A 57,671-nucleotide genomic window follows, 5' to 3' on the forward strand; every position below is an offset into this window, starting at 1 on the left:
TCAATAAAGCTTTTGAGAATTGGTTTTAAGAAAAAAGATAATTTAATTTGAATAATCTAAATCAATCAGACAGAGTTATACTTACATATCCTTTTTTATTGATACAATTTAGATGTTTTGTATTCAATTTGATTTAGCACTTTTATAATTGTATCCTCATAGGAGTTTAGAATGAAAAATATAGATGGCTTTTGTTTGTTAGCTATTTCCATTAACTCATTTTGAGTCATTAACGAACCTTCATTTATTAATTCCGGTTTTATTTTCATACTTCCACTATAAGTTGTTTTTACTTTTTTATCAGATATCTCTTCTGAATATATAATATCAGTTATTTTTGTCATATGGTTTGGGTCTCTTACATCCCAAATTTCAAAAGGATAACTTACTTCAACTACAGCTTTGCTGGTAATAGTAGAATGAGTTCCTGTATATGACTTATAAGATAACCTGAATCTGGAATCGGATTGTCTTCCAGTAGCTTTTTGTTCCTTTAAGCCTTCAGTGTATTCTTGTTTTGAAATCTCACTTTCAGATGTTTTACCAGTTGAGATACTTCTTTTGTTTAAAAAGAATCTTTCAATGGTTTTTGCCTCAGTATCAGTAATGACACCTTTGTATGTATATGCAATTCTGTTTGTATCTATTCGCATCAATATAAAACCAAATCCCAATTCTTTTGCAACAGTTATGCAGTCTTCAATATTTTCTAAATTGATAACAGGAGTTTTAATAATAGGAAGAGAAATGTAGTCATTTGTTTGTGAGAATATCTCGTTGGTTGTTGGATTTTTTGTAATAACTCCACCTGCATTGTCTGTGATTATAACATTTAAAGTGGACTTAATGGAAGTAGCTTTAATTCTTTCTTCAACATCTTTGTAGCCTGGATTCCACATATTTGCTTGTTTGTAGAGATTGCCAGCTTCTTTTTGTGCTTTAAAAGATAGTGTTTGTTCTTTTTTTAATCCTTGTTCATAGAGCAAGGATGCAGCTTTTTGCTTTACACCTAAAATTTTTCCACTAGCACCATTGTAGTTATATACATACGATGCAGATTTATTATAATATGAAATCGCTTTTTTTATATCATCAAATTTATTAGAGTCATAGAGTAAATCAGCTTCATCAGAATATAATTTAGCCAATAACTCTTTCGAATCTTTATAAGGATTTTTTTCATGCAGTGCATTTTCAAAGAGAGGTACCGCATCTTCTTTTAATATAAAATCTGTTTCCTGATTATATATCCTCAATGCCTCTTCATAGTATATTAACGCTTTATTGTTTTTTACCTGTGTAGTATATGATTCGTCATATTGTTTCGCTTTATCAAGATGAGGAATGGCTTTTTTACGGTTTTCAAATATTTTGGAAGCCTGAATAATTTGTATTGCTTCATCAAAATGTGCTTTAGAAGCTTTTTTTCTTGCTTCTTTTAAAACAGGTTCATAGTCTTTTAATTCTAATTGAATGGTTTCTCCTTTGTAAGAAATATTACCATTTTCAAATTTGCTTAACTGTTGATTTAGTTTTATCCATTCTTCAGCATGATCAGCAATTAAATCATTACCAAATTCTGAGGATGAAGCTTTTGCTTCTATTTCAGCAATATCTTTAAGTGCTTCTTCATACGATGTTCTAAAGTTTTTAAAATACCTGTCGTTCATGCTTCTCTGCAATCTTTTTGCATTTAAGATGCAGGTGTTTACAGATTCTTGGGCTTGAATTTTTAATGTTAAACCAGATATAAATATAACTGTAGCAATAAGTAATAACTTCTTCATTTTAATATACGCTGAAATAATTTTTAACCTATACGGCAAAGTTTCATTATAGATATATGTTTTTGATAAAAAATTAAATGTTTGTATGAACAATAAGCTGGGGTTACTCAAAAAGTTCTGCAAATAACTATATAAAAAGTCTTTTTCATTTTTCTTTTAATTATTAGATGAATTCATAGTCGCATATTTTTAGTAAATTATATGTGAGCTTCATAAATAAATGGAATTATGGGAAAAAATCTTCATGATAAACATCAATCAGCACCTGTATATGAAAAAGATGGTAGAATAAATAAAGAGTACTATTTTAAAGAAATAGACAGGCTTCAACTGGAATTGGTTAAACTGCAGGAGTGGATTAAACAAGAAGGTTTAAAAGTAGTAGTGATTTTTGAAGGACGAGATGCTTCCGGTAAAGGAGGTGTGATTAAGCGAATTACACAACGGTTAAATCCGCGGGTAACCAGAGTGGTGGCTTTACCAGTTCCTACCGAAAGAGAAAAAACACAGTGGTATTTTCAACGATATGTAACGCACCTTCCAGCAGCTGGTGAAATGGTGTTGTTTGATCGAAGTTGGTATAATCGCGCTGGTGTTGAAAAAGTCATGGGCTTTTGTACTCATGATGAATACGAGGATTTTTTAAGAGCTTGTCCTGAGTTCGAACGAATGTTGATTCGTTCAGGAACTATTTTGATAAAGTATTGGTTTTCGGTAAGTGATGAAGAACAGGAAAAACGATTCAAAGAACGTATTAATACTCCGTTAAAAAGGTGGAAGATTAGTGAGATGGATATGGTTTCGCGTACCCATTGGATAGATTATTCAATTGCCAAAGATAACATGTTTAATTATACTGATACTAAGCAAGCTCCCTGGTTTGTTGTAGAAGGCGATGATAAAAAGAAGGCAAGATTAAACTGTATTTCTCATTTGTTATCAATGATTCCTTATGAAGAGGTGAATTATAAGAAAATAAAATTACCACCTCTGCAGGATAAAAAAGGTTATATGAGACCTCCCAAAGATGAGCAGACGCATATTCCGAAAGTATATTAGGAACAAGGAGTAGGGAGAAGGGAACAAGGAACAAGCTGATTAATGTTATATTGTAGAGAAAGAGCTATGACTATAAATTGGATGATATTAATTTACACGGTGATAGGCGGTTTGGCTCTGTTTCTTTTCGGCATGGATGTAATGACGAAAGCGTTAAAGGATTCTGCGGGTAAGAGATTAAAGTACTTCCTTCATCAAATGACATCCACCCGATGGAAAGGATTGATGGCAGGTCTAAGTATTACAGCAGTTATTCAATCCTCATCTGTTACTACAGTTTTAGCAGTTGGTTTTGTTTCGGCAGGTGTGATGACGTTTAAGAGCACTTTGGGAGTGATTTTAGGTGCAGATATCGGAACTACAATTACAGCACAAATTATAGCTTTTAAAGTGACCAAAATAGCTTTACTTTTGGTTGTTTTAGGATATTTATTTACAGTAATATCTGGTCATAAAAAGAATAAAGAATTAGGGAAGATCCTATTTGGTCTAGGTCTCATCTTTTTAGGTATGAATTTCATGAGTGAAGGTATGCAACCACTAAAAACATATCCTCCTTTTATTGAAATCATGCATGGATTAAATAACCCTCTTTTAGGAATATTAATAGGAACAGTTTTTACTGCAATCATTCAAAGTTCATCTGCTACTACGGGTGTTGTAATTGTTTTAGCTTCTCAAAATTTAATTGCTAGTCAGGGGGGAATAGCAATTGTAATTGGAGCTAACATAGGAACTTGTGTAACAGCTTTTCTTTCTGCTATTGGAAAACCCAGAACAGCTGTACAAGTGGCTATAGCTCATATTCTTTTTAAAATAATAGGTGCCCTGTTATGGGTGTGGTTTATTTCCCAGCTGGCTTTTATTACAGAACAAATAACTCCCAACAACTTACCCCGACAGATAGCAAATGCACACACTATTTTTAATGTGGTAAATGCAGCATTGATGATTGGTTTTACAGGACCCATTGCCCTTTTAATTAATAAAGTATTTCCAGCGCAGACCAATGAAGAAAATGATGAAATAATTTTGTTGGATCAATACTATTTGCAACATACCAGTATGGCAATTGATTTGGTAGATAAAGAGCTGAACAAACTTTTTGATAAAACAAATATTGTATTAAAAACGGCCCTTTCTGTGGCATTGACAGGAACTTCATTTGATCTTGAAAAATTGAGAATATCAGATCAGATTATTGATTTTCAACAAAAACAAATCTTATCCTATTTGCAGCAATTGCAGCAACAGGAAATTGATCATAAAGAATCCGGTAGAATCAAAAATCAAATGGAAATCACCAATATTTTGGAAGCAGCTGCTGACCTGATTACAACAGACATGGTTGAGGCAGCGGAGCATCGAATAGAATATCAGTTTAATGTTAGTGATGATACAAAAGAACGTTTTGAAGATATATACAAACAGAGCATTCAAACTCTGCAGGATGCATTTCAGGCCTATCAAACAAATAATGTGGAAATGGCCAAAGATATCATCTCACAAAAGAAAGCTTTCAAAAACAATATGATTGCCATAAAAGAACGATTGGTAAACAGATTATCATTAAAGGATACAAATAGAATTGCAATTATTCGATTTGAAACAGAATTGATTGAACTGATAAATAGATTGTACGCCCTGGCCCGAAGGATTGCCCGCCTACAAATGGATTAGAGTAAAATAATTCATTATCCGCTGCAGATGTTGTCTAATGAATTTATACAGACGATTAATGAAACAGAATACAATTGTTAGCTTATTGTCATTTATAAATAGAATTGGTTTTACCTTGCTTGTATCAGTTGTTGGTTTAATGATGCAGTCCACAAATATTCAACCAGTCCAGAATTGTGGAATGAATGGAAGCCAGGTCGATTCTGTTCAATATTTGAAGCGCCTACAACAACTGGCAAACAATGACACCAGCGGAAAGTGGCCTGTTTATCCACAACCTTATCCATTAAAAGGAGCTATCTTACCCTATAAACGAATCGTTGCTTTTTACGGAAATTTATATTCAAAAAAAATGGGTGTTTTAGGCAAATATACTCCAGATGAATTATGGGAGAAGTTAAATGAGGAGGTTCAAAACTGGGAACAGGCTGATTCTCTAACTCCAGTTCAGCCTGCACTCCATTATGTTGCAGTGGTAGCTCAAAATAATCCGATGAAAGATGGACAATATCGTTATCGAATGCCTTCAAATCAAATAGATTCTGTGCTTACTATTGCTCAAATGGGAAATGCTATCGTGTTTTTAGACATACAGCCGGGTCATAGTACTGTTAATATTGAAGTGCCATTGTTAGAAGCATATCTTAAAATGCCCAATGTGCATTTAGGCCTTGATCCTGAGTTTTCAATGAAAGAGGGAAATGTTCCCGGTACTGTTAAAGGATATGTAACAGCTGAGGATATTAATTTCTGTACTAATTATCTGTCTGGCTTAGTGAAGAAATATCGTTTGCCACCAAAGGTATTTGTGGTTCATCGGTTTACTCAGTCCATGGTAAGAAACTGCGAACAAATACAATTGTATTCTGAAGTGCAAATTGTTATTAATATGGATGGTTGGGGACGACCTGGATTAAAAAAGAGTACCTACCGGGATTTTATATATCAGGAACCGGTTCAGTTTACCGGGTTTAAGTTGTTTTATATAAACGATTTAAAACAACCACCATTTCGAATGATGAGGCCTGAAGAAATATTAGAATTGAAGCCAAAACCTATTTATATTCAGTATCAGTAGTAAGTGTTTTAAGGTGATTAACAATTAAAATGCAATCTCCTTTATCTTAAAGTGAAATTTTCGGTGGAATATTAGAATCAGGTTGGATATTCCAGACATATTAATTCAAAAGAGTTTTAATGATCCATAAAATTAGATATACACCAACACCTGTACCAAAAAATAATGCGGCAATCAGGAATGCCAGTCTTATCATTCCAACTCTATAACCTAATTTATAACTTAACCATTCACAGACTCCTAAAATCATAATAATATATTTAGTTGAATAATATTTCTTTCAAAAATAGTAAAATATTCGGTTAATAGATAGTGTATTTTACATGCTTCTAACAATGGTTAAAATCAGGTTAAAGTCGGGTGAATTTTTCTTTCCATATCTAATATCTTCTATTTTTGGTTTATCAAATTCATTATTAAAAAATATTGTTACTGTTAATATTTAAAATGATGATGGTACTTCATAGATATAGTCTTTCGACTTAAAAGAAAAAAGGTTTTTGTTAATAATAATACTTCAGAGCGGGATTTATTTCCTCTCTGAAGTTGTGTATGTGTTTTAATAATTTTAGTAAGAATTAGGTAACTATGAAAAAGAAACCATTTTTTATTAAGGTATTAATGTTTAGTGCTTTAATGTTTATGTTGGGAGTGTTGGGATTAAAGGCTGCCAATCAAGTTGAAATCTACACCTCAAACACAAAGGTTTCGCTGTCTCCTGGCGAAACGGTAACTTATAATTTAGAAGTATTTAATCATGGAGCAGAGGTTCAGTTCTGTGATTTAGCTATTTCCGGAATACCCCGATCGTGGAGTTATTCATTAAAATCAGGCTCTTACGATGTAAAACAAATTGCAGTTAAAGCCAATAGTAATCAGGCCCTAAAATTAAAATTAAATGTTCCGTTAAAGGTAAACAAGGGGAATTATACGCTTTATGTAAAAGCCGGAGAAGCTAAGTTGCCACTTGTGATCAATGTATCTAAGCAAGGCAATTTCAAAACGGAGTTTTCGTCAAAGCAGAAAAATATGCAGGGACATTCAAAGTCTGACTTTTCATTCAATACCTCTATTGTTAATGCAACAGGAGATGATCAGACTTATTCTTTAATGAGTAACGCACCCCGAGGATGGACTGTTGTTTTTAAGCCAAATCACAAACAAGCAACTTCTGTAGAAATAGAAGCTAATGGAAAAAAGGATGTTGTTATAGATGTAACACCACCGCACAATGTAAAAGAAGGAACCTATAAGATACCTGTTAGCGCTGTTAATAAAAATACATCATCAGAATTAGATTTGGAGGTGGTTATTACCGGGACTTATGAAATGGAATTAACAACACCTCAGGGATTAGCAAGTACAAAAATTGCTGCAGGAGGAAAACAGATGGTTGAGTTTGTTGTAAAAAATACCGGATCAGCCGACTTAAAAAACGTAAAGCTGGATGCTTCAAAACCAAAGGGATGGCAAGTTAGGTTTGAACCTAAAGAAATAGAGTCAATTCCGCCAGGTGAATATAGTAAGGTTGATGCTATTATTGAAGCAAGTGATAACTCTGTTGCTGGCGATTATATTACCAATATTACAGCTAAAATTCCTGAAGTCTCGTCAAAAATGAGCATGCGTGTAGCAGTAAAAACATCATTGCTTTGGGCCTGGATGGGAGTGTTTATTATCATTCTTTCTTTGGGAGGAGTTATCTTATTATTTGTCAAGTTTGGAAGGAGGTAAGTGATGAGCAATCATATGATAGAGATATTGGGTTTATCGAAGCAATATGGTTCTCAAAAAGTGGTTAATAACCTCAATTTAAATATCGAAAGGGGAGAGGTGTTTGGTTTATTGGGTCCGAATGGTGCTGGTAAGTCAACCACAATCCGAATGATTTTAGGAATGACAGAACCAAGTTCCGGAACCGTTAAAGTTAATGGGTTTTTATCGAACATGAACCCCATTAAAGTGAAAGAATGTGTAGGATACTTACCTGAAGATGTAGGATTTTATGATAAAATGACGGCTTTTGAAAACCTGATGTACACCGCACAACTAAATAGAATTTCAAAAGCAACCGCTAAAGATAAAGTTGAGCAACTATTAAAATTAGTGGGTTTGCATAATGAAAGAAATAAAAAGGCCGGGACTTTTTCAAAAGGAATGAAACAAAGACTTGGCCTGGCCGATGTGTTAATTAAAGATCCCAAAGTAATTATTTTGGACGAACCTACGTTAGGTTTGGATCCTAAAGGAATGAAAGAGTTTTTGGATTTAATTAAAAGGTTAAGTGAGGAGAAAGGTGTAACGGTTCTATTCTCGTCGCATCATTTACATCAGGTGCAGCATATTTGTAGTAGGGTTGGTCTTTTTATCAACGGTCAGTTAATTGCATCTGGCGATGTGGATAGTTTGTCAACTCAGCTGTTTGGTGATCAAAGTGCCAGAGTGTTTGCTGGTGTCAGATATGATAATAATAATGAATACAGCAATAAAAAAGAGGAACTGAAAAGACAATTACTTTCTAATCCAGAAGTATCCGGAGTTCAGTTTAATGATGAGGAACTGATTGTGGAATGTAAAAACAACATGAGTTCTTACGTGGCTAAAACCATTGTGAATCAACATCTGGATCTGACCTATTTAAATAAAAAGGAATATGGATTAGATGAAATTTACGATAAATACTTTGAAGGAGGAGATCATCATGAGTCATAATTCACAAGCCATTAGTACGTTTATGGGATCGTCTGTTTTATCTCATTCAAAAGGCGAAGTAAATCCATTTTGGATTATAGTAAAAAAAGAAATTGCAGATCATATACGAAGTTGGCGCTTTGGTATTTTGGTGATCATTATAGGATTAACATGTTTGGGTTCCTTGTATGTTTCTTTACAAAATATTGCTGATGCACTGCAAAAATCAAAAGTAGATGATGCATTTGCCTTTTTAAAATTATATACGGTTAGCGATGGTAAAATGCCTCCTTATTTCGTGTTTCTGAGTTTTCTTGGTCCATTATTAGGAATTAGTTTAGGTTTTGATGCTATTAATTCAGAATATAGCAGAGGAACAATAAGCAGAATTTTATCACAACCCATCCCTCGCGACTTTTTAATAACAGCAAAGTTCACAGCATCACTAATTATCATTAGCATGATGTTTTTGTTGCTGAGTTTTTTAGTGATGGGAATTGGTATTATTTCAATAGGGATCGCTCCAACAGTTGAAGAGTTTACCCGGGTTTTGCTTTTTACCATAGCTTCAATTGTTTATGTTTCCTTTTGGTTGAGTTTATCAATTCTATTGTCTATTAAATTTGAACAAGCCTCAACCTCAGCATTATCCGGAATTAGTATCTGGTTGTTTTTTACCGTCTTTTATTCTATTCTGGTTAATGTTGTATTCAGTATTATAATTCCTGCAGGAAGAAAACTTTCTATTTCAGGAATACAAACAAAACTGGCGATATTGAGGATTACGCCGAACCAGTTATTTACAGATATAACAAATGTATTATTAAGTCCACAAGTACGAAGTTTAGGTCCCTTAAGTATGGAGCAGATGGAGGGTGCCATTCCAACACCATTACCGGTATTTCAGAGTTTGCTATTAGTTTGGCCCCAATTTGTTGGATTAATTGCTGGCACCATCCTTTGCTTCTTTTTTTCGTACCTGTTGTTTATGCGTAAAGATGTAAAAACACTGATGTAAGGACAGGTTGAAAATTGAACATTTCGACTTTAATAAGCCAATGAAATAACAAAATAACGTCAAGAGAAAAAATAGTGTGTGATTAATTTATCCCCCTGTTCCCTTGGGGGTAAGCCTCTCCTTTTAATAAGCGAGAGGCTTTTTTATGGGTAAAAATCATGTAAAAATCAGAAAAATAATCATTTTTAGAGTAACCCCTTTTCCGTAATTATGTGTCTTAATAATATAAACGATTTAACATCACTGTTACATCTGATTTTATAAGATATATTTTTACCGATGAACACAATAGATTCAAAAAAAATAATTGATCTGATCCAAAAGGAAGTTGTTCCTGCTATAGGATGCACTGAACCAATAGCTGTTGCTTTTGCCATAACTAAAGCAAAAGAAATATTAAATGAAACTGTAGATAAAGCAGAGGTTCATTTAAGTGCAAATATTCTTAAAAATTCAATGGGAGTAGGCATCCCTGGAACAGGAATGATTGGTTTACCAATTGCTATTGCAATGGGTGTTGTGGTTGGTAACTCTGAATATGGATTAGAAGTTTTAAGAGATTCAAATGAAGAGGCTTTAGTGAAAGCAAAGCAATTTGTAAGTGAGCAAAGATGTTTTGTAAACTTAAAAACAGATGCTCCGGATCGTTTGTATATTGAGGCTATCTGTTACGGCGAAAATAATACTTCAAAAGTAGTTATTTGCGGAAATCATACGCATATCGTTTATATGGATTTAAACGGTGAAATTCTTTTGGATGAGTTAAGTTCTTATAACAGTCAGGATGAAGCAAAAGAAGAAGTAGATTTAAGTTTCGACATTGTTTATAATTTCTCATTGCAAACACCTTTAGAGGATTTGGCATTCATTTTAGAGGCTGCAAAGTTAAATAGTCAGGCTGCCCTTGAATCTGAAAAAGGATTTTTTGGCCACGGTTTAGGAAAAACGTTAAAGGGCGGATCTCAAAGCTTTATTTTAGGCGATAATGTTTTTAGCAAAATTATAGCTGCTACCAGCAATGCCTGTGATGTTCGTATGGCAGGAGCTATGATTCCTGTTATGAGTAATTCAGGAAGTGGAAACCAGGGTATTACAGCTACAATGCCCGTGTTGGTATTTGCTGAAGAAAATAAGAGTTCCAGAGAAGATTTGATTCGTGCCTTAACATTAAGTCATTTAATGTTGATTTACATAAAACGTAACCTTGGTAGATTATCCGGATTGTGTGGTGTAACTGTAGCTGCAATTGGTTCGAGTTGTGGTATCACTTATTTAATGGGCGGAAATAGAGAACAAGTGGCATATTCGGTTAAGAATATGATTGGAAACTTAGCCGGAGTAATTTGCGATGGAGCCAAACCAAGTTGTTCGCTTAAGGTTTCAAGCGCGGTTTCAACAGCAACTTTATCATCAATGTTGGCAATGGATAATAAATCTGTTTCTGCATTGGAGGGTATTACTGATGAGGATGTGGACAAAACTATTCGTAACCTAACAGATATTGGTTCTAGTGGAATGTTACAAACGGATGAATTGGTATTAGATATTATGACTCATAAATAGACTGTATAGATTATAGATAGATACAAATCGCATTAATTTGGTTTAGATTAATATGTGTATTAGGAGGGACTTTACAATTGTAGAGTCCTTTTTTTGTTTCTGATTTGGTAGAATAATAATTCAAAATAAACCAATAATACACATTATAGGATGATTTTACATTTCTACTGATGGAATTACATAGATATGAGCCAGGATTTTTGTTTATTTATCTATATTAATTCAAAAATCTATATCAATATCAATCATGCAAAAAGTTTATTTAATCATTCTTACCATAATTATTGGGTTCTCTTCTAATGCACAAAAGAGCAAAGAATTTTTTTCGACTAAAGATTTAACTTCAGTTGGAGCCTATTATTATCCGGAACATTGGGATGAGTCGCAATGGGATCGTGATTTAAAAAAGATGGCAGAAATGGGATTTGAATTTACCCATTTTGCTGAATTTGCCTGGGCACAACTCGAGCCACAAGAGGGCGTATATGATTTTGAATGGTTAGATAAGGCTGTGGCTATTGCCGATAAGTACCACCTTAAAGTAATCATGTGTACTTCAACAGCTACACCTCCTGTATGGCTGGTACGCAAACATCCTGATGTATTAATTCTACATGAAGATGGAACCACGGATGATCATGGTTCGCGTCAGCATGCTTCTTTTTCCAATAACTATTATCGTGAGTATTCTTTAAAGATGATTGCAGAATTGGCTAAACATTATGGTAATGATGATAGAATTATAGGATGGCAGGTTGATAATGAGCCTCGAGGAACTCAAGATTATGGTAAAGATGCGCAACAGCGATTCAGGAATTGGTTAAAGAATAAATACCAAAACATTGATGCATTGAATAAATCATGGGGAACCAACTTTTGGAGTGGGACTTATTCTGATTTTTCTGAAATTAATATTCCTCAATACAGTCAGTGGGGGATGAATTTGTATCAGAAATTAGATCATAGCCGATTTGTTGATGAGGAAACTGCTTCGTTTTTGGACGATCAGGCTGTGATGATAAAAAAATATGCAAAAGCCGATCAATGGGTTACGACCAATTATATTCCAATGTACGACTCTCGATGCATAGGAGGAAATAAAGAGCTTGACTTTATTTCTTATACTCGTTACATGGTGTATGGCGATCATAAAGGAATTGGGCGCAAAGGTTACAGAGTTGGAGAGTATTCCAGAATCTCCATGTCGAATGATTATTTTCGTCCGTTAACACCTATTTATGGAGTTATGGAGTTGCAACCCGGACAGGTGAATTGGGGATCGATCAATTCGCAACCATTACCTGGTGCCGTTCATTTATGGTTGTGGCATGTGTTTGCTGGAGGTAGTCAGTTTACTTGCACCTATCGTTTCAGAGCGCCTATTTATGGTTACGAGCAATATCATTATGGAATTGTTGGTCCGGATGGAGTAACACCTACTTCAGGTGGCCTGGAATATCAGCAGTTTATTGAGGAAATAAAGACTTTAAGAAAAAAAGCATCATTAGGTTTAGTGCCTGATGAATACCTGAATAGAAAAACGGCTATACTTTATGATCCGGATAACACAGTAGCAATCAATCAAAATAAACAAAACCAGGTTTGGAATACGGAGCAGCATGTGTTGAAATATTACAAAGCATTAAAATCGTTTGGAGCTCCTGTTGATTTTATCAGAGCAAACATGGATTTCAATGATTATCCCGTTATTGTGGTTCCAGCTTATCAGCAAATGAGTTTGGCGTTGATTGCTAAACTTACTGATTACGTGAAAAAAGGAGGGAACCTTGTTATGTCGTGCCGAACAGGGCATCAGGATGAACATGGTCATTTGTGGGAAGCCAAACATGCTCAGCCTATTTACGAATTAATAGGAGGGGAGATTGAGTTTTATGATTTGTTGCGACCTTATGCTTCAGATACGGTTGTTATGGATGATAATCAGTATGCATGGACAAGCTGGGGAGATGTATTAAAGCCAAATACTAACACTAAAGTTTGGGCTAAGTATTCTGGTGATTTTTATGCCGGAAAACCATCCGTTACGTACAGTGAACTTGGAAAAGGTACGGTAACCTATGTTGGAGCAGATAGTAACGAAGGTGATTTGGAGTATGATGTACTTCAGAAATTATATGGCAAATTAAATATTGGTATTGAGAATTATCCTAAAGGAGTTACCGTGGAATACAGAGATGGTTTTGGAATTGCTATGAACTACTCTCATAAACCTTACACAATGGAACTTCCAGCAAAAGCTGAAGTATTGTTTGGAACAAAGGTTCTTTCAACAGCTGATGTTTTGGTTTGGAAAATTATAAAGTAAGGAGATAAAGGTCCTGGTTACAAACTTGAACTAGTGGAAGGTGATTAGTTTTTAGACCTGACAGCGTTTGTAACCAAGCAGTACATCAAACCTGTCAGCGTCTCGCTAGGAGAGAAAAATTTACCACCAAGACACTAAGTTATAACTATAAAATCTTTTTGATATTGGTGCTCTTTGTGAATTTTTCTTTGGGGTTAATAGAGTGACCTTATTTCATTGCATACTCACAGGCCTCTGCCATTAATTTGATGGCCTGTTCAAAAATGGCAGGTTCTTCAAATCCATAGGATAAACGAAGTTGATATTGAGCTTTTGGTTCTTTACTGCATATAGTCCCCGGAATATAGATCAGCCGGGGATTTTTTTCTTCGATACCATCAATTTCCGAATCTCCGGTTATTCTCGAGAGGTAATTAAAAAACTTAGACCCTTTACCTGTTTTTATATTTTTAAAGGTGATGTAAAAATAAAAAGCGGCATCTCCACCAGTGTAGAAATCAATATAATCACTCAAATATTTAGAAAACATTTGCTTGATAAAATCAGCTTTTTCCTGGTATCCCTTGTTTACATTTTCTTTTTGAGTTTGTATGTAATGATCCAGTAGCCAGCTTGATATTTCCTGGTTTATTAAGGAATTACTAAATCCAATATCCGAAGTACGTTGAGTTAAAGCATCAGCTAAAGCATTATTAGGTGTAATGATATATCCAATACGTAAAGCAGGGGCTAATATTTTTGATAATGTACCAATTTCAACAACCTGATTGATGTTATCAAACTTTAATCCGGAAACAGTATTCATTAATTCAGGGTTGTGAATGATATCTTCATAAGCTTTATCAAAAACAACGGGTATTAATTGGTTGGTTTCTTCCGACAGATTTTCTGCAATTTCAACAATAGTTTTTTTCCTTTCTGTTGATAAGATTACTGTACTGGGATTGTTTACCGTAACGATATAAAAGAAACTGATTTCATCCGGATTAATCTCTTTTAGTTTTTGTTGAAGTATATCTGTTTTTAAACCATGTTCGTCTTCCGGAATAGCCAGAATTTTAAAGCCCTTGCGTTCTAAAGTTTCGGTATAAATATAATAATACGGATCTGCAGTGATCACAATTCCTGGTTTCATGATATCAGAAATGGAATCAAGAATACTGGTTGCACCATTGGCACCAATTAAAATTTTCCGGACATTAAAATCCTCCTCGGTCAAAGCGCCGATATGGTATTGTAAATAATATTTCTTTATAGAGTTTCTCAGGTTTGGAGATCCATCTGCACCTCCATAATTCAGTGCATTTCGGTAACGAATGGGATCGGCAATAATTTCAGAATATGCTTGCTGGATGGCATCAACCGGAATGGTTTTATCATTCACATATCCAACGCCTAAGTTAATGTCTTTTCCTTCTCTAAAATCTTCTGCAAATTCAGCGGTTAGTTGATTAATTGCTGATGGTATTAATGACTTTTGGGCAAGCTCCGAAAATTGAAATTCCATGGTTTAAAAATTTCATCAAAAATAAGAAAATATAAGGTTAAAAGGTAGAAAGGAACAAGTAGAAAGGAACAAAGTTAAATTAGATCAATAGATGGATAGGTCTTTAGATTAATTGGAATAATAGGTGAAGACCTGACAGCGTTTGTATCCAAGCTGTACATTAAACCTGTCAGCGTCTGGCAAGGAGAGAAAAACTTACCTCAAGACACCAAGTGTTTTCTATAAATTCTTTTTGAAACCAGGAGTTCTATGTGTTTTTGAGGAATAAGAATTATGGGTGAGTATCCATTCTGCTTAGATATAATGATTTTTTTTGCTTATTCAATTGTTGATATCATGTCTTCAAGTGATAAGTTAGATTGATTGTGAATCATTATAATTTTTGATTGGTTTTGTTTATTAAGAACATAATAAGTGATTTGAAAATCCTCAAAACAATTATTGATCTGATATATAAGTTTTGCATAGGGATAGGTGCCTGATTTTAAAGTGCTACTTATCTCTGTAAGGTGATATGTGGGATATGATTTCTTAACTGAATTATAAAGTACCTTTTTAATTTGTTTAAATGATTTTTGATTTAAGTTAATATAAGGCACTCCCATTAATAAGATATTGTTATAGATATTTGTAGTGTCCTGAAGATAAATTGAATTTCTTAAGGATAGAAAATTTTCAATGTTTATAACTTTGTTGTTAATAATAGAATCAGCAATATTATTGTTCTTAAAATAATCTTCAAATTGAGTGGTTTCCATTTTTATATAATTTCCCGGAAGTTTAATCGAAAGCCCAATTGCTTTAAACCTGTGCGACTTATTATTGCAATTGTAGGATGTTAATATAATTATTAACAGGATGAGGTATTTTAATAAAATTTTCATTTTTGTTTATAAGTAAGCTGTATATAAAATCCGTCTGCATCTTGCAAGTAGAGAAAAAATTACCACCAAGACGCTAAGTTTTCCTATAAATTCTTTGTGATCCTTGGGGACTCCGTTTTTTTGAGGTTAGAAAAATAAGCAAGCTGTAAATTTATTCGGACATATAAAGCAATGAGATAGGTGCAATATTAAGGTTTATCTATTGATAACACAATTTTGGATAATGGAGCTACGTAAGCATTAATTTTATCACCTATATTAAAATTTAAATATTCGTCATTAGAACAATAATATTTATATTCATCAAATATCAAGCACATTCTGTTGGATGATCCATTGGCTAAATAGTTACCACTGGAATATGTGCCATATTTTTCATTTGCTTTTGAATCTATTTTTGAAATTATAAAGTATTTAGTACCGATTTTAAGATCTTTTCTTATTGATTTAATTTTAACTACATAAACAATGAGTGCTATAGTGATCAATAATGGACTTAAAGACCATTTTATAATCGAAAACATTTTTGAGTCAGCATAAAAGCCAGAAGCGTTTATGCCTAAAACGATTAGAAGTATAAAAAACGATACAATTAAGGAAAGTATCAAATTGTCACGATAAGGTATGATATGTCTATGTATATAATTGATCTCTTTAGCTGATAATTTTTTGGTTAGCATAGGTTGTTTTTTAATTTTGACCATAATAAGAGGAAAAGTAGCAGTATTAAGTTTCGTATTGTGTGACTCTTATAACCTTACCATTTTCAAAATAAATATCCAAAACATCCGGGTCAATATTAAAAAGTCCTGGAACAAATCCCAAATCATAAATCATATGATCTTTCATATACATATAAAAATCATCACCTAAAATTGAAATGACTTCTTCTTTGGTTTTTCCAATCAACATATCAGTATTAATAATGTCCTCTGACATTTTGTATCGTACTTCCTTATTTTGGTGCCATTCCTGTTTATTAAAATCAATTTTGGGATAATAAGATATAGAAAACATCCAAATAAGAATAATTCCAACGTATAAAACAGGGCTTAATATTATAGCGGGAATAGTTGCTAAATACCATCTGCTTTTTGCATTTCCTAGGTTAAGTTTTTTCAATAGCCATTTTGATAGAAAATATATCAGGAGAGCTATTATTAGGATAATTATTGGGACTTCAATACTCATAGTATAGAGGTTATATATTATTTGTTATTGTTAATGTACTCAATCAATTTAGTTCTGATATTTTCTAATTCTTCAGTTTGATTTGCACATAAAGATGGTATGTTTGATTTTATACTATCAATACTTTCATTAATTGTCAATATTGGTTTTTCCTCGAAATAATATTCGTATGCTGCATAATCTATCCATTTTTGGTAATTATGTGCATATAGTATACTATTTTTAATTTTAATAAAATCGCAAGGGAATTTTTCAAGATATGCTCTACATTCGCTGCCGATCGATTCAGATAAAGCACCGTCAGCAACTTCCAATACACTATTGAATACATGCAAATAAAACGCTTTTGTTTCAATATTAGAAGTCAATAAACTATCAAGAAAACCAAATGTCAGAGTGTCATCAGAAACTGCAAATTGCCCCTGGTAAAACATCTTTGCATAGGTGTTAATTTTCGGATGATTTAAATAAAAGGTAATTAAATGACCTTCCAATTGTGAAGGAAAGTATTTGTTTGATATAGTTGGATGTTTATCTGGTCTATTGTAATCCGGTATATTATAATCAAAGACCAGACTGGTTATTAGATTCATGCCTAAATTATTAGCTGCAATCTTTAAAGCATCTGTAATTTTGTTTAACTTTGAGGTCGGTGATTTTAGACTAATTAATCTTGAGTAGATTAATTGCAAATCAATGAGATCGTGTATTGGTGATTCAAGCTCAGCAATAAGAAATGATTGTATGTTTTGGGGCTGTTCACAAAATGCTGTTAAAGATGCCAAAGGATAGTCTTGGATGAGAAAGAATAATTTTTCATTGTTACCTTCACTTAGTTCTGCATTATCTCTGTCGGATAAATAGAAATCCTTAAGGAATCTACTTATTTCCACTTTTACTTTGTTATAATCTTTAATTCTTGATTTATGCATGTAACCAGTTCGGAAATTATAATCTACTCTCCACCAATCGTTATTTGGGTTGGGATAAAACCTAAACTCTTGACCATTAGTTATAATGCTGATGATATTAGAATTTTCAAATGGTTCTATTCTTAAATTTGTATATCCATCAGAGTCATTGATATAACCAAGTTTTTGCGCTTTCAGTGGAATTATTCCCAGAATCAGGGTTATTATTATTAACTGAATAATTCTCATACAATTTGTTCTATTTTGTTTTGTGTGAAATAACTCGAAAGTATTTGTATGTTTTAGAGAGAAATTCATGTTCTTCTTTCAATATTAAACTATCATTGTTCAGTTTTAGTATATGATATTTTCTGTTTCCCATAAATTATAAATTTTCATTTAATTGATATTTTGCCTCATAGTTTCTTGGTCCTTGATTGATTTCAATAATATTTATTATCCAGAAAAGCTAGTCTAACATCAATTGGTTTAGAAATTTTGGGGCTGTTCCCAGTTGTAATTTAAGGTTCTTTTTTACTTCTCCAACTTTTTGCCATTTACCTATAATATATACTTCTTTGTTTTGGGCAAAAGTAATTGTTGTGAATAGGACTAGTGAAAAGCAAATTTGGAGTTTTGTTATCTTGAATTTGGATTTTCTTTAGGTATTGTAAATACATTCTCTTTTATTCTTTGAATAGAATTGATTCTTATATTACAATTTAGTTCAACATCATTAATTATTTTTTTAATTCTGTCAAGTTCAGCTACAGTAAGATCTTCTAAGTGTTTGTTGTAAACACGTTTTGAAAGCTCAGTGTATTTATTATAATACTCTTCTATTACTAATAGAAATATACCGTTCAATTCATTTATATTGATGGTTTCTTGTGCAATTAATTGAATTAAGGGAGGATTGGTGTATTCGGAAAAACAAATTTCTAAATGTTTTTGTAATATGTTGCGTAGTGAATTTATATCTATACTTTTTAAACTCTCATGAGTTAAGGTGTCTATACCAATGTTTTCTCCAAAATCTGCCGATTTTAACAGTGGGTTGTGAGAATTTAGGTTGCTCTCAATGAATAAACTGTCGTTGAGATAATAAATGTTTAATGGATTATAAAAACGATCTTTATACGAATGGGGACAAACAAAGCCTTTAATGTTTAATTTAAATTTAGAGTTTGAAATCTGGTTCTTTGTAAGAATGATATTATAATCTCCTGTGTATTCAGCCTCATTACATTTTTGAAAAATGGAGTCGAATAAATCTTTTATTGTAATGTTTTCAAAGCAAAATTCAGCATCTGACTTTGTAAAAAGTATTTTATAAGATTTGGATTCAATAAGTGTATCAATATTATATTCGGGCTGACATGGAAATAATATTATTGTAAGAATAATCACTAATAACCTCATGATATAGACTGATTAAAGGGGCGATATTTAAAAGGTAAATATGGTTTAATAAAACCATATAATCAATATAACAAACAACTAAGTTCTGCAGATCTTAACATTGAGTAGTGAGAACTCTAGTTGTTTTAATTGAATAATCGATCAGCCTCTGGCATTAAAAAAACACCACCAAGTCGCAAAGACGCTAAACTTTTACTATAAAATCTTTGAGATTCTTGGTGTTCTTTGTGTCTTTGAGGTTAGAAAAATAAGCAAGCTGCAAATCAGTTTTTTTCCTTTGTGTCATTGGTGAAAAACCTTTGTGTTCTTTGCGGTTAAAAAAAACATCCAACCCAATTAAGTAGATATTATCATCGCCATATAACTACCTATAGGAAAGCGGGAAATTTCTTCAAAATAAGATAACTCTTGTTCGTATTGTTCTTTATACCGTCCTTTTTCGGCATTAATAAACCCAAGCTTATTATAAAACTGAATTGCACCATGGTTTGATTTGTTCACAATTACAATGAGTTCTTTTATTTTTTTCTCCTTACAGAGTTGGATGCATTGATCAATTAACAGTTTCCCAATTCCAAGTTTCCTATAAATGGATCCAACCGCTAAAGAATAAATGATTCCGTAAGGAGAATGCTCTGCCGAATAATATCTGCCTCCTGTTAAATAAGCCCATCCAACTTTTTTGCTTTTAAGTAGTATGTTAATCTGTATTCCACTTTGTTTTAGTCCACCAATATTTTTCACCAGATGAAAGGATTGAATCTTCCATTTAAAAGGAAATAGAAAATTAAGTATTCTCACAATGGTATTAAACAACAAACGAATGAACTTCATTTAATCAATAATAATTTAAGTGGATTGCATTATAAAACAATTGTATAATCAGATGACAATATCTTTACACATAGTAAACTATCTCAAGAAATTTACCTGAGTTAGTTTTATCATTTTTATTAGGTATTAACTCTTTTAGAACTCCTGCTACCGTAATTTCTGTATCAGTAGGCAGGTTGTCAAAGGATTTTGTATGAGCAATTAACAGTGTTTTGCTGGTAACAGAATCTTTAATCTCGTATACTTCGTATTCTTCAATTAAAGGAATCATACTAAATGATGTTACATTCCCTGCCACAATTGGAATCATTATAAAACCTGTGAATTCTGATTTAGATTCAATAAGTTTAGGGATTCCTTTAGTGATAATCGAATTAGAAAACTGTGCATCTTTATTTACTTCTGCTAAGTTCAGATATTGTGGTTTTAGGTAATCATACTTTTCCTGCATTCTTTGGTCGAGCATACCAACAATTTTATTTTTCTCCTCTGTTGTTAAATCGATCATTAACATCTCAAGAAAAAGAATCATCTCCTGATGATCACTGAATATTCCGGCTACTTTACCTAATTCCGACTGGTCAATTCTACCATCATTTGCTTTGGCTTTAAAGTTGTAAAATCTTCCTCCATTATCCAGAATTTCAAGGGCTTCATTTATGTTTTTTGCAGGTGGTATTTGTTTCATTTGATATATAGTATTAAGTCAAAAGTTCCAGGTCAAAAGTCGAAAGGATGTTCTTAAGTAAGTGATCCTCCCTTTAACCATTAATCCTGTTACCTTTAACCATTTGTAATTAATAAAATACTTCGGCTCCTGATACAGTGAGTTTTATAGGTTGTTCTGTTAACTTTAAATCTTTATTATTAACAGAGGCCAAAACTACATTTTTATTGTAGGTGTTTGTGTCCTCTAGTCTTAAAAATTCCTCCACATCAATCCATCTGGCCTCAATAATTTCAGAATCGTCGTAAATAGAAATCTCTTTTGTTAACGCTTTTGCCGTACAAACGATATAAATTATAGACTCTTCAAACTGACCTTTTGTAAAATGGCCAAGGTTTAGAATGGATTCAAATTCAGCATGAATACCGGTTTCTTCAAACACTTCTCTTTTGAGTGCTTCTTTTAGAGCCTCGTTATTATCAACATGTCCTCCGGGAAGTTTGTAGCCGGTGTTAAATTTATCTTTTACAACTAGTAAGTTGTTTCCATCGCGAATAATTGCTCCAACACCAACGGTATAGTTTTTAGCAGTGGGAACTATTGGGTTTTCAACCAACTTTTTAACCAACATCAGATAATCTTCTTTACAATGATGAAATTGAAAATCGAGTTTTGTTAAAACAGGAATGAAATCAGATTTTTCGATAGGGATTTTTACCCAAAGTAATTTTGATCCGTTTAAATTCGGAATTAGCGTAGCAATCTCCTTTTGGAATTCATCAGTTGATTCTGGTAAAGAGTCGGGATCTATTGTAATTCCCTGGTATCTGTCTTCTGTTAACTTCATTTGTAATAAAGTCGTAATTGGTAATACAATTTAATTTATAAGTAATCAAAAGTAGACAAATGTTATTATAAAATGTAGTGATTGAAGTGTGATTTTAACTATTTCTTAAAGATGGATTCAATAGTATCTATTGAACGTGAAAGGACAATGAATTGTTTGTGGTTTGTTTTTAGATTTGGTATGAAAATGTATGCGATATTCATACTGTAAAAGCATTTTATATTAGGGGTTTTGTTTTGAATGTACTTTGAAAATATAGGGTAATTCAGAAAATTTAATGTGTGGGTATTTAGTTCTTCAGAATTATTATTCAATTGTATTAAGGTGTTCTTACTAATATGATATTGGTAGAGCCTTATTTTTGAATAATCTTTTGTGTTATTATAAATTAGATTGTTGAGATTATCCGATGTTAGATCTTTTTCTTGAGCAATAAGTTTACCTATTTTCTTTAACCTAAATAATAGGTAATATCTATCCGTATAGAATAATATGATAATGATAAATAAGAGAATTATTCCAGAAGTAATCATAAGAGGAAGACTGAGTTTATTAGAGATTAAATATTTTTACCGCAATGAGGACATTTTACTTGCTTGCTTTTCTTTTCTATTTTATCCATAAAACCCGCACTAATAATTCCTGTAGGTAGGGCAATTAATCCAATGCCTAATATAGCAATTATACCACTAATAAATTTACCAATGCCAGTAATAGGATAAACATCTCCATAACCTACGGTTGTTAGAGTAGCAATGGCCCACCATAAGCTTTCTAATATGTTGGGAAATTTTTCGGGCTGGGCTTTCCCTTCTATTTCGTACATTAAAAATGAGGAAATGAAGATGACTAGAATGGAAACAAACCCAGTAATCATCAATTCAGCTTTTTTACTTTTTACAACATTCCAAATAAGAGATAATGAATTGTTATATCGATGTATTTTAAGAAGTCGTAAAAAGCGCATGAGGCGTAACATTCGAAGAAATCGTAAATCAATTTTTATTATAAAAGGCAAGAAGAAAGGAAGTATAGCTAATAAATCAATTATTCCATATAGTGAAAATGTGAATTTAAAAATTGATTTAATTCTGCTGGTTGATGGGTGTGTTATATCAGATATATATAGTCTTAATACGTATTCAAAAGTAAAAATAGCAACAGATGTGATTTCAAATATTTCTAGAAAAGAAGAAAGAGAACTTTTGATATTGGGAAAAGTTTCCAGCATCATTGCAATAGTATTTAATACAATTAAAATCATTATTGCATAATCAAAAGTTACATTTAATACTGAGCCATGTGAACCTTTTTCAACAAGTTTAAATATACGTTTCTTCATCGGTTATATTGAGTGATTTTTAGGGTTATTATTTAATAGAGGTAATTGTTAGTTGATCGTTTAGTTATAATAGTTATGCATTAAAACAAGCTAAAAGTAAACAATATGGGAGTAAAATAATTAATAAAATAGCATTAATTGGGGATTAAACCTTCTGTAACCTGCAACAGGAGGGATCTTAAAACTACAGGAGGGATCTTAAAACTACAGGACGGGTTTAATACCTACAGGATGGCATTTTGAATTAACAGGAGTAATTGAATACCTATTTTTTTTAGATTCTAAACCTACAGGAAGATATTACATGCTAACAGGAGAGTATTATTTACTAACAGGATTGTATTCAATTGTAACAGGATAGACCTTAATACCAACAGGGAGGTATTTAAAATTTACAGGATAACTCTCATTGTATAATGAGATAAAGGCTTGGTTATATGACAAGATATTTCGCAGAAAAAGAAAAGCTCCTTGCATATGAGCAAGAAGCTTTCCCAATAATTTATTTGTGTTTCAGTATCGAATTAATTTAAGGTGAAATTACCTTCTAATCCTTCCTGTGAATTGGTTCCAATCCATACTTTAAAATCTCCTGGTTCTACATCCCATTTACCCTGTGCTGTATAGTAAGTTAAATCTTGCTTTGATATTTTAAAGGTTACTTTTTTACTTTCACCCGGAGTTAACTCAATTTGTTGAAATCCCTTTAACTCTTTTATGGGGCGGGCAATGCTTCCAAATAAGTCCTGAACATAAAGTTGCACGGTTTCTTTACCTGCAAACTTACCTGTATTACTAATTGTAGCTGAAACTTCAATGCTTCCCTCAGAGAATAATTCATTGCTACTTAGCTCAATATTTGAGTATTCAAAAGATGTGTAGCTCAAACCATATCCGAATGGATATAGCGGAGTTTTGGCTTCGTCTGTATAATGCGACCAGAATACATTATTATCGGTATTTGCTGATCTTCCGGTACTAAACTGATTGTAATAGATTGGGCATTGTCCAACAGATCTTGGGAATGAAACCGGTAATTTTCCTGATGGATTATAATCACCAAATAAAACATCAGCAATGGCATTTCCTGCTTCAGAACCCAGATGCCATGTTTCTACAATGGCCTGAGCTTGTTGGGCGATATTATTCAAAACAACAGGTCGTCCATTCATTAATACCACAACAATATTTTTATTAACTGCATAAATAGCATCAAACAATTGTTGCTGAACACCCTTTATCTCAATATTTGTCTGACTTCTTCCTTCTCCGGCCTGAAAGCAGTTTTCACCTAAAGCCATCACAACAACATCAACTTTTTTAGCCAGTTTTACGGCCTCTTTAATTCCGCTTAAATCACTTTCATTAAATTGCAATTCTTCAGTAAACTTTGGAGTATTGGTTACAAATTCAGGTCCTTGAGCGTATTTTACCATCCCTTTATTTTTAACCACATTATTAATACCCTCAAGCAATGAAACTGCAGATCCGGTAACAGCCTGTGCTCTCCAGCTTCCTAAAGGAGAATCTTTATCGTTAGCCAGTGCACCAATTACACCAATTTTTTGTTGATCCTTTTGTAAAGGAAGAATTTGATTGTTGTTTTTTAAAAGTACCACACTTTTACGCGCCAAATCTCTGGCAATATCCAGATGTTCCTGCGAAAGCTGTACTTTTTCATTCTCTTCGTTGCAATATTTATAAGGATCATCAAATAATCCCAACTCATATTTAATTTTTAATACACGACGAACTGCATCATCGATGGTAGCTTCAGAAACTTTTCCTTCTTCAACCAACTGTTTAAGGTTGAATACATAGCAATCACCTTCCATATCCATATCGGTGCCTGCATTTATAGCCAGATATGCTGCTTCCTTTTTAGTTGAAGCAACACCATGATTTCTAATTTCGCCAATAGAATTCCAGTCCGAAATAACGAACCCGTCAAACTGCCATTCGCCTTTTAAAATATCTCTTAAAAGATGATGGTTTGATGTTGAAGGAATGCCCCCGATGATATTGAATGAGTTCATAATGGTACTCACACCCGCATCTACTGCAGCTTTAAAAGGAGGCAATACCGTATTGCGAAGTGTATGCTCTGTAATTTCAACGGTATTGTAATCACGTCCGGCCTCAGCAAATCCATAAGCCGCAAAATGTTTGGCACAGGCAGCAACAGTGTTAATGCTATTTAAGCTATCTCCCTGAAATCCTTTTACCTGGGCAGCAGCCATTATCGAACCCAAATATGGATCTTCTCCGGCACCTTCCATTACCCGTCCCCAACGGGCATCGCGGGCAATATCAATCATAGGCGCAAAAGTCCAGTGAATACCCGAAGCTGCAGCTTCTCTGGCTGCCACTTCGCAACTTTGTCTGGCAACTTCCGGGTTCCAGCTTGAGGCAGCAGCCAATGGTATAGGTAACATGGTTTTGTAACCATGAACCACATCGTAACCAAATATCATGGGTATGCCTAATCTGCTGTTTTCAACTGCTAAAGTCTGTGCTTTTCGAGTTGCTTCAGCACCGGTAACATTTAACATAGAACCAACCAATCCCGATTTTATCATCTCTAACTGATCCTGTTGATCTTTCCCTTCAGGCACCGGGCCTGTCATTTCCCAACTGCTGGTATATTGGTTCAACTGACCAATCTTTTCATCCAGCGTCATCTTCGATAAAAGTTCTTCCACCTTCTTTTCTGTACTATCTATAACTTTAGTATGATCTGCCGGGCTACAGCTGACTATTAATGCAGCCATAAATCCAGCTAAAATATTTTTTTTCATGATGTAGATTTTATTTTTTTAATCGCAAAGAACACAATGGTTTTTCACAAAAGACACAAAAAGGAAAAACTGATATACAGCTCGCTTATTTTTAACCTCAAAGACACAGAGCCCCCAAGAATCACAAAGGATTTATTGGAAAAGCTAACAGCCTAAGCGTTTTGTGGTGAATATTTTCTTTATTAACCAGACGCTGACAGGTTTAATGTGCAGCTTGGTAATAAACGCTGTCAGGTCTTCCTTTCTCCTTCTTCCTTTTACCTTAGTTTTGATCTCCATCAATTCCATCTTTGCAATTTGAATAATTGATAGAAAACTTGGATGATCTTTTTTAACCGCAAAGAAAACAAAGGTTTCTCACCAAAGACACAAAAAAATATTAATAAATCTTAGCGCCTTCATGTCTTGGTGGTGAATATTTTTTTATTAACCAGACGCTGACAGGTTGATTTACATCTTGGTTATAAACGCTGTCAGGTCTTCCATTCTACTTTCTCCTTGTTCCCTTCTACCTTTTTCCCTATTTTTATTTCATTCCCATTCCATTAAATCCTTAATAAATGGAGTTAGTTCTTCAGAAATCAACTGATGTTCTTCTACTGTTGGGTGGTAATCGCAACCTCCTACATAGCTTCTGGAAAAGAAAAACGAAAATACATTTTTATCTCCATTTGTGTTCAGATAATTTACAATTGATAAAATGTAATTTTTAAGAACCGGATTTAAAGTTTCGTCTCCCATAGGACTATTCAGGCAGATTATTTTTGAATCAGGATAGTGGTTTCTTAGATTATGAATAAAATTTACATATTCAGAGCAAAATAAAGTGGAGTCCTGTACACCATCATTTTGGCCCAGGCAAATAGTTACTACATCAGGTTGATATTTTGAAAAATCCCATTCTATTTCATTAGATCTAAGATTAACCTTATTGTAAACCTGAGGCATTAAAATCTCTAAATCGCAACAGCTATGTACCATTCCAATTCCGGAAACAGAAGTTAATACCCATTGTGCATTTAGCGCTCTGGCTGTAACAGGACCGTAAGCCATATAGGCATTGTGTTTTTCGTGCCATTCGCCCGAATCACAAGGTAGGGCAGAAGTGTCGGCTCCGCAACCACAGGTAATGGAATTACCATAAAACTCTATCTTTCTGTCGGGTAAACACTCTGGTTCAAGTAATTTATTACTTTGGATATTCACAATCTCAACATATCCAATGCCCGATTCTGTAGTTTTACAAACAGTTACCTTGTGTTTTCCAGGTAGAACTTTTTCTCCAATATTAATTTTATTGACTTTTTCTGTCAGTTTAACCCGGTCGATTATCTTATTATCAATATTTATTGAAATGTAATTGTGCGAATTTTCCCAAGGCAACTCATCGTTGATAGTTACGATACATGAATCACCTTCGTAAGTAAATTGCATATAAACTCCAGGTGCCCAAAACCTGGGAAGTTCAGGATTGCGGTTGTCAATGCGACCCACATATTGAATATTAGGATCGTTTGCAGAATAGATTTTTGTATATTCCTTTTGGGGAGTGCAACTAAAAACTAATCCAATAATAAGAAACACAATAAAGGTTACAGATGCTTTGATTGTTATTTTCTGTTTTGACATTTTTGTAGAGTTTGTAGTTATAAAGTATTTATATATCATACTTAAAATGTGATATGATATTAATTGAAATACCACTGAGTACAATGATGAAATGCATCATGACAGAGCGCAAAGTGTTTTGTAAAATCTATGCGATCTGTGAAAAGCTATAAGCTCTCAGTGGTTTATATGAACTAAATTGTAATTCAATTATTATCCAATGATAAATGAAAAAGAGTCTTTATTTTTTGGATAATTTTAGCATAACCACATCATGTGAAGGAACTTCGGTTTTAAGCACCTTTTTTGTTTTACCCATTTTTTGATTCGTCCAAATGTCAAGAATCTCGTATGAAGTTTCTGCTGCATCTAAATCACGCTTTGCAAACTCATCATACACTTTAGTTTTCCAGTCGAACTCAATATCTTTAGCTTCCGCAGAACGGTTTAAGAAACATACCGCCCAGTTGCCTTCGCTTAATGGTTTAAACCAGGTTTCCAAGCTGTCTTTATCGGCAAACTTAAATCCCTGAATACCTAAAGAATCCTGGTTTACAGCAATAGCTTCCTTGTTAGTTAAAATTGTCAGTGTTTCTTCGCTCATGTTGGTTAAGTCGTTTCCTGCAATTAGTGGAGATGCAAGCATGCACCACATTGAAAAGTGAGCCCTGTCCTCATTGGTTGTCATGCCACCATTACCAACTTCCATCATATCAGGATCGTTCCAATGTCCCGGACCGGCAAATTCTCTTAGTCCATCCTGCATGTCCAATATTTTCATCACTCCCCAGCTTGACCATGTGCCATGATCTTCCTCGCAGTCGAAGCAATCGTAAATATCTCCTGTAGTTCTCCAAAGGTGGCCCACTTCAGCACCCCATTCCCAAGGTTTGTTGTCTCCCCATTCGCATAAGCTAAAAACCACAGGGCGTTTTGCTGCGTATAGAGCATCTCGCATAGTGGTGTAAGCCCCAATCGCATTTATGTTTTCAGTGTTACACCAGTCGTACTTTAAGTAGTCCACACCCCATTGTGCATAAGTTAAAGCATCCTGAAACTCGTGACCTCTGCTGCCAGGTTTTCCTGCACAGGTTTCAGCTCCGGCACAAGAGTAAATACCAAATTTTAATCCTTTGGAGTGGATGTAATCAATTGTTGCTTTTATTCCTGAAGGAAAGTGTTCTTTATTTTCGTGTATAAATCCAAGGCTATCGCGTTCTCCATGCCAGCAATCGTCAACCACAATATATTCATATCCGGCATCTTTCATTCCTGAGCTTACCATAGCATCAGCAATATCTCTTAGCATTTCGTCGCTTACATTACATGCAAATTTGTTCCAGCTATTCCAGCCCATGGGCGGAGTTTGAGCAAGGTCATCAAACTTTTGAGCCTTAGTAATGAAGCCTAGTAACAATAGCGTGATTAATAGTAGATTCTTTTTCATTTTAATTGTTTCTGATTATTATTTAATTTGAATTATTGATTCCTTCTTCTTTCTCCCTTCTTCTTTCTCCCTGTTCCCTGTTCCTTCCTCCATTCTCCTTGTTCCCTTTAATCAGTACACATTCTTTAATCCATTAAAGTTGTTCCTGAATTCAGAGGGAGTGCAGTCCTGTTTCTTTTTAAATATCCTGTTAAAATTGGAGATGTTGTTAAAACCACATTCGTAGCATATTTCACTAACACTCTTATTGGTTTCTATTAATAGGCGAGTGGCATAGCCCAGTCTGATTTCATTGACAAAATCAACAAATGATTTACCGGTTCGTTGTTTAATAAATCGTGTAAATGAAACGGTCGACATGTTGAGTAAGTGTGCCACATCGTCAAGCTTAATCTTGTTTTTAAAGTTGTCGAGGATATAATTGTATAGTTTTTCAATTTTTTCGCTGTTCTGAAAATCTTCAGATCTCTGAAACGATATATTGGTTAGTAGTTTTTGATCTCTTGATATAGCTAAATCGTACAGTAGAGTTTGCAATTCAATAAAAGAATCAAAACCTCTTTTCTGAGTTAACGACATTAATTTATCCTGTACCTGTTCAATGGTGGTTTGAGAAAAAGAAATACCACGATTGGAATGTTCCAGCATCTCCTTAATGGGCTTCATGATATTTTTATTCAGTATGCTCTTATTGAAAAGGTCTCTTGGAAACTGTATGGTAATTTCATGAATCTGGGCATTTTTATTATTGTTAAAATCCTGCCATCCATGGTATAGGTTAGGGCCAATCATCACCAATTCCAAATTTGTAATTTCGTGGATGTGGTCGCCAACAATACGTTTAGCACCTTGAGCATTTATAATCAGGTTTAATTCATATTCAGTATGAAAATGAATAGGAAAATTAAAATCAGATTTGATACGATCAAATACTAAAAAGCAATCAGTATCTTTTAATGGTGTAATTTCCCTATGTGCTATCTCTTTCATAATACTTTAATTCAGTGGTTTCTCATTAGGTTTTATCTCGTATAATTACGTCTGGTACTTATACTTATCTATTGTGTTTGGTTGGTGATTCTAAAGAAGTAAAGATATAGATTTGATTATATAATACATATGGGGTGGGTATCCTGATGTGTCATGTTTTATTGTTGTTGTATTTACTATATATTTTATTTATGGATGTGTAAGAGGTTGTATAATAGATTATAAAGTGGTTGTTTGGTATTGCGTTTTGAGTGAGTTTTTATTTGAGATGAAGGAGGAGATTGATATAATATTGCAAATAAATGATTGAAAAGTATCATATGTAAGTTGTAAAAATACATCTAGTGAGTGAAATATTAAATATTATATGGTAGAAAAAGCAGTAGGTAAGGCGTGATTTTATTTGGTTTTGTCATTGGTTGGCGCTTGTACTAGCTGTTAATGGGTGTTTTTGTTCGTACGTAAATTATGAAATAACAGAAGTGATATAAAAATATCGAAGATTGAAATATAGTATCTTTATTAGATAAAATAATATTATTAACTAATGGCAAATGGATATAATTTAGCAGTGTAAAAAATTAATGAAAGTTAAAAGCAAATCTCAATTGTTAAAAAAGTTAATAAATCTACGCTTATGAAAAAAGATCTACGGTACTTTTGGGTGTTGTTTTTTCTGGCTTTTAGTCTGCAAATCTTTGCACAGGAAAAAATAGTCACTGGAAAAGTAGTTGATGAAAATGGCGCACCGTTACCGGGAGTTACAGTATTGGTAGAAGGTACCCAAAATGGAACAATTACAGATATTGATGGTAAATACTCATTAAAGTACAATTCAGATGGTGATGTATTGGTATTTACTTTTATTGGGTTTTCAACTCAAAAAGTTTCGGTTTCAGGAAGAACTGTAGTTGATGTACAGCTTGAACCTGATATGGTAAGTCTTGATGAGGTGGTTGCAGTAGGTTACGGAACCATGAAAAAAAGTGATTTGTCGGGCGCTTCGGTTTCGCTGAGTGCTGACAATCTAAAAGGTGCCGGTATTGCCAATGTTGATCAGGCTTTAAAAGGTAGGGCTGCCGGTGTTACTGCTGTATCTACTTCAGGTCAGCCAGGTGGTGCTGTTAGTATACGTGTTCGCGGTCAAAGTACGGTGAATGCCGATGCAGAACCACTATACGTAATTGATGGTGTGCCTATGACCAATAATACTTCAAGTGGTCATTCTTTAGGTTTAGGTGATGCCTTGGGTAACTCACCAACAACTGGAGTTTCACCGTTATCAAAGATTAATCCAAGTGATATTGTTTCCATGGAAATTCTTAAGGATGCCTCGGCAACTGCGATCTATGGTTCTATGGGAGCAAATGGTGTAATTATTATTACTACTAAAAGAGGTAAAAAAGGTGATGCAAAATTTGAATACGATGGTTCATACGGAGTTCAGCGTCAGGCTACTCGTATTGATATTATGAACCTGAAAGAATTTGCTGAATTTAGTAATTCTGTAGCTGCTGAAACAAACGGTAGAGATGAACGTGCAGAATATATGGATCCTTCCTTATTAGGTCATGGAACCGATTGGCAGGATGCGATTTTTCAGTTTGCACCTGTTCAGCAACATCAGATTAGCACTTCAGGAGGTAGCGAGAAACTGAAGTATTATGTTTCTGGCGGATATTTGAATCAGGAAGGTACTATTATTGGAACCGAGTTTGAGCGTTTTTCATTCAGAACAAACCTGGATGCAGAGCTTAAGAAATGGTTAAAAATGGGAGTGAACGTAAACTACTCGCAAACAGATGAACGTCTTGGTTTAGCAGATTCAGAAGCGGGTATTATTCGTATTGCATTACAAACCACTCCTGATCGTCCGATTTATGATATGGATGGAAATTATGCTACTATTTTCAGAGAAGGACAAACATCTCAACCGAATGCTATTGGAATGGCCCTTGATGATGATAACTTCTTAAATAAAACGGCTTTTGGTAGCACCGTATTCTTTGATGCAACTCTTCTTGAAGGTTTGGTTTTCCATACTGAAGGAACATTAAATTTAGATTACTCAACTGCTGAAGTATTCCGACCAAAAATTACATATGGAAATTGGGAGAGATCAATTAACTCAATGAAATCTCAAAACAATAAGAATACTTTCTGGCAGGTTAAAAACTACTTAACCTATTCAAAATCTTTTGGAAAACACAGTGGAACTGCCATGATTGGTCAGGATATGTTTGAGTCTTCGTGGGAATATCAGAGTGTTTATAACACCAACTTACCAAGTAACTCTATTCAAAACCCGGCATTGGGTGATGGAACTCCTCAGATTTCTTATGGGTTTGGAAGTATGTCTAACCTATCTTTCTTTGGTCGTTTAACCTACAATTACGATAACAGATATATGCTTACTTATACTTATCGTCGAGATGGTTCTTCTAATTTCGGTCCGGAAAACAGATGGGCAGGATTTAATTCATTTGCTGCTTCATGGAGATTAAGTAATGAGCCATTTATGGCATGGGCACAAACAGTTATTCCTAATGCAAAACTTCGTTTAGGATGGGGACAAGTAGGTAACCAAAATATTGGAGGTTATTTATGGGGTGCCAGTATCTCAAAAATGGAAACAGGTTTAGGTGCCGGTTATCGCCAGTCAAATATTGCTAACCCTTATATTCAATGGGAAAAGCAGGAACAATATAACGTAGGTTTGGATTTATCAATTCTGGATATTGCAGATGTTGTTGTGGAATTATATGATAAAACATCCAGCGATATGTTAATGGATTTACAATTACCATCTTATATGGGAACCAGAGGAAATGCTTCCAGTGCATTGGCTGCTCCCTGGGGTAATTATGGCGAAATCAACAACAGAGGGATGGAGATTACTTTAACCACTCATAATGCAAAAGGCGCATTTAATTGGGATACTCAATTCCAGATTTCATTTAATAAAAACAAGTTGGTTTCTCTTGATGGAACGCCTTCTGCTCATATTGAAGGTTATGGACAATGGAGTGATGTGGTTTCTTTAACAGAAGTGGGCGATCCTTTATTTAATTTCTATGGATATAAAACAGACGGTATTTATCAGGATTTAGAAGATCTTCAAACCAGTGCAAAACCTACTGCCTATCCTTCAGATGGAGAGTCTTTTGTTTATGGTAGTACCACTTATGTTGGGGATTTAAAATTTAAAGATATCAGTGGACCAAACGGAACTCCCGATGGTATTATTGATTCTTACGACCGTACTAAAATTGGTTCGCCAATGCCTGATTTTACATTCGGTTTAAACAATACTTTTTCATACAAAAATTTCGACCTGAGTATTTTCATTAATGGCTCTTACGGAAATGATGTGATGAACTATACAGCAATCAGCTTGTCGAATATGAGAAGCACCTGGACAAACCAATTGGATATTGTAAAACAAAGAGCTCGTTTAGGAGCCATTGATGGAACAATAGAATATCCAAACGGAAATTGGTGGGAAGATGTGAATAACGTGAAAGTAACTAATTCAAATACTAAAATTCCAAGAGCAGTAACTACTGACCCTAATGACAATGACAGAATCTCAGACAGATATATTGAAGATGGTTCGTTTATTCGTATTAAAAATATAACGCTGGGTTATACATTCCCAAAACAATTAATTCAAAAAATTCATTTAAGCAATTTAAGAATGTATGCAAGTGTTGAAAACTTAGCAACATTTACAGACTATACAGGATTTGATCCGGAGGTTGGTGCAAGTACACAAAGTGCAAATGTTTTTGGTTTGGATAATGGACGTTATCCATCACCTCAGGTATTTACTTTTGGTTTAAATGTTTCATTTTAATACGTAATCATGATGAAGAAATATAATATAAACAGATTTATAATAGTCATTTTGCTTATGGGGCTAACAGTGTCCTGTAAGGACTTTTTAGATCGACCTACAGAAGATTCCTATACAATAGATAGTTTTTACGAAGATGATGATCAGCTTTATCAGGCTGTAAATACCATCTACAATTCTCCCTGGTACGATTTTCAAAGAGGATTTATGAAAATTGGAGAAACATTATCGGGTAATATGATCTTTGGAATTGATGATAGTTATACCAATTTTACATTAAATAATTCAGATACAGATATAGCAAACGCATCGGCCTCTCTATGGTCGGTAAATGCATACTGTAATGGTGTTATTGAAAATGTGGATATGAAATCAGGTTCTGCAGTTACTCAATATGCTAAAAATACAGTGAAAGGCGAGGCTTTGGTTTGGAAGTCGATGGCTTACTTTTATTTGGTACGTTGTTTTGGTGCTGTTCCTATCATCTACAATAACGGAGAAATTATTGCCAATAATTCATCAACCACACTTAAGAGAAATAAAGTTGAAGATGTATATCAGTACATTGTTTATTTACTTGAGGATGCCTTTGAATTATTACCTGAAGAAAACCAAACGGGCAGAATTGATAAGTATAGTGCTTGTGGTTTATTGGCTAAAGTTTACCTTACTAAATCTGGTTATGGAATGAATGGAACTCGTAATGAGGAAGATTTAGCTCAGGCTGCCAAATATGCAAAATTAGTAATTGATGAAAGTGGTCGCGAATTAATGCCGAATTATGAGGATATCTTTCAGTTGAAAAATAATTTCTCTGACGAGAGTTTAATCGCATGGCACTGGACTGTAGGTTCGCAGTGGACCAGTCAAAACTCTTTACAGTCAGATTTATCAATGGGTAATTTTTCTGATGCAGTTCAATCATGGGGAAACTGGGTATATCCAAGTATTGATTTACAAACAGCCTTTGATGAAAATGCAGGTTCTTTAGTTCGTAATAACAGAGATACCCGACGTAAAGCTACTATGATGATGGTAGGTGACCATTATGATTACTTCTGGGTTGAATCTGGTGGATTTGATTATAACTGGGATAATGCCACAGATGGAACCTATGGTGGTGCCATTACTTTCGGTAGCGGATCCGGTTCAAACTGTGCAAAACATATTGTGGGACGTTTAGCTGATGCTGAAGCTCAGGTTCCTGGGGCAACTCTTGACAGAATGAGTACTCCGTTAAGTACACATATTCTTCGTTTGGCTGATGTGTATTTAATCTATGCCGAGGCTGTATTGGGTAATGGTAACTCAACTTCAGATGCCGGAGCATTAGCTGCTTATAATGCAGTTCGCGAAAGAGCTTTACATAGTTATTATGAGCCTGCATCAAGCATTACATTTGAAGATATTGACAAAGAACGTCGTTTAGAATTGGCCTTAGAAGGTGATAGATGGTATGATATTGTACGTTTACATTATTATAAACCAGAAGAAGCAAAAGCGATGATTACTGCTCAGGAAAGAGGTTACTGGCAAGGATTAAATGATTTTTATGAAAAAGATGATGCATCTAATCTTGAAATCTTTACGCATAAAGTATCTGGTTTGTCAGATGATGATTTCACCTTACCATTCCCTGAAGTTGATTTATCACTGAATCCGGGATTAATGGATGAGCCGGTAGATTTTGATTTTAGTTCAATTGGTTATTAATTTCTTAAGAGTGTTCAATGGTCCTGTACAACTATAGTTTGAGGATTAATAGAACAGATTTCTATAAAAATTAAACAAATGAGAAAGTATAATATAAATAGCATATTCGCTTCACTTTTTATTATGTCCATATTTTCTGCTGGCATAATGTTTCAATCGTGTGAAGAATATCCTAATGAATATGAAACTACAGGAGGTGTTCCTACTGTAGAGTATATAAGAGTTTCTGATCCCGATAAGGCCGACTCTCTTATTGTGAGCGCATCGCTGGATCAAACCATTGTTTTGATTGGTGAGAATCTTACTAGTGTTAAGGAATTGTGGTTTAATGATGTTAAGGCTGATCTGAATACAAGCTTTATGTCTTCAAAAGCCTTATTTGTTACCATTCCAAATCAAATTCCTCAAGATGTAACAGATAAAATTTATATGAAAGCCGGCAGCAAAACGGTAGAATATGATTTTAATGTTGTTGTACCAGCTCCAGCTCTACAGTCTATGTTATGTGAGTTTGTTGCAGCTGGGGATGAAGCTGTAATAAAAGGAAATTATTTGATTGACGATCCTAATGTTCCATTGCAGGTTTTCTTTCCAGGCAACATTGAGGGAGAAGTTGTTGGTGTAAGTGATGACTATCATGAGGTTTCAGTTATAGTACCCGAAGGTACGGGTGTAGGACCAGTTACTGTTAAAAGTATTTATGGCTCTACTCGTTCTTCTTTCTATTTTAGAGATGATCGTAATTACATTTTAGATTGGGACAATTTAGATGCAGCAGGTGGTTGGAGATCAGGAGTAATTGCAAATTCAGATCCGGCAGGTATTAACGGTAATTATGTTCGCTTTTATGGAGAAATGCCTGGGAAGGCTGGTGATTTATGGGATGAAGATAAGTTTGCTTTCAACCTTTGGAATCAATCGAATGGTAGAGCTGATGTTCCTTTCTATGATGGAGATTTAAGTGAAGCAGCAATAAAGTTTGAAGTTAATATTCCGGAAGCATGGAGTGCTTCATCTTTACAAATGATATTTACGCCATATTCGGTAACGGGAAGTAATGAGTATGTTGCTAATGATGATCCAACAAAAACATATCTAAGTAAGGATTTTCCTCGTGGATTATGGATGCCTTGGGTTAGTTCAGGTAGTTATATGACAGAGGGTTGGACTACTGTTACAGTTCCATTGAGTGAATTTATTTACGATAAGGATGGTAAAGCGTCAGAGGCAACTTTAACAATAGAAATGTTAGGAGGTCTTACGTTCTTCGTATATCATGGAGGTGTTGATGGTACAGATTGTACAGTTCATATGTGTATTGATAATATCAGAATTGTTCCATTGTAGTAATCCTAAGCAAAATAAATTATGAAGCATTCAAAATATATAAATAAAATAGAGTCTGCTATCCTTGTGTTTTTTATAGGATTATTAGGACTGACACTTACGCTTACATCGTGCGAGGATGACGATGATGGAGTGAGTAGTAAAACGGAGTTGTTAAGTTATGGACCTATGCTTATTCAGCGTGGTGCAGAATTAAGGTTTATAGGTAATAATTTAGATGATGTTACTTCCATAGTAATTCCTGATGGAATAGAATTAACCAGTGCTGATTTTACGGAGCATACTGCAACAAGTATTAAGTTAATTGTACCTCAGGATGCATCAGAAGGTTATCTGGAATTAAATTATTCAGAAGGTACATTAACAACATTAACTCCGATTGGTTTTAGCGAACCAATTTCAATGGATGCCTTTGCTGCATCAAGTGTTAAGCCTGGTACAGAATTAACTTTAACAGGAGATTATTTAAACAGGGTTGCTGAGTTTATTTTTACTGACAGAGTTGTTGTGGATAGTATTGATTTTGTTAGTAAATCCCGTAAGGAAATTAAGTTGATTGTACCTGCTGAAGCACAAACCGGTAAAATTGCTTTATCAAATGGTGCTGAAGATCCTATTATTATTTACTCAGAAGAAGAACTGAATATTGTAACTCCGGTTGTTTCAGAAGTTGCACCAACGCCTGTTAAGCCTGGTACAGAATTAACAATTACAGGAACCGATCTTGACCTGGTAACTAGTCTTACTTTGGGCGGAGATGTTGAGGTGACTGAATTTGAGAGTCAAAGTGCAACAAGCCTTGTAATGACTGTTCCAACCAATGCTACAAGCGGTGCTGTGATATCAGTGTTACCTTCGGGTATTGAAATTGAAGTAGGTAATATTACACTTATTGAACCAACAGCTGCTATTGATGAAATACAAGATTCTTATGGAGTAGGCGAGACTGTTGTTATTGCAGGTACTGATTTAGATTTGGTAACCACAGCTACATTTACCGGAGCTGAAGCAGTACCGGTAACCGTAATAGATGGTAAGTTAAATCTGGAAGTAACAGAAGCAGCTCAGACCGGAACAATTACTTTAACTACCGATAATGGTACAGCAATTTCTGTTGAAGGTTTTGTTACGACTAAGCCTGTAGCTACTTTCCCATCTGATGCTACACCTTTGGATGAGTTAGCAATTGTGTCAACTTTAGGTAGCAGAGTAACATCAGTTATGTTTGGTGATCTGGAAGCTGAAGCAACTGCTACTGGCGATGGTTTTTCAGTTGTAGTTCCTCTGGAGGCTGAAACAGGAAGTATATCAATTGTGATGGATAATGGTGAAATTGTTGCAGCTGGAAATATTACGATCAATGCATTTACTTTCTGTGCCGTTTCTGAATTTGCTTCAGAAGCAACAACTATGGGAGACTTATTGGAGTGCTCTGTTGTAAATGGAGGAAGTTTAACCAATGTGCTTCTTAATGATGTAGAAACTCCTTACTTATTGGTAGGAACTGTTCTCTATGTTGGAGTGGGTAATGATGTAGGTGATAATAAAATAACCTTGGTGTCAGGTACAACAAATGTTGATTATACCATTAAAGTTGAGGCATCAGGTATTGTTGAAACCGTATTGTATAATACTCCTGTTGAATTGGCTAATTGGAGTTCAAACTATGAATTAAATATTGACTTTTCTGGTGCTCCGGCTGATGCTTACGTACGCATCCGATACACTAAACCCAAAGATGCTCCACAAATGAAAGTATTCCATGGTCATTGGGTAAATGTTTATGATGGCTCAATAGATGGAAATCCTGATAATGCAGCCATCCTGGCATCTTCTGATTACATTGACTTGCCTGTTTCATTGTTCCCATTTAGTGATTGGGGTTATTCAATTATTCTTCAGGGAGATGGTATGGTTATTTCTTCTATTTCCTGGGTGAAAGATTTCTCACCACCAACACCAATCTGGGAAGGTTCTGCTAAGGTTTCTGGCTGGAGCGACTCATTCACCGCCCTAACCTGGGGAGGGTATGATTTTAGTGGATTAACGGTAGGACAAACCTTGTATATTTACTATACTGCAGATGCAGAAGCAACAATGCGTATTGGTAATGGTAATTGGGCTGCAATACCATCTACTGTTCCTATAGCCAAGGAATCAGGTGATGAAACTGAAGATGGTAATATTATTATTCCTGCTGGTACTTCGAGCATTTCGTTTGTGCTAACTGCTGATGATATAGCTGCAATTCAGAATGGTGGTGGTTTGGGTGCATATGGAGGTGATTTTGTAGTCACTAAAGTAGCCATAAAATAGTCTGCTAGTTATAATGGATCGGCTCTTCATAGAGTTTAATAATAATTGCGTATAAGGGCTGTTTCTAATTTGAACAGTCCTTATTTCTAAATCTTATTTAAAAGAGCATACAGCGATGAGACAAGCCTTAAGGAAAAGAGAATGTCAACTTTTCGGGTGAGTTCCATCTTACTTAAAAAATAAATTGATGAAAAAGTTTTTACTCATTTTTTTACCGGTGCTATTTCTTTTTTTGTGTGGTTGTTCAGATGATAATAATGGTGTTGAAGAAGAGGATTTGGAGCCACCTGTATTAGTGAGTTCAACCCCTTCAAACGGAGCTGTGGATATCGCTAATGGTGATATTACAATCACATTAACTTTTGATCAGAATATTACCTCGCCATCATCAACACATTCATTGGTTGCAATAGGTAATGCAAGTGTTGATCATGTTGTTGCCAATTTAAAGGAACTGAAAATTGATGTATCCGGATTGCAGGAATCCAATACTTATGAATTGGTAATACCTAAAGGTGTTGTTATTGGTCCAACAAAAGTTGAAGCAGCTGAAATAAGGTTAAGTTTTACAACAAAAGAAGCTGTTCAGTTAAATATCACCACTACCTTGGTTACAGAAAATCCAATACCTCAAGCTCAGAATGTATATAACTTTTTGTTGGATAATTATGGAGAGAAGATGATCTCATCCACAATGGCCAATGTAAGTTGGAATACCAATGAAGCAGAATGGGTAAAGTTTCATACCGGAAAATACCCGGCTATTACTACGTTTGATTATGTGCATTTGTATGCTTCGCCAGCTAATTGGATTGATTACTCAAACATTACAGTAGCTGAAGAATGGTGGAATAATAAAGGTATAGTAAGTGCCGGATGGCATTGGAATGTACCTCTTTCAGAAGGTTCTGATCAAATTTCTTTTTATACAGATAATAATCATTTTAGTGCGGCAGAGGCCACTGTAACAGGAACCTGGGAAAATGAGGTGATTAATGCCGACCTGGAAAAAATAGCCGATTATTTGTTGCTGCTTAAAGAAAAAAACATCCCTGTAATATGGCGACCATTACATGAAGCTGCAGGTAATATTTATGAATTTACAGGTGGAACTGCCTGGTTTTGGTGGGGAGCAGATGGAGCCGAAGCATACAAAAATCTTTGGATTTATATGTTTAATTACTTTAAAGATAAAGGGGTAAATAATCTGATATGGGTTTGGACTACACAAACCGGAGATCATGATTTTTATCCTGGAGATGGGTATGTGGATATTATAGGCAGGGATATTTACGGAGAAAGCAGTGGATCCGTAATCACAGCGGAATTTAATGCGATACAGGAAATCTATTCCAATAAAATGATCACATTAAGCGAATGTGGAACAGTTGCAAAAGTAAGCGAACAGTGGAGTAATGGTTCAAGATGGAGCTTTTTTATGCCATGGTATGATTATGACAGAACTGTAAATACATCCGGTAGTGAGTTCGAAAAAACAGATCATGAACATGCATCAGCATCCTGGTGGATAGATGCAATGAGTCAGGATTATGTGATTACTCGGGATGAAATGCCGGATTTAAAATAATTAGAAACAATTAGTATCTACAATACACAACAAAATAAACAATGAAGAACAAGTTAGTAATATTTTCTCTGGTTGCAGGAATGCTAATGGGTTGTAATTCTCAAAAAAAAGAAATGAGTGAATCAAAATCTTTGTACGAAACGCTGAAAGCAACGCAGCAAAAAGGAATTTTGTTGGGGCATCAGGATGATTTGGCCTACGGTCAGCATTGGAAATATGTGGATGGAGAATCGGATGTAAAAAGAGTTTCTGGTGATTATCCCGCTGTTTTTGGATGGGATTTGGGAGGTCTGGAAAGAGGTGATGCGGTTAATCTGGATTCTGTTCCTTTTGATGTAATGCGTCAGTTGGTTGTTAAAGCCGGTCTTATGGGAGGTGTAAATACATTTAGCTGGCATCCATATTCTGTTGTAACAGGTGAAAACGCATGGTTTACAGACTCTACAGTGGTTGAGCATATTTTACCCAATGGTGATTTTCATAGTGAATTTGTAAAAGAACTTGATTTGATTGCCGACTTTCTGTTGAGCTTAAAAAATGCTGATGGAAATCCAATAGAGTTTGTTTTTCGTCCATGGCACGAAATGAATGGAGCCTGGTTTTGGTGGGGGAGTAAAACAACCACACCAGAAGAATATAAGCAGCTTTTTAGATTCACTGTTGACTACCTGAAAAACAAAAAAGGACTCTCCAATATGTTGATCTGTTATTCACCTAATGGAGGATATAAAACAAAAGAGGAATATATGGTTTGGTATCCTGGCGATGATATGGTTGATATGCTGGGTGTTGATATTTATGAATGGCCAGGCATGGAAAATTGGGTTGAAAATACCCAACAAAACCTGAGTGTGATGATTGAAGTAGCCAAAGAAAAAAATAAACCGGCAGCATTTACAGAAACTGGCTGCGAAAATCTTCCGGATTCAACATGGTTTACTCAAAAGTTGTATCAGGCAATGGAACCAGATAGTATTTCAAGCAATATAAGCTATGTGTTGCTATGGCGAAATGATCCTAAAAAACATCATTTCTTTTCTTATGACGGACATCCTTCTGAAGCAGATGCAAAACAGTTTACGTCAAAGCCTGATATCTGGTTATTAGAAGATTTTAATAGCAATAAATAATTTATAATGAGATAATGGAATCTCTGAAATGGAATAACAACTGTTAAGCGTTTTTGAGGTTGCCATAAAAACAACCACCCCCAAAATAACACATAAAAGAAAATTCAATGTCGAATAAGTTATTTGAAGAAAGAAAATTGAGGATTGAAAAAGAGCATGAAGCGCTTTTGTCCAAAACTAATGAGGAGTTGTTTAGTACAAATGGAGTTTTTAATAGGTATAAAAATCCTGTTGTAACAAGGGATCATGTACCTTTAAAATGGCGATTTGATTATAATCCTGATACAAATCCGTATTTTATGGAGCGCATTGGTTTTAATGCAACCATGAATTCCGGAGCAATAAAACTTAATGGTAAATATATACTGGTAGTCAGAACTGAAGGTAACGATCGTAAATCCTTTTTTGCAGTTGCCGAGAGTCCTAACGGAGTGGACAACTTTCGTTTCTGGGAGCGTCCGTTAACTATGCCTGAAACTGATGATCCGGATATCAATATTTACGATATGCGCTTAACGCAACATGATGATGGCTACATCTATGGTGTGTTTTGTTCTGAGCGTAAAGATCCTGATGCTTCAGCCGGAGATACAAGTAGTGCAGTGGCTGCTGCCGGTATTGCCCGTACCAGGGATTTAAAAAGCTGGGAAAGATTGGATGATTTAAAAAGTCACGCCGGGCAGCAACGAAATGCAGTTCTCTTTCCTCATTTTATAGATGGGAAATATGCCTTTTATACACGTCCTCAGGATGGGTTTATAGATACCGGTTCTGGTGGTGGTATTGGTTTTGGATTGTCTGAAACTATTGAACATGCTGAGGTTGTTGATGAAATTATTGTCGACCCTAAACAGTATCATACTATCTACGAAGTAAAAAATGGTTTAGGTCCTGCCCCTATCAAAACAGATAAAGGCTGGTTGCAGTTAGCTCACGGAGTTCGAAATACTGCTGCCGGATTACGATACACACTTTATATGTTTATGACGGATTTGCAAGAGCCTTGGAAAGTAACCTATAAACCGGCAGGTCATTTTATGGGTCCATTGAAGGAAGAGCGAGTTGGAGATGTGTCAAATGTTCTTTTTTCCAACGGTTGGATTGTTGATGATGACGGAAAAGTATATATTTACTACGCTTCTTCAGATACCAGGATGCATGTAGCAACATCAACGGTTGATCAACTGGTTGATTATTGCATAAATACACCGCCCGATGAATTTAGATCGGCAGCTTCGGTAAACAGAATTAATAATTTAATAGACAAAAATAACTAGGAATGGAATTGGTCAGCCCTTTTTTTAAGATGGACCAATTAGTAAAAGATATGGGAGAGGAGTTCTCCCTGCTTTTGCAATATTGGACTGACAACTCGATTGATATAAAGTTTGGTGGATTTGTTGGAGAAAGAGATTTTTATAATCAGTTGGTTCCGGGTGCAGAAAAAGGTGCTGTATTAAACGCTCGTATTTTATGGTCATTTTCTGCAGCCTATAATTTTTCAGAAGACGAAAGATATTTAAAAGTTGCCTATAGGGCATATCATTATCTGATAGAAAAGTTCTGGGATAAAGAACATGGAGGACTCTATTGGGCCATAAGTGAACAGGGGGAAGTAGTATCTGACAGAAAGCAGATTTATGCCCAGGGATTTGGGATTTATGGTTTTTCTGAGTTTTATAAAGCTACAGGTGATGCCGTGGCATTGGAGTATGCTCAAAAGCTTTTTGAGTTGATTGAAGCAAAAAGCTATGATGAAAAATATGGTGGTTATGTTGAAGCTTTATCCCGAGAATGGAATACATTGGATGATATGCGATTGAGTGATAAAGATGCCAATGAACCTAAGTCAATGAATACCCATTTGCATATTCTGGAACCCTATACAAACTTATATCGGGTATGGAAAGATGAACACTTAAAGCAAAAAATAGAAGACTTGATCGATGTTTTTGACAAACATATTATTAATCAGAATACTGCACATTTCGAATTGTTTTTTGATTATGATTGGACAGTAAAATCATCCATCACTTCATACGGACACGATATTGAAGGAGCATGGCTTTTATATGAAGCTGCTTATGAGCTAGGCAATGCTGAACAGATATCTAAAGTAAAAGATACATGTATCAAGATGGTTGATGCAACCATTAATGAAGGTATGGTTGAGGATGGTTCAGTTTTTAATGAAAAGGAAGGTGACCATCTGGATGCCGATAAACATTGGTGGCCACAAGCAGAAGCAATGGTTGGTTTGGCTTATGCCTGGAAAATTACCGGAGAGGAATTCTATCTCCATACCATGATAAAGACATGGAAATTTATAAAAGAAAAAATAATTGATAAACAAAATGGTGAATGGCACTGGCGGGTCGATCAGCAAGGTAATCCCATAACCAGTGATGTTAAACTGGGTTTCTGGAAATGTCCGTACCATAATAGTCGTGCTCTAATGGAAGTAATGACCATTTTAAATGAAAGTAAGACCTGATAGTGTTTAATATCAAACTGTAAATCAAACCTATCAGCGTCTTGTAAATAGGAAATTAATTTGCATAAAGGAATTATGCTTTGCAGAAATACATCGTGTTTTTTTGTGAAGATCCCTAAGTTTTTGGCGGTTAATAAACCAAGCTGTAAATCTATCCTCCTCTAATTTGGGGGAGCTGGAGTGGGCTTTTATAAAATCTGAAAATGAACTACAATTTAAATATAAAAGAAAAAATAGGATATAGTTTTGGGGACTTTGCTTCTTCCATGTTTTGGAAGATTTTTGCAATGTACTTAACCTTTTTTTATACCGATGTTGTTGAACTCAGTCCGGAATCAGTTGCATTAATGTTTGTATTAGTGCGACTATGGGATGGATTGAATGATCCAATCATGGGTGTTATTGCTGATAGAACAAATACATCACAAGGGAAATTCCGACCCTATTTATTATGGGTAGCTGTTCCGTTTGGTATTATTGGCATTTTAACTTTTACAACCTGGAACTTTGGCCCTTCAGGTAAGTTAATATATGCATATATTACTTATACCTTAATGATGATGGTGTATACGGCTATTAATGTGCCTTATGGGTCGCTAATGGCTGTAATGACTGATGATATGAAGGAGCGAACTACCCTTGCTTCCTTTAGATTTATTGGAGCTTATTCAGGTGGGATATTTATGACGGCCTCTGCGCCTTATATTCTGGATTATTTTAAAAGTTCCGGGGCCAATACTTCCAGTAGTTACCAATATATGGTAATGATTTACGCAGTAGTAGCGGCATTCTTTTTTGTAATGACTTACTTATGGACCAAGGAAAGATTAAAACCAATTGCTGAGAAAAATTCAGTATGGAATGATTTAAAAGATTTACTTAAAAACCACCAATGGTTTATTATGCTTGGTGTAGGTATATTGATGCTCATATTCAATACTTTTCGAGACTCAAGTATCATGTATTATTTTAAATATTTTATTCAGGATCAAACGGTTCCTTTATTTGGAGATGTAAAGTGGGATAAACTGGCAGGTGCTTACATGACTGTTTGGCTTGCAACTAATATGATAGGTGTAATATTGGCCAAACCGATATCAAATAAACTGGGTAAAAAAGCTACTTATCTGATTTCTATGTTCTGTGCAGCAGCGTTTAGTATTGTTCTATATGTTTTGCAACCTCAACAAATCAGTTTAATATTTTTATTAAATGTATTTATTGGAATTACTGCTGGTATTGTTTTACCCCTAAATTGGTCGATGTATGCAGATATTGCCGATTATTCTGAATTAAAAACAGGTAGAAGAGCGACTGGATTAATCTTTTCATCATCCTCTATGTCGCAGAAGTTAGGTTTGACAATAGGAGGAGCTATACCTCTTTATATTCTGGCATCTTATGGATTTCAGGCAAATGCGGAGCAAAGTGTGGAGTCTTTAAAAGGAATTCGATTAATGATTAGTATATACCCGGGTATTGCAGCCTTTTTATCAGGAGCCTTATTACTTCTGTATAAATTAAGTGACTCATACATGGCCAAAATTAATGCGGAATTAAACGAAAAACGAAAGGCGTAAGTTAGGGTTGCAGACCTGTCAGCGTTTATTACCAAGCTATAAGTTTAAATCTGTAAGCGTCTGGTAATAACCAAGCTGTAAATCAAAACGATCAGCGTCTAATAACGAGTAAATAATCACCACTAAGGCACGTAGGCGTTAAGATTTTCATAAAATTTCTTTGTGCTCTTTGTGAAGAAATCTTGGTGTTCTTAGTGGTTTAAAATAGTAAAGGCGTAAATCTAATTTTTACCTATTAACAAAACAGAAATAATAAAAAAAACTAAGTACTAGTAACTAAGAACTATTACCTATGAAAAAAATAATCTACATACCAGTTTTAATTTTACTTGTTATTATGGGATGTAATACGAAAAAATCCACAGAAAGCAGTTTTGTGACCCGGCAAGGTCATCAGTTTATATGGAATAATAAACCCTATTATTTTGTAGGTACCAATTATTGGTATGGAGGAATTTTAGCTTCAGAGGGCAGAGGGGGAAATCGGGATCGATTGATAAAGGAGTTGGATTTAATGCAAAGTGTGGGCATTAACAACCTTCGTATTTTGGCTGGTGCTGAAGGCCCGGATAACGAACCATTCAGAGTAACTCCGGCTTTACAATTAGAACCAGGTGTTTATAACGATACCTTATTGGATGGACTAGATTTCTTGCTAAATGAGATGGGTAAACGTCAAATGCATGCCATTTTATATTTGAATAATACATGGGAATGGTCAGGTGGTTATGGTCAGTATTTAAATTGGTGTGGTTATGGAGATATTCCATATCCCAATATTGCGCCTCATAGCTGGCCTGAGTTTATGGCCTATTGCTCACAGTTTCATGCCAGCGATTCTTGTCAGAAATTATATCAGGAGCATATTAAGTTTATGCTTGGCAGAACCAATAAGTATAGCGGTAAAAAGTATACAGAAGATCCAACCATTATGACCTGGGAACTGGCAAATGAACCCAGAGCTTTATCTGATGCTAATAAAGAGAATTTTGCACAATGGGTAAAAACTACTGCAGATTTTATTAAAGCTTTAGATCCTAATCATTTGGTTACAACAGGAACTGAAGGATCCTGGGGGTGTGAGGAAGATATCAATCTTTTTAAGCAGATACATAGTTACAATAGCGTAGATTATATGACCATGCATATATGGCCTAAAAACTGGGGATGGATTGATTGCGAAAGGATTTCTGAAACATTGGATTCTGCAATTGTACTTACTGATCAATATATGGAGAGTCATTTTAATGTAGCAAAAGAACTGAACAAACCACTTGTTTTTGAGGAATTTGGTTTACCTCGCGATCATCATGAATTTAATGCAGATGATAGCACTACTGCCAGAGATAAGTATTATAGCCACGCTTTTACTAAAGTTGAAGAGAGTGCTAAAGAAAACGGAGTGTTAGCAGGAACTAATTTTTGGGCCTTTGGTGGTTACGGTCGCCATTATAAGGAAGATCCAATGTGGAGCAATGGCGATGATTTAATGGGTGATCCACCTCAGGAAGAGCAAGGTTTAAATTCTGTGTTTGATACTGATAGTACAATGGGTGTAATAAAAGAACATGCTCAGAAATTAAAAGCTATTATTGATTAATAATTCTGAACCTATTTTAAAAGAAAAAGGCCGCTAATCATATAGATAAGTGGCCTTTTTTATGTTTTTATTTTTTATTATTCAGCAGAATAGCCTGCAATGGTTCTGCCGTTTAATGGCATTGTTGGTCTGTAATTGTTGTTTAAAATACTCGAAAAAGTATCAATTTGTTCTTTCGAAGCTTCCAATGGAGTTTGAAGAACGTACCAGGTTACAATCTCTGAACATGGAGGAGTTGTTAAAGAACCATTGTAATGGTAATAACTTAAGTTTGAAGGAATAACCTCCATCAATTCAATTTGATCCTCAGCAGTAAAAGTTCCCTTTTCTTTAGGGAAATTCTCTAAATATTTTGCAAATAAAGGATTTGATTCTCCTTCTTTAAAAAGAATCCCCATTACCAATAAATCACTATCGGAATGCTTGTGTACAAAATGAACTTCTAAAGGATAGTGATCTCCGTTTACAGTGTGCTCACTTAAAGCGTGATAGTGGAATTGCAATAGTTTGTATTCTTTACCTTCAACATTAATGGAGTTATCCCCGGTTGTATTAAACTGAACTGTATGTCCATTATTAATAATATCAACAGATGTTGTTCCGTATTTTAACGACAATGGTAATAAGTCTTCTGCGCTGATTAAACTATCGGTAATAATATTAATTGGCGATTGAGCACTGCCTCCGCAAGGTAAAAAGTCATCACATAAATTTTTCCAGTTCTCAGGACCTTCTTCACCAGAGGCGTGTGACCAGTGAACATGTTTCTTTTCAGTTTTAGCATGTTCTTCATGGTTATCACCGGATTGTTTTTGTTGAGGAGTGTTGCAGGAAAATACTGCAAATGCAACTAATGCAGATAGAAATAAATTGCTTAATTTTTTCATTATACTGTTAAAGTTTAATGGTTAGTGAAATAATTTGTTTGTACTATTATAAATCGATACAAATGTGCGAATATCTAACAGAAAATTATTCAATTGGTTTAAGTCATTACATGTTTTAATCTTTAATTAAAGTTAAGATATATAGTTTAAAATTCAAACTCAACTATTTTATAAAATATCTTAAATTAATTAAGGGTGTAATTCTTTGGAACAACTTTTGAGGCAAATTGACCTCATTATTTCATTGCAATCTTTAATTATTTTATTAAAAATGATCAGTCTAAGTAACTGGCATTATTTGGATGTTAAGAATAATTAAATTCAAATGAAACAGTTGCAAAAATCAACTAATACATATTTCTTTGTAATTCAAATTGTATCATAATATATTGATATTTAATTTATGTTATTGATACATAGTGGATAAGAGTTATAATATTTTAAAATAAGATCAAATGAAAGCTGAAGTCAGGCCATTGGGGATGACAATTGGGTCAATTCGAAGTGCATTTCCAAAGATGATGGCTGATTTATTTAAAGACAAGGAAATCAAATACACCTTTGACCAAATGGTGGTATTGTTAATTGTGCGTTTTTGTCAAAAGACATCACCGGTGCAACAAGATATTGCAGAAATAATGAATAAAAATAAGTCTGTGGTTCTTCGGATGATTGATGTTCTTGAACAAGATGGCCTTTTAATGAGAAGTACAGATCCTAACGACAGAAGAAGAAATATAATTACACTAACTAAAAAAGGTTATGAATATACAGAGTTGACTATTGCTTGTGACCATGAGGTTACTGTCAATCTAATGGAAGGTTTAAATGAATCAGACGTAAAAACCTTTTTCAAGGTTTTTGATCATATTCAGAGCAAGATGGGTGTAAAATAAAAAAATTTGCTTTTATAGTTGCAAATATCAACAATTGTTAAAATCAACGAATATTATAAATAATAAATATACTATGAATTTACAGAAGATTACGATTGGAGCATTAGGGCTTCTTTTATTGGTTTCTTGTGGTAAAACAGCTGAAAATACAGAGGCTGTAAAACCCACGAAAAAATATCCTGTTTCGGAACTTGTGGCAAAGGATGTAGAATTACATTCAGTGTTTCCTACAGTGTTAAAAGGCCAGGTAGATATTGAAATAAAACCAAGAGTTGATGGTTTTATTGAAGCAGTTTATGTTGATGAGGGATCGGTGGTTAAAAAAGGAACACCTTTATTTAAAATTAACTCGCCATCATCTGTTCAGTCTTTAAAAACGGCTCAGGCTAATTATAACAATGCACAATTAGATGTGGAGCGCATGCGTCCATTGGCCGAAAAAGGAATTATCAGTGATGTATTATTAAAATCGTACGAAAATGCGTACCATACTGCAAAAGCAAATTTAGAGAATGCTAAAGCTTCAATGGGTTGGACAACAGTAACCAGTCCTATTGACGGAACAGTAGGAACTATTCCTTTCAGAATTGGTAGTTTGGTGAACAGCTCAAGTGTTTTAACTAACATTGCCAACACTGATAATGTAGTAGCTTACTTTTCAATGAACGAAAAAGAGTTATTACAATACATGCGCAAGTGGGAGGGTGGTACTCAGGCTGAGAAAATTGAAAAAATGCCTTCATTAAAATTGTTATTGGCTGATGGAAGTGAGTACGAAGAAGAAGGAAGAATTGAAACCATTTCCGGAGTAGTTGATCCAGCTACCGGAGCGGTTAATTTCAGAGCTGTATTTAGTAATCCTCATGGTTTATTACGCAGCGGAACCAGTGGTAAAGTAATTATTCCAACGCTATTAAAAGATGTATTTGTTATTCCTCAAAAAGCAACATTTGCTCAACAAAACAAGGTGTTGGTTTATAAGTTGGAAGGAAAGAAAACAGTGCAAAAAGTGATAACTGTTGAATCAACTCCTGACGGAAAGAATTTTGCAGTGTTGGATGGTCTTAATGCCGGTGATAAAATTGTTACGGATGGTATTTCTACACTTTCAAATGGAATGGAAATTCAGATTCAATAATTAAAAGAAAAAACTAATGTTAAAAACATTCATAGAACGTCCCGTATTATCTACGGTTATATCTATATTATTTGTTGTATTGGGAGGTATCGGTGTCGCTACTTTGCCAATAGAACAATATCCGAATATTGCGCCGCCAACAGTACGTGTAGAAACCACATATAGTGGAGCAAATGCTGAGGCGGTTCTTAATAGTGTTGTTGTTCCTCTTGAAGAGTCTATTAACGGTGTGGAAGGTATGACTTACATGACTTCTGAAGCATCAAATGGTGGTAGAGTTCGTATTACTGTATTTTTTAAACAGGGTGTTGATCCTGATATTGCCACAGTAAACGTTCAAAACCGTGTATCGCAGGCTACATCTTTATTGCCTTCTGAAGTAACTCAGGTAGGTGTAACAGTTCAAAAGCAGCAGAGTAGTAATATTTTGTTTATTGCGGTTTCGTCAACAAACCCTGATTATGATGCGGAGTTTATTCAAAACTACGCCAATATCAATATTATCCCTCAAATTAAAAGGGTAACAGGGGTAGGTGATGCTACCGTTTATGGTGCACGTAACTACTCCATGCGTATCTGGTTAAAACCAGATGTATTGGCTGCTTATAAAATGAATCCTACCGAAGTAATTGCTGCTTTACAGGATCAAAATATTGAAGCTGCGCCGGGTGAGCTTGGTGCTAACAGTAATCAGTCATTTCAGTATGCACTTAAATATACAGGTCGCTTAAAGTCTGAAGCTGAGTTTGAAGATATCATTATCCGTTCTACTGATTCTCAGGTTTTAAGAGTTAAGGATGTGGCTGATGTTGAATTAGGTTCTTTATCATACACGGTTAATACTTTAAATGATAAACACCCTGCCGTATTAATGGGTATTACTCAAACCGCAGGTTCTAATGCGCAGGATGTAATTAATGAGGTGAAAGAGGTGTTAGCTAAAGCTTCTGAATCTTTCCCAGTGGGTATCAAGTATAATTTTGAGATGGATGTAAGTGAGTTCTTAAATGCATCTATCGAAAAAGTATTACATACACTATTCGAAGCTTTTATTCTGGTATTTATTGTAGTATTTGTATTCTTACAGAACTTCAGGGCTACATTAATTCCTGCTATTGCTGTACCGGTTGCTATTATTGGTACCTTCTTTTTCTTATTGGTATTTGGTTTCTCAATAAACTTGTTAACCTTATTTGCCCTTGTACTGGCTATTGGTATTGTGGTGGATGACGCCATTGTAGTTGTGGAAGCGGTTCATTCACATATGGATGCCGGCGAAAAAGATCCACGAAAGGCAACTATTGCTGCCTTAAGCGAGATTGCTCCTGCAATTATATCTATTACATTGGTAATGTCGGCTGTATTTATTCCGGTAAGTTTTATTGGTGGTACAAGTGGAGTGTTCTTTAAACAGTTTGGTCTTACCTTAGCTATTTCAATTGCTATTTCAGCGGTAAACGCCTTAACACTGAGTCCGGCTTTATGTGCGATCTTCTTAAAAGCACACCATATTCCAGAAGCTAAGGATCGTAACTTTATTCAGCGTTTTTACTATGTATTTAATGTTGGGTTTGAGTCTGTAACAAAAAAATACGGACGAACACTTAACTTTATGGGTAAGAAAAGAAACCGCTGGATTACAGTAGCTATTATTGGTGTATTTAGTTATATCTTCTATTTTATTATCAATATGATGCCTTCAGGTTTCGTACCTCAGGAAGATAGTGGTGGTGTAATGGGTATGGTTACTTTAGCTCCGGGATCTTCTTTGGAAAGAACGGATAGTTTGATGGCTGAGGTAGCTGAAATAGCTAATGACATACCTCACGTTCGTACAGTTACTAACTTAACTGGTGTTAGTTTCTTAAGTGGTATGGGTAGTTCGTATGGTTCAATGATTATTAAAATGGACCCATGGAACGAGCGTGATATTACTACAGCTGATGTGGCTGCCATCCTTAAAGAAAAAACAGATAGTATTACAGATGCTACCTTTATGTTTTTCGGAATGCCAACACTACAAGGTTTTGGTATGAGTAGTGGTGTTGAAGTTCAAATGCAGGATAAAACAGGTGGTGATATCAATAAATTTTACGATGTAACCAATGACTTTTTGGATAAGGTTAGAAAGAGTGGTACAGCTATGATGATTATGAATAGCTTTGACCCTCGCTTCCCTCAAAAAGAAATTCATGCGGATATTGCTAAAATTAAAGATGCCGGTATGACTTTAGGGACTGTAATGACAACCCTTCAGGCTTATATTGGTAGTATGTATGTATCTAACTTTAACCTTTATGGTAAGCAGTTCCGTGTAATGGTTCAGGCAGCTCCTGAGTACCGTTCAAAGTTAGACGATCTAAGTTACTTGCAGGTTCAGACAGGAAGTGGAGAAATGGCTCCAATTTCTGAATTTATTCAGGTGTTCGACGTTACAGGTCCACAAACCCTAACACGTTTTAACCTGTATTCTTCTATGAGTGTAACAATTATTCCAAACTATTACGAAGGAAAAAGTTCGGGTGATGTACTTAAATTTATCGAGAGCATAGATATGCCGGAAGGTTATGGATACGATTTCTCTGGTATGACTCGTGAAGAAGTTAACAGTAGTAGTACAACAGCGATTATCTTCTTGCTTTGTTTGGTGTTTGTATACTTGCTGTTAGCAGCACTGTACGAAAGTTATATCTTGCCATTGGCAGTTATCTTCTCTTTACCTGTAGGTTTGGCCGGGGTATTTATTTTCATATTTGGTGCTATGCTTAGTGGTACTGGTATTGTAAATAATATTTATGTACAGATTTCCTTAATCATGCTTATTGGTCTGTTGGCTAAAAATGCGATTCTTATTGTGGAATATGCATTGCAACGACGAAAACAAGGTATGAGTATTGTAAAAGCTGCCATAACAGGTGCTGTAGCTCGTTTACGTCCGATTTTAATGACTTCGTTTGCATTTATATTTGGATTATTACCATTGGCTGTAGCTTCAGGAGCAGGTGCTGTAGGTAATAAATCTATTGGTATTAGTGCTATTGGAGGTATGTTGGTAGGTACATTAGTTGGTATCATCATCATCCCAACATTGTTTATCATGTTCCAGAGTTTACAGGAAAAAGTAAGCAAAAAGAAGATTGTTACTATTGATGATTCGGAAATTAAAGAAATTCAATAATACGATGCATAACAAAATAAAATATACAGGCAAAAGTGCCATCCTGATAGCTGTGTTTATAGCTATTGGGATGAGTTCATGCCGAACAAGTAAAAATGTATCTGATTTAAATGTAGATACAAAGGATTTAATCAGAGATGAAAATTTAAACACCTCTGATTCTACTACTATTGCAGATATTCCATGGCAGGAGTATTTTAGCGATGATATACTAAAGCAGTTGATTCAGGAGGCTTTGGATAATAACCTTGACATGAAAGTGGCTTTAGAGCGAATTAAGCAGGCTGAGGCAAACTTTGCTATGGCAAAAGCTGCAAAACTGCCTACGTTAAGTGTTGCTGCTCAGGATGAATATACATTGTATAGTATTGATGGCGGTACTACCAAAGTATTGGGTTATAATGCCAATACCTTAAATTTGGGTTTAACTACTTCATGGGAAATTGATGCCTGGGGAAAATTAAATAGTACCAAAAAGTCACGCTATGCAAGTTTGTTAAATACCATGGAATATAAAAAACTGGTACAAACCAATATTATTTCAGGTGTTGCACAATTGTATTATGCATTAACATCACTCGATGAGCAATTAAAAGTAACCAAAGAAACCATTGGTTTACTTACTGAAAGTTCGCAAACCATGCAGGCTTTAAAAGATGCAGGTTTAACAAATGGAGCTGCTGTTGAGCAAAGTAATGCTTTGTTGTACAATACCCAATTATCGGTATTTACCATTGAAGATCAAATTCATCAGCAAGAAAATGCCTTATGTGTTTTATTGGGAAGAACACCTGGTACTATTGCCCGAAACGCAATTAGTCAGCAAGCTGTTCCTTCTGAATTAAAGTATGGTGTTCCTGCTCAGTTATTGGCAAAACGCCCTGATGTTTTAAGTGCAGAGCTATCGTTCAGAGCTGCTTTTGAAGCTACTAATGCTGCTCAGGCCAGCTTATATCCGAGCATTACATTAAGTAGTGGCTTTGTTGGTTACAATGGAACAGAACTTTCAGATTTCTTTAAACCTGAAAATATTGCGGCAAACTTTGTTGCCGGTATAGCACAACCCATCTTTTATAATAAAAGATTAAAAGGCAATTTAGCTATTGCTAAATCACAACAGGAAGAGGCTTTATTGACTTTTAAAAATACTGTATTGGCTGCAGGACAAGAGGTTTCTGATATTTTATTCAGCTTCAAGTCTTCAGTTAATAAAAATGGTTTACGTGCAAAACAAATTGATGCATTAAGCAATGCTGTAGATTTTACACAAGAACTATTAAAAGCAGGTGAAGCCAATTACACTGAGGTTTTAAGTGCACAACAAAACTTGTTATCAGCTCAATTAAGTCAGGTGAACGATAAGTTAGAGCAGTTAAACTATTCAGTTGATTTATACAAAGCATTAGGTGGAGGGACAAATTGATTTGTTTTTCAGTTTTTGATACCAAATCATAAATACCTAATTTCATATAGTTAGAAAGGAAAGGGTTCTTGCAGAGACTGCAAGAGCCCTTTTTTTTTGATTAAAAGAGATACTTTATCAAGTTATATACGTACCTGCAAGGGACCATAGTCGGAGCGTAGTCGTACCAAAAGCGGATATTACCCACTAATCACTCACTATTCATACACTATTGGTTCACTATTCCCTCACTTATTACTCACAGATTAGTGAATATGATGTGAATGTTATGTGAAGCGTAATTAAATAATATATATGGTATATCCATATCTGTTATAGACCTGGTACGCAGCTGGTGCGTTGCAGTCCTAATTCTGATTAAACGTTAAATGAGTTGCCTCAACGCGTCACTATGTTTGCATTGGGCTGAAATTAGTTGTCCTTTCAGGACGCTATGCAAAATCCCAAGTGTTATTGCAAAACAAGTACGGTTTAATCCCTGACACAATTTATACTTTGCCTTCCTGTACATCCGGGCTGTAAGCCCAGTTCAATTCAGCCCAAGGTAACACCTTGGGTAATATTACCAATACGTTTTACCTGCGCCCTGTAAGGGCAACTTAATTAACCTAAATTAAGCTTTGTTTTCTTGTGTGTTCTTGTTTGTAAGTCAGAAGTTTATGGTTGATACATAAGGCTTTTACTTCGTAGATTTTTAATTCAGCCTTCAGAATAGGATAAATTCAACCCATGATTCGCAGTATATACAATTATTGTATTGTAATCATTATGTTTAATCTATAGAAATAGAACGTTAGAATAAAATATTAGACAAATTTAAAACAACACCTATTAATTTATATATTAAAATCATATTTTTATGCATCCTAAGAATCATAAAAATTTAACATTATGGCTAAAAAACAATTCGTAGTTTATTTAAAAACTTCAAAAAAGAGAAATAAAACTCTTCTGACAATGATTTCTATAGACTCTAAGGAATCAATTTCTTTTATGGGTGAAGTATCAAATCCACAAAAGAAACATGAAAATTTGAGTATTAAAGATTCATTTAATAGAGGAGTAATGTGGCTCAATCCTGGAGATGGTACTGTTGACATTGATCCTCCTAAAAAGTGAATTATTTGGTGTTAATTTGTTATGAAAATAAATTTTTGTCTGTTGATTTTTCTTTTTTCATCGCTTAATTTATGGTCGATAAATAAAGTAGATAGTTTATTGAGGGTTTATGAAGAAAGACATATGTATTTAAGTGATTCAGAAAAAAGTCATGTTTGTCATGATATTTCATATTTACATATGGATCCTGATGAAAAATTAAAGTATGCAAAATTAGCACATTATCATGCCAATAAGTGTAATGATTTTACAGAAATGGCCGCTTCTAAATATTTGGAAGCGGCTGTTTATATTAAGTTAGGTATTTTAGACAAAGGAATTGAATGTCTTTATGAAAGTAAAAAGCTGTATAAAAAGAATGGTATATTAAGTGGTGAAGCCTCTGTTGACTCAAAACTAGGATTGGTTTACTGCATGCAAAAAAATTATCTTAAATCAGAGGAAAGTTATAAAAGAAGTATAGCATTATTTGATCAGGTAAAAGATTCCCTAAGGTTGGTAATGTCAGTATTGAATCTTGGAGTATTGTATAGAGAAATGGACAAAACTGATCTAGCACTGGATAATTACAGAAAAGCTGAGGATCTTTTTTTATCAATAAATAATTACCATTATTATGCATATGCTAAAGGCAATATAGGTAGTGTTTATATAGACCAAAATAAACTAGATAGTGCAGAAATCTATATAAATAAATCTATTGAAATATTTGAATCTTTGGGTGATAATGAAGCTTTGTCATTATATTATAATAAATTGGCTATAATATATTTAAAACGTAAACAATATGAAAATGCCAAGCAATCAGCTATTAAAAGTTTACAATTAGCTCAAAAGTTTGGTTTAAAAGAAAGGATACAAATTACAAGTTTAAATTTGTCTGAAATTTATAATCAGGTTGAAGACTATAAAAAAGCGTTTTATTATCACAAACAATATGTGGCTTATCGCGATAGTATTAATAATGAAGAAACGATACGTGAAATTGCCAACCTACATACAAAATATGAGATAGCCCAAAAGCAAAAAGAAGTTGATGAAGAAAAAGCCTCAAAAAACAGATATCTGGTTATTGCAATAAGTTCCGCAATTGTATTAGTTGTTTTAACAGTATTAGTTTTTATCATATTAAAAATCAGTCGTGATCGCCGTAAAACCAATATCATATTAGAGCAGCAGCGCAAAGAACTTGAAAATGCCAACGCCACTAAAAATAAATTCTTCTCCATATTATCGCATGACTTACGCAGTCCCTTAGCCACTTTTCATAGTTATGCCGAGGTCATAGAAATATGCTCGCAGCATCAGGATATAGATAAATTATTGGTTTTGGGTAAAGAACTTAAAAGTTCATCGGCCAATTTGCTCGATTTATTGGATAACCTTTTGCAATGGGGTGTTAATCAAATGGGTGATCATAAATCAACTCCAAACACTGTTAACTTAAAAGATGTGGCGCTGATGGAAGTGGAACATCTAAAGCATGTATCTCATAAAAAAAATATAGCGGTTATCGTCAATATTCAACCTTCCGTAACCTTGTTTGTGGATCGGGTTCAATTATCAATTGCACTTCGTAACCTGCTTAATAATGCCATCAAGTTTACGCCGGCAGAAGGTTCTGTTACCATTTCAGCAGAAGACTCAAAACTGTTTATAACATTAAAAGTTACAGATACAGGTGTGGGCATGACTCAGGAACAAAAAGAAACACTATTTGATTTTAATAAAATCAACAGTACCTACGGTACCCAAA

General features: G+C 34.6%; 41 protein-coding genes (1 of these 41 running past the window's edge). 24 read left to right on the forward strand and 17 right to left on the reverse strand.

The genetic code is table 11. From position 1 onward, the window contains the following. Window positions 1-95: 95 nt before the first annotated feature. On the reverse strand, window positions 96-1,787 hold the full coding sequence (locus tag OM075_RS05125) for a hypothetical protein (RefSeq protein WP_301189407.1): 1,692 nt from the start codon (window positions 1,785-1,787) through the stop codon (window positions 96-98). Between the two features lie 228 nt (window positions 1,788-2,015). Between OM075_RS05125 and ppk2 the strand changes: the two genes are divergently transcribed. The 3 genes from ppk2 to OM075_RS05140 all read left to right on the forward strand — a co-directional run bounded on the left by ppk2 (window position 2,016) and on the right by OM075_RS05140 (window position 5,604). Continuing rightward, window positions 2,016-2,846 (forward strand): polyphosphate kinase 2, encoded by an 831-nt coding sequence (ppk2, locus tag OM075_RS05130; protein ID WP_301189408.1) that lies wholly within the window; start codon window positions 2,016-2,018, stop codon window positions 2,844-2,846. Window positions 2,847-2,927: 81 nt separating this feature from the next. Further along, complete coding sequence (locus OM075_RS05135; protein WP_301189409.1) at window positions 2,928-4,526, forward strand: Na/Pi cotransporter family protein; 1,599 nt, start codon at window positions 2,928-2,930, stop codon at window positions 4,524-4,526. Window positions 4,527-4,584: 58 nt separating this feature from the next. After that, entirely contained in the window at window positions 4,585-5,604 is a 1,020-nt protein-coding gene (locus OM075_RS05140) for an arginine repressor (protein ID WP_301189410.1), read from the forward strand. A 100-nt stretch (window positions 5,605-5,704) separates the two neighbouring features. Here OM075_RS05140 and OM075_RS05145 read toward each other — a convergent pair whose 3' ends face one another. Further along, window positions 5,705-5,854 (reverse strand): PspC domain-containing protein, encoded by a 150-nt coding sequence (locus OM075_RS05145; RefSeq protein ID WP_301189411.1) that lies wholly within the window; start codon window positions 5,852-5,854, stop codon window positions 5,705-5,707. 338 nt (window positions 5,855-6,192) lie between these two features. Between OM075_RS05145 and OM075_RS05150 the strand changes: the two genes are divergently transcribed. The 5 genes from OM075_RS05150 (at window position 6,193) to OM075_RS05170 (ending at window position 13,202) form a co-directional block, all read left to right on the forward strand. After that, a complete protein-coding gene (locus tag OM075_RS05150; RefSeq protein WP_301189412.1) occupies window positions 6,193-7,338 on the forward strand; it encodes a COG1470 family protein in 1,146 nt (381 codons plus the stop codon). Window positions 7,339-7,353: 15 nt separating this feature from the next. Further along, window positions 7,354-8,316, forward strand: a complete 963-nt coding sequence (locus tag OM075_RS05155) for an ABC transporter ATP-binding protein (protein WP_301189413.1) — start codon at window positions 7,354-7,356, stop codon at window positions 8,314-8,316. Next, the gene (locus tag OM075_RS05160) at window positions 8,267-9,313 is read left to right on the forward strand and encodes an ABC transporter permease (RefSeq protein WP_301189414.1); all 1,047 of its coding nucleotides are present in this window, start codon (window positions 8,267-8,269) and stop codon (window positions 9,311-9,313) included. The genes OM075_RS05155 and OM075_RS05160 overlap by 50 nt, the downstream gene beginning before the upstream one ends. 279 nt (window positions 9,314-9,592) lie before the next feature. Then, window positions 9,593-10,876 (forward strand): L-cysteine desulfidase family protein, encoded by a 1,284-nt coding sequence (locus OM075_RS05165; RefSeq protein ID WP_301189415.1) that lies wholly within the window; start codon window positions 9,593-9,595, stop codon window positions 10,874-10,876. A gap of 247 nt (window positions 10,877-11,123) precedes the next feature. Further along, a complete protein-coding gene (locus OM075_RS05170; protein WP_301189416.1) occupies window positions 11,124-13,202 on the forward strand; it encodes a beta-galactosidase in 2,079 nt (692 codons plus the stop codon). A 208-nt stretch (window positions 13,203-13,410) separates the two neighbouring features. Here OM075_RS05170 and OM075_RS05175 read toward each other — a convergent pair whose 3' ends face one another. The 14 genes from OM075_RS05175 to OM075_RS05240 all read right to left on the reverse strand — a co-directional run bounded on the left by OM075_RS05175 (window position 13,411) and on the right by OM075_RS05240 (window position 29,650). Beyond that, window positions 13,411-14,709, reverse strand: a complete 1,299-nt coding sequence (locus tag OM075_RS05175) for a pyridoxal phosphate-dependent aminotransferase (RefSeq protein WP_301189417.1) — start codon at window positions 14,707-14,709, stop codon at window positions 13,411-13,413. 317 nt (window positions 14,710-15,026) lie between these two features. Then, the gene (locus tag OM075_RS05180; RefSeq protein ID WP_301189418.1) at window positions 15,027-15,593 is read right to left on the reverse strand and encodes a hypothetical protein; all 567 of its coding nucleotides are present in this window, start codon (window positions 15,591-15,593) and stop codon (window positions 15,027-15,029) included. Between the two features lie 188 nt (window positions 15,594-15,781). Next, a complete protein-coding gene (locus OM075_RS05185; protein WP_301189419.1) occupies window positions 15,782-16,117 on the reverse strand; it encodes a hypothetical protein in 336 nt (111 codons plus the stop codon). A gap of 202 nt (window positions 16,118-16,319) precedes the next feature. Further along, window positions 16,320-16,715, reverse strand: coding sequence for a hypothetical protein (locus tag OM075_RS05190; protein ID WP_301189420.1), 396 nt, complete (start codon window positions 16,713-16,715; stop codon window positions 16,320-16,322). 86 nt (window positions 16,716-16,801) lie between these two features. After that, complete coding sequence (locus OM075_RS05195; protein WP_301189421.1) at window positions 16,802-17,944, reverse strand: SH3 domain-containing protein; 1,143 nt, start codon at window positions 17,942-17,944, stop codon at window positions 16,802-16,804. Between the two features lie 390 nt (window positions 17,945-18,334). Next, window positions 18,335-19,117: a hypothetical protein gene (locus OM075_RS05200; RefSeq protein ID WP_301189422.1), complete on the reverse strand. Its 783-nt coding sequence runs from the start codon at window positions 19,115-19,117 to the stop codon at window positions 18,335-18,337. Between the two features lie 336 nt (window positions 19,118-19,453). Then, the gene (locus tag OM075_RS05205) at window positions 19,454-19,951 is read right to left on the reverse strand and encodes a GNAT family N-acetyltransferase (protein WP_301189423.1); all 498 of its coding nucleotides are present in this window, start codon (window positions 19,949-19,951) and stop codon (window positions 19,454-19,456) included. A 64-nt stretch (window positions 19,952-20,015) separates the two neighbouring features. Next, window positions 20,016-20,639 carry a hypothetical protein gene (locus OM075_RS05210; RefSeq protein WP_301189424.1) on the reverse strand — a complete coding sequence of 208 codons (624 nt, stop codon included), beginning with the start codon at window positions 20,637-20,639 and terminating at the stop codon, window positions 20,016-20,018. A gap of 109 nt (window positions 20,640-20,748) precedes the next feature. Then, complete coding sequence (locus tag OM075_RS05215) at window positions 20,749-21,465, reverse strand: NUDIX hydrolase (protein ID WP_301189425.1); 717 nt, start codon at window positions 21,463-21,465, stop codon at window positions 20,749-20,751. A gap of 559 nt (window positions 21,466-22,024) precedes the next feature. Next, on the reverse strand, window positions 22,025-22,807 hold the full coding sequence (locus tag OM075_RS05220; protein WP_301189426.1) for an ion transporter: 783 nt from the start codon (window positions 22,805-22,807) through the stop codon (window positions 22,025-22,027). Between the two features lie 524 nt (window positions 22,808-23,331). Continuing rightward, on the reverse strand, window positions 23,332-25,605 hold the full coding sequence (gene bglX / locus OM075_RS05225; protein WP_301189427.1) for a beta-glucosidase BglX: 2,274 nt from the start codon (window positions 25,603-25,605) through the stop codon (window positions 23,332-23,334). A gap of 531 nt (window positions 25,606-26,136) precedes the next feature. Beyond that, complete coding sequence (locus tag OM075_RS05230; protein ID WP_301189428.1) at window positions 26,137-27,234, reverse strand: SGNH/GDSL hydrolase family protein; 1,098 nt, start codon at window positions 27,232-27,234, stop codon at window positions 26,137-26,139. A gap of 220 nt (window positions 27,235-27,454) precedes the next feature. Further along, window positions 27,455-28,660, reverse strand: a complete 1,206-nt coding sequence (locus tag OM075_RS05235; protein ID WP_363321533.1) for a glycoside hydrolase family 27 protein — start codon at window positions 28,658-28,660, stop codon at window positions 27,455-27,457. Between the two features lie 111 nt (window positions 28,661-28,771). Continuing rightward, on the reverse strand, window positions 28,772-29,650 hold the full coding sequence (locus OM075_RS05240; RefSeq protein ID WP_301189429.1) for an AraC family transcriptional regulator: 879 nt from the start codon (window positions 29,648-29,650) through the stop codon (window positions 28,772-28,774). 637 nt (window positions 29,651-30,287) lie between these two features. On the opposite strand from OM075_RS05240, the gene OM075_RS05245 reads away from it, so the two are divergent. The 10 genes from OM075_RS05245 to OM075_RS05290 all read left to right on the forward strand — a co-directional run bounded on the left by OM075_RS05245 (window position 30,288) and on the right by OM075_RS05290 (window position 47,274). Next, entirely contained in the window at window positions 30,288-33,506 is a 3,219-nt protein-coding gene (locus tag OM075_RS05245; RefSeq protein ID WP_301189430.1) for a SusC/RagA family TonB-linked outer membrane protein, read from the forward strand. A gap of 9 nt (window positions 33,507-33,515) precedes the next feature. Next, window positions 33,516-35,219, forward strand: coding sequence for a RagB/SusD family nutrient uptake outer membrane protein (locus OM075_RS05250; protein ID WP_301189431.1), 1,704 nt, complete (start codon window positions 33,516-33,518; stop codon window positions 35,217-35,219). A gap of 78 nt (window positions 35,220-35,297) precedes the next feature. Then, a complete protein-coding gene (locus tag OM075_RS05255; protein ID WP_301189432.1) occupies window positions 35,298-36,566 on the forward strand; it encodes a glycan-binding surface protein in 1,269 nt (422 codons plus the stop codon). A gap of 21 nt (window positions 36,567-36,587) precedes the next feature. Then, window positions 36,588-38,882, forward strand: a complete 2,295-nt coding sequence (locus OM075_RS05260) for an IPT/TIG domain-containing protein (protein WP_301189433.1) — start codon at window positions 36,588-36,590, stop codon at window positions 38,880-38,882. A gap of 187 nt (window positions 38,883-39,069) precedes the next feature. Next, complete coding sequence (locus tag OM075_RS05265) at window positions 39,070-40,470, forward strand: glycosyl hydrolase (protein WP_301189434.1); 1,401 nt, start codon at window positions 39,070-39,072, stop codon at window positions 40,468-40,470. A 41-nt stretch (window positions 40,471-40,511) separates the two neighbouring features. Continuing rightward, window positions 40,512-41,600, forward strand: a complete 1,089-nt coding sequence (locus OM075_RS05270; RefSeq protein ID WP_301189435.1) for a glycoside hydrolase family 26 protein — start codon at window positions 40,512-40,514, stop codon at window positions 41,598-41,600. A gap of 107 nt (window positions 41,601-41,707) precedes the next feature. Next, the gene (locus OM075_RS05275; protein WP_301189436.1) at window positions 41,708-42,877 is read left to right on the forward strand and encodes a glycoside hydrolase family 130 protein; all 1,170 of its coding nucleotides are present in this window, start codon (window positions 41,708-41,710) and stop codon (window positions 42,875-42,877) included. Window positions 42,878-42,879: 2 nt separating this feature from the next. After that, complete coding sequence (locus OM075_RS05280) at window positions 42,880-44,094, forward strand: AGE family epimerase/isomerase (protein ID WP_301189437.1); 1,215 nt, start codon at window positions 42,880-42,882, stop codon at window positions 44,092-44,094. A 203-nt stretch (window positions 44,095-44,297) separates the two neighbouring features. Beyond that, a complete protein-coding gene (locus OM075_RS05285) occupies window positions 44,298-45,674 on the forward strand; it encodes an MFS transporter (RefSeq protein ID WP_301189438.1) in 1,377 nt (458 codons plus the stop codon). Window positions 45,675-45,966: 292 nt separating this feature from the next. After that, window positions 45,967-47,274 carry a glycoside hydrolase 5 family protein gene (locus tag OM075_RS05290; protein ID WP_301189439.1) on the forward strand — a complete coding sequence of 436 codons (1,308 nt, stop codon included), beginning with the start codon at window positions 45,967-45,969 and terminating at the stop codon, window positions 47,272-47,274. Window positions 47,275-47,351: 77 nt separating this feature from the next. Here the strand turns inward: OM075_RS05290 and OM075_RS05295 are convergent, their stop codons facing one another. Continuing rightward, entirely contained in the window at window positions 47,352-48,161 is an 810-nt protein-coding gene (locus OM075_RS05295) for a carbonic anhydrase (RefSeq protein ID WP_301189440.1), read from the reverse strand. A gap of 455 nt (window positions 48,162-48,616) precedes the next feature. Between OM075_RS05295 and OM075_RS05300 the strand changes: the two genes are divergently transcribed. The 6 genes from OM075_RS05300 to OM075_RS05325 all read left to right on the forward strand — a co-directional run. After that, on the forward strand, window positions 48,617-49,057 hold the full coding sequence (locus OM075_RS05300; protein WP_301189441.1) for a MarR family winged helix-turn-helix transcriptional regulator: 441 nt from the start codon (window positions 48,617-48,619) through the stop codon (window positions 49,055-49,057). 73 nt (window positions 49,058-49,130) lie between these two features. Continuing rightward, window positions 49,131-50,195, forward strand: coding sequence for an efflux RND transporter periplasmic adaptor subunit (locus tag OM075_RS05305; RefSeq protein ID WP_301189442.1), 1,065 nt, complete (start codon window positions 49,131-49,133; stop codon window positions 50,193-50,195). 16 nt (window positions 50,196-50,211) lie between these two features. Continuing rightward, window positions 50,212-53,373: an efflux RND transporter permease subunit gene (locus OM075_RS05310; RefSeq protein WP_301189443.1), complete on the forward strand. Its 3,162-nt coding sequence runs from the start codon at window positions 50,212-50,214 to the stop codon at window positions 53,371-53,373. A 4-nt stretch (window positions 53,374-53,377) separates the two neighbouring features. Then, the gene (locus OM075_RS05315; RefSeq protein ID WP_301189444.1) at window positions 53,378-54,796 is read left to right on the forward strand and encodes an efflux transporter outer membrane subunit; all 1,419 of its coding nucleotides are present in this window, start codon (window positions 53,378-53,380) and stop codon (window positions 54,794-54,796) included. A gap of 957 nt (window positions 54,797-55,753) precedes the next feature. After that, window positions 55,754-55,915, forward strand: coding sequence for a hypothetical protein (locus tag OM075_RS05320; protein ID WP_301189445.1), 162 nt, complete (start codon window positions 55,754-55,756; stop codon window positions 55,913-55,915). Between the two features lie 42 nt (window positions 55,916-55,957). After that, window positions 55,958-57,671, forward strand: partial view of a tetratricopeptide repeat-containing sensor histidine kinase gene (locus tag OM075_RS05325; protein WP_301189446.1) — the 5' portion only. 128 nt of this gene lie beyond the right edge of the window; the window shows 1,714 of its 1,842 coding nt (coding positions 1-1,714); its start codon is at window positions 55,958-55,960; its stop codon lies beyond the right edge, outside the window.

Origin of the sequence: Plebeiibacterium sediminum (assembly GCF_026013605.1) — a bacterium.
In the GTDB taxonomy this organism is placed as follows: Bacteria; Bacteroidota; Bacteroidia; order Bacteroidales; family Marinilabiliaceae; genus Saccharicrinis; species Saccharicrinis sediminus.

Excerpts from the sequence above, each read along its gene's own strand:
- OM075_RS05125 (WP_301189407.1), bottom strand. The coding sequence starts at position 1,787 with ATGAAGAAGTTATTACTTATTGCTACAGTTATATTTATATCTGGTTTA.
- ppk2 (WP_301189408.1), top strand. The coding sequence starts at position 2,016 with ATGGGAAAAAATCTTCATGATAAACATCAATCAGCACCTGTATATGAA.
- OM075_RS05135 (WP_301189409.1), top strand. The coding sequence starts at position 2,928 with ATGATATTAATTTACACGGTGATAGGCGGTTTGGCTCTGTTTCTTTTC.
- OM075_RS05140 (WP_301189410.1), top strand. The coding sequence starts at position 4,585 with ATGAAACAGAATACAATTGTTAGCTTATTGTCATTTATAAATAGAATT.
- OM075_RS05145 (WP_301189411.1), bottom strand. The coding sequence starts at position 5,854 with ATGATTTTAGGAGTCTGTGAATGGTTAAGTTATAAATTAGGTTATAGA.
- OM075_RS05150 (WP_301189412.1), top strand. The coding sequence starts at position 6,193 with ATGAAAAAGAAACCATTTTTTATTAAGGTATTAATGTTTAGTGCTTTA.
- OM075_RS05155 (WP_301189413.1), top strand. The coding sequence starts at position 7,354 with ATGATAGAGATATTGGGTTTATCGAAGCAATATGGTTCTCAAAAAGTG.
- OM075_RS05160 (WP_301189414.1), top strand. The coding sequence starts at position 8,267 with ATGAAATTTACGATAAATACTTTGAAGGAGGAGATCATCATGAGTCAT.
- OM075_RS05165 (WP_301189415.1), top strand. The coding sequence starts at position 9,593 with ATGAACACAATAGATTCAAAAAAAATAATTGATCTGATCCAAAAGGAA.
- OM075_RS05170 (WP_301189416.1), top strand. The coding sequence starts at position 11,124 with ATGCAAAAAGTTTATTTAATCATTCTTACCATAATTATTGGGTTCTCT.
- OM075_RS05175 (WP_301189417.1), bottom strand. The coding sequence starts at position 14,709 with ATGGAATTTCAATTTTCGGAGCTTGCCCAAAAGTCATTAATACCATCA.
- OM075_RS05180 (WP_301189418.1), bottom strand. The coding sequence starts at position 15,593 with ATGAAAATTTTATTAAAATACCTCATCCTGTTAATAATTATATTAACA.
- OM075_RS05185 (WP_301189419.1), bottom strand. The coding sequence starts at position 16,117 with ATGTTTTCGATTATAAAATGGTCTTTAAGTCCATTATTGATCACTATA.
- OM075_RS05195 (WP_301189421.1), bottom strand. The coding sequence starts at position 17,944 with ATGAGAATTATTCAGTTAATAATAATAACCCTGATTCTGGGAATAATT.
- OM075_RS05200 (WP_301189422.1), bottom strand. The coding sequence starts at position 19,117 with ATGAGGTTATTAGTGATTATTCTTACAATAATATTATTTCCATGTCAG.
- OM075_RS05205 (WP_301189423.1), bottom strand. The coding sequence starts at position 19,951 with ATGAAGTTCATTCGTTTGTTGTTTAATACCATTGTGAGAATACTTAAT.
- OM075_RS05210 (WP_301189424.1), bottom strand. The coding sequence starts at position 20,639 with ATGAAACAAATACCACCTGCAAAAAACATAAATGAAGCCCTTGAAATT.
- OM075_RS05215 (WP_301189425.1), bottom strand. The coding sequence starts at position 21,465 with ATGAAGTTAACAGAAGACAGATACCAGGGAATTACAATAGATCCCGAC.
- OM075_RS05220 (WP_301189426.1), bottom strand. The coding sequence starts at position 22,807 with ATGAAGAAACGTATATTTAAACTTGTTGAAAAAGGTTCACATGGCTCA.
- bglX (WP_301189427.1), bottom strand. The coding sequence starts at position 25,605 with ATGAAAAAAAATATTTTAGCTGGATTTATGGCTGCATTAATAGTCAGC.
- OM075_RS05230 (WP_301189428.1), bottom strand. The coding sequence starts at position 27,234 with ATGTCAAAACAGAAAATAACAATCAAAGCATCTGTAACCTTTATTGTG.
- OM075_RS05235 (WP_363321533.1), bottom strand. The coding sequence starts at position 28,660 with ATGAAAAAGAATCTACTATTAATCACGCTATTGTTACTAGGCTTCATT.
- OM075_RS05240 (WP_301189429.1), bottom strand. The coding sequence starts at position 29,650 with ATGAAAGAGATAGCACATAGGGAAATTACACCATTAAAAGATACTGAT.
- OM075_RS05245 (WP_301189430.1), top strand. The coding sequence starts at position 30,288 with ATGAAAAAAGATCTACGGTACTTTTGGGTGTTGTTTTTTCTGGCTTTT.
- OM075_RS05250 (WP_301189431.1), top strand. The coding sequence starts at position 33,516 with ATGATGAAGAAATATAATATAAACAGATTTATAATAGTCATTTTGCTT.
- OM075_RS05255 (WP_301189432.1), top strand. The coding sequence starts at position 35,298 with ATGAGAAAGTATAATATAAATAGCATATTCGCTTCACTTTTTATTATG.
- OM075_RS05260 (WP_301189433.1), top strand. The coding sequence starts at position 36,588 with ATGAAGCATTCAAAATATATAAATAAAATAGAGTCTGCTATCCTTGTG.
- OM075_RS05265 (WP_301189434.1), top strand. The coding sequence starts at position 39,070 with ATGAAAAAGTTTTTACTCATTTTTTTACCGGTGCTATTTCTTTTTTTG.
- OM075_RS05270 (WP_301189435.1), top strand. The coding sequence starts at position 40,512 with ATGAAGAACAAGTTAGTAATATTTTCTCTGGTTGCAGGAATGCTAATG.
- OM075_RS05275 (WP_301189436.1), top strand. The coding sequence starts at position 41,708 with ATGTCGAATAAGTTATTTGAAGAAAGAAAATTGAGGATTGAAAAAGAG.
- OM075_RS05280 (WP_301189437.1), top strand. The coding sequence starts at position 42,880 with ATGGAATTGGTCAGCCCTTTTTTTAAGATGGACCAATTAGTAAAAGAT.
- OM075_RS05285 (WP_301189438.1), top strand. The coding sequence starts at position 44,298 with ATGAACTACAATTTAAATATAAAAGAAAAAATAGGATATAGTTTTGGG.
- OM075_RS05290 (WP_301189439.1), top strand. The coding sequence starts at position 45,967 with ATGAAAAAAATAATCTACATACCAGTTTTAATTTTACTTGTTATTATG.
- OM075_RS05295 (WP_301189440.1), bottom strand. The coding sequence starts at position 48,161 with ATGAAAAAATTAAGCAATTTATTTCTATCTGCATTAGTTGCATTTGCA.
- OM075_RS05300 (WP_301189441.1), top strand. The coding sequence starts at position 48,617 with ATGAAAGCTGAAGTCAGGCCATTGGGGATGACAATTGGGTCAATTCGA.
- OM075_RS05305 (WP_301189442.1), top strand. The coding sequence starts at position 49,131 with ATGAATTTACAGAAGATTACGATTGGAGCATTAGGGCTTCTTTTATTG.
- OM075_RS05310 (WP_301189443.1), top strand. The coding sequence starts at position 50,212 with ATGTTAAAAACATTCATAGAACGTCCCGTATTATCTACGGTTATATCT.
- OM075_RS05315 (WP_301189444.1), top strand. The coding sequence starts at position 53,378 with ATGCATAACAAAATAAAATATACAGGCAAAAGTGCCATCCTGATAGCT.
- OM075_RS05320 (WP_301189445.1), top strand. The coding sequence starts at position 55,754 with ATGATTTCTATAGACTCTAAGGAATCAATTTCTTTTATGGGTGAAGTA.